General features: G+C 33.9%; 49 protein-coding genes (2 of these 49 cut by a window edge). 38 read left to right on the top strand and 11 right to left on the bottom strand.

Features of this window, described 5'->3' with window-relative positions:
- From EYY60_RS15850 to EYY60_RS15840, 3 genes are all read left to right on the top strand, one after another.
- Positions 1-668 carry the 3' portion of a hypothetical protein gene (locus EYY60_RS15850; RefSeq protein ID WP_132990290.1) on the top strand. 325 nt of this gene lie to the left of the window's left edge, so only the last 668 of its 993 coding nucleotides appear in the window; its start codon lies beyond the left edge, outside the window; the stop codon is at positions 666-668.
- Between the two features lie 242 nt (positions 669-910).
- Positions 911-2,305 carry an energy transducer TonB gene (locus EYY60_RS15845; protein ID WP_132990289.1) on the top strand — a complete coding sequence of 465 codons (1,395 nt, stop codon included), beginning with the start codon at positions 911-913 and terminating at the stop codon, positions 2,303-2,305.
- A 249-nt stretch (positions 2,306-2,554) separates the two neighbouring features.
- On the top strand, positions 2,555-3,373 hold the full coding sequence (locus EYY60_RS15840; RefSeq protein WP_132990288.1) for a hypothetical protein: 819 nt from the start codon (positions 2,555-2,557) through the stop codon (positions 3,371-3,373).
- Positions 3,374-3,543: 170 nt separating this feature from the next.
- On the opposite strand, the gene EYY60_RS15835 is transcribed toward EYY60_RS15840, so the two are convergent.
- Positions 3,544-4,182 carry an NUDIX hydrolase gene (locus tag EYY60_RS15835; protein ID WP_132990287.1) on the bottom strand — a complete coding sequence of 213 codons (639 nt, stop codon included), beginning with the start codon at positions 4,180-4,182 and terminating at the stop codon, positions 3,544-3,546.
- Between the two features lie 7 nt (positions 4,183-4,189).
- Here EYY60_RS15835 and pyrE point away from each other — a divergent pair, with 7 nt between their 5' ends.
- From pyrE to EYY60_RS15820, 3 genes are all read left to right on the top strand, one after another.
- Positions 4,190-4,834 carry an orotate phosphoribosyltransferase gene (pyrE, locus tag EYY60_RS15830; protein WP_132990286.1) on the top strand — a complete coding sequence of 215 codons (645 nt, stop codon included), beginning with the start codon at positions 4,190-4,192 and terminating at the stop codon, positions 4,832-4,834.
- Positions 4,835-5,031: 197 nt separating this feature from the next.
- The gene (locus EYY60_RS15825) at positions 5,032-5,424 is read left to right on the top strand and encodes an SRPBCC family protein (RefSeq protein WP_132990285.1); all 393 of its coding nucleotides are present in this window, start codon (positions 5,032-5,034) and stop codon (positions 5,422-5,424) included.
- 284 nt (positions 5,425-5,708) lie between these two features.
- Positions 5,709-6,362: a hypothetical protein gene (locus EYY60_RS15820; RefSeq protein ID WP_132990284.1), complete on the top strand. Its 654-nt coding sequence runs from the start codon at positions 5,709-5,711 to the stop codon at positions 6,360-6,362.
- Between the two features lie 52 nt (positions 6,363-6,414).
- Here EYY60_RS15820 and EYY60_RS15815 read toward each other — a convergent pair whose 3' ends face one another.
- Complete coding sequence (locus tag EYY60_RS15815; RefSeq protein WP_132990283.1) at positions 6,415-7,155, bottom strand: biotin--[acetyl-CoA-carboxylase] ligase; 741 nt, start codon at positions 7,153-7,155, stop codon at positions 6,415-6,417.
- Positions 7,156-7,248: 93 nt separating this feature from the next.
- Between EYY60_RS15815 and rsfS the strand changes: the two genes are divergently transcribed.
- The 8 genes from rsfS (at position 7,249) to EYY60_RS15775 (ending at position 14,004) form a co-directional block, all read left to right on the top strand.
- The gene (rsfS, locus tag EYY60_RS15810; RefSeq protein WP_026729351.1) at positions 7,249-7,620 is read left to right on the top strand and encodes a ribosome silencing factor; all 372 of its coding nucleotides are present in this window, start codon (positions 7,249-7,251) and stop codon (positions 7,618-7,620) included.
- Between the two features lie 15 nt (positions 7,621-7,635).
- On the top strand, positions 7,636-9,561 hold the full coding sequence (ftsH, locus tag EYY60_RS15805) for an ATP-dependent zinc metalloprotease FtsH (RefSeq protein ID WP_132990282.1): 1,926 nt from the start codon (positions 7,636-7,638) through the stop codon (positions 9,559-9,561).
- Between the two features lie 114 nt (positions 9,562-9,675).
- Positions 9,676-10,281: a lactate utilization protein B/C gene (locus EYY60_RS15800; protein WP_132990281.1), complete on the top strand. Its 606-nt coding sequence runs from the start codon at positions 9,676-9,678 to the stop codon at positions 10,279-10,281.
- A 1-nt stretch (position 10,282) separates the two neighbouring features.
- Complete coding sequence (locus EYY60_RS15795) at positions 10,283-11,173, top strand: phosphatidate cytidylyltransferase (RefSeq protein WP_132990280.1); 891 nt, start codon at positions 10,283-10,285, stop codon at positions 11,171-11,173.
- Positions 11,163-11,816: a phosphatidylserine decarboxylase family protein gene (locus tag EYY60_RS15790; RefSeq protein ID WP_132990279.1), complete on the top strand. Its 654-nt coding sequence runs from the start codon at positions 11,163-11,165 to the stop codon at positions 11,814-11,816. Before EYY60_RS15795 ends, EYY60_RS15790 begins: the two co-directional genes overlap by 11 nt.
- A complete protein-coding gene (locus EYY60_RS15785; protein ID WP_132990278.1) occupies positions 11,816-12,085 on the top strand; it encodes an acyl-CoA-binding protein in 270 nt (89 codons plus the stop codon). Before EYY60_RS15790 ends, EYY60_RS15785 begins: the two co-directional genes overlap by 1 nt.
- Positions 12,086-12,092: 7 nt before the next feature.
- The gene (locus tag EYY60_RS15780; RefSeq protein ID WP_132990277.1) at positions 12,093-12,875 is read left to right on the top strand and encodes a superoxide dismutase; all 783 of its coding nucleotides are present in this window, start codon (positions 12,093-12,095) and stop codon (positions 12,873-12,875) included.
- Between the two features lie 70 nt (positions 12,876-12,945).
- The gene (locus tag EYY60_RS15775) at positions 12,946-14,004 is read left to right on the top strand and encodes a glycoside hydrolase family 130 protein (RefSeq protein ID WP_132990276.1); all 1,059 of its coding nucleotides are present in this window, start codon (positions 12,946-12,948) and stop codon (positions 14,002-14,004) included.
- A 66-nt stretch (positions 14,005-14,070) separates the two neighbouring features.
- Here the strand turns inward: EYY60_RS15775 and EYY60_RS15770 are convergent, their stop codons facing one another.
- Positions 14,071-15,939: an alpha-amylase family glycosyl hydrolase gene (locus EYY60_RS15770; RefSeq protein ID WP_132990275.1), complete on the bottom strand. Its 1,869-nt coding sequence runs from the start codon at positions 15,937-15,939 to the stop codon at positions 14,071-14,073.
- A gap of 350 nt (positions 15,940-16,289) precedes the next feature.
- Between EYY60_RS15770 and EYY60_RS15765 the strand changes: the two genes are divergently transcribed.
- The 7 genes from EYY60_RS15765 (at position 16,290) to EYY60_RS15735 (ending at position 25,400) form a co-directional block, all read left to right on the top strand.
- Complete coding sequence (locus EYY60_RS15765; RefSeq protein WP_394346643.1) at positions 16,290-17,954, top strand: OstA-like protein; 1,665 nt, start codon at positions 16,290-16,292, stop codon at positions 17,952-17,954.
- Positions 17,955-18,073: 119 nt separating this feature from the next.
- Positions 18,074-19,264 carry an aspartate aminotransferase family protein gene (locus EYY60_RS15760; protein WP_132990274.1) on the top strand — a complete coding sequence of 397 codons (1,191 nt, stop codon included), beginning with the start codon at positions 18,074-18,076 and terminating at the stop codon, positions 19,262-19,264.
- 268 nt (positions 19,265-19,532) lie between these two features.
- Positions 19,533-20,927: a tetratricopeptide repeat protein gene (locus EYY60_RS15755; RefSeq protein ID WP_132990273.1), complete on the top strand. Its 1,395-nt coding sequence runs from the start codon at positions 19,533-19,535 to the stop codon at positions 20,925-20,927.
- Between the two features lie 2 nt (positions 20,928-20,929).
- A complete protein-coding gene (locus tag EYY60_RS15750; protein WP_132990272.1) occupies positions 20,930-21,679 on the top strand; it encodes a shikimate dehydrogenase family protein in 750 nt (249 codons plus the stop codon).
- Between the two features lie 66 nt (positions 21,680-21,745).
- The gene (locus tag EYY60_RS15745) at positions 21,746-22,501 is read left to right on the top strand and encodes a lipid A phosphoethanolamine transferase (RefSeq protein ID WP_132990271.1); all 756 of its coding nucleotides are present in this window, start codon (positions 21,746-21,748) and stop codon (positions 22,499-22,501) included.
- 249 nt (positions 22,502-22,750) lie between these two features.
- The gene (locus EYY60_RS15740) at positions 22,751-24,742 is read left to right on the top strand and encodes a DUF349 domain-containing protein (protein WP_132990270.1); all 1,992 of its coding nucleotides are present in this window, start codon (positions 22,751-22,753) and stop codon (positions 24,740-24,742) included.
- Between the two features lie 238 nt (positions 24,743-24,980).
- Complete coding sequence (locus EYY60_RS15735) at positions 24,981-25,400, top strand: OsmC family protein (RefSeq protein ID WP_132990269.1); 420 nt, start codon at positions 24,981-24,983, stop codon at positions 25,398-25,400.
- A gap of 69 nt (positions 25,401-25,469) precedes the next feature.
- Here the strand turns inward: EYY60_RS15735 and EYY60_RS15730 are convergent, their stop codons facing one another.
- Both EYY60_RS15730 and gyrA read right to left on the bottom strand, forming a co-directional pair.
- Positions 25,470-26,738, bottom strand: a complete 1,269-nt coding sequence (locus EYY60_RS15730) for a tetratricopeptide repeat protein (protein WP_132990268.1) — start codon at positions 26,736-26,738, stop codon at positions 25,470-25,472.
- 42 nt (positions 26,739-26,780) lie between these two features.
- On the bottom strand, positions 26,781-29,423 hold the full coding sequence (gene gyrA / locus EYY60_RS15725) for a DNA gyrase subunit A (RefSeq protein WP_132990267.1): 2,643 nt from the start codon (positions 29,421-29,423) through the stop codon (positions 26,781-26,783).
- Between the two features lie 259 nt (positions 29,424-29,682).
- On the opposite strand from gyrA, the gene EYY60_RS15720 reads away from it, so the two are divergent.
- The 3 genes from EYY60_RS15720 (at position 29,683) to EYY60_RS15710 (ending at position 34,365) form a co-directional block, all read left to right on the top strand.
- Entirely contained in the window at positions 29,683-32,229 is a 2,547-nt protein-coding gene (locus EYY60_RS15720; RefSeq protein ID WP_132990266.1) for an ATP-dependent Clp protease ATP-binding subunit, read from the top strand.
- A 139-nt stretch (positions 32,230-32,368) separates the two neighbouring features.
- Positions 32,369-33,736 carry a 30S ribosomal protein S6--L-glutamate ligase gene (rimK, locus tag EYY60_RS15715; RefSeq protein ID WP_026729332.1) on the top strand — a complete coding sequence of 456 codons (1,368 nt, stop codon included), beginning with the start codon at positions 32,369-32,371 and terminating at the stop codon, positions 33,734-33,736.
- A gap of 107 nt (positions 33,737-33,843) precedes the next feature.
- Positions 33,844-34,365, top strand: a complete 522-nt coding sequence (locus EYY60_RS15710) for a DUF421 domain-containing protein (protein WP_132990265.1) — start codon at positions 33,844-33,846, stop codon at positions 34,363-34,365.
- A gap of 40 nt (positions 34,366-34,405) precedes the next feature.
- On the opposite strand, the gene EYY60_RS15705 is transcribed toward EYY60_RS15710, so the two are convergent.
- The 4 genes from EYY60_RS15705 to hutH form a co-directional block, all read right to left on the bottom strand.
- Positions 34,406-35,815: an SMI1/KNR4 family protein gene (locus EYY60_RS15705; RefSeq protein ID WP_132990264.1), complete on the bottom strand. Its 1,410-nt coding sequence runs from the start codon at positions 35,813-35,815 to the stop codon at positions 34,406-34,408.
- Between the two features lie 143 nt (positions 35,816-35,958).
- Positions 35,959-37,293 (bottom strand): inorganic phosphate transporter, encoded by a 1,335-nt coding sequence (locus tag EYY60_RS15700; RefSeq protein WP_132990263.1) that lies wholly within the window; start codon positions 37,291-37,293, stop codon positions 35,959-35,961.
- Positions 37,294-37,318: 25 nt separating this feature from the next.
- Positions 37,319-37,963 (bottom strand): DUF47 domain-containing protein, encoded by a 645-nt coding sequence (locus EYY60_RS15695; protein ID WP_012024643.1) that lies wholly within the window; start codon positions 37,961-37,963, stop codon positions 37,319-37,321.
- Positions 37,964-38,011: 48 nt separating this feature from the next.
- On the bottom strand, positions 38,012-39,526 hold the full coding sequence (hutH, locus tag EYY60_RS15690) for a histidine ammonia-lyase (RefSeq protein WP_132990262.1): 1,515 nt from the start codon (positions 39,524-39,526) through the stop codon (positions 38,012-38,014).
- A gap of 645 nt (positions 39,527-40,171) precedes the next feature.
- Between hutH and thrA the strand changes: the two genes are divergently transcribed.
- The 14 genes from thrA to EYY60_RS15620 all read left to right on the top strand — a co-directional run bounded on the left by thrA (position 40,172) and on the right by EYY60_RS15620 (position 56,384).
- The gene (gene thrA / locus EYY60_RS15685; RefSeq protein ID WP_132990261.1) at positions 40,172-42,619 is read left to right on the top strand and encodes a bifunctional aspartate kinase/homoserine dehydrogenase I; all 2,448 of its coding nucleotides are present in this window, start codon (positions 40,172-40,174) and stop codon (positions 42,617-42,619) included.
- Positions 42,620-42,772: 153 nt separating this feature from the next.
- Positions 42,773-43,693 carry a homoserine kinase gene (locus tag EYY60_RS15680; protein ID WP_132990260.1) on the top strand — a complete coding sequence of 307 codons (921 nt, stop codon included), beginning with the start codon at positions 42,773-42,775 and terminating at the stop codon, positions 43,691-43,693.
- A gap of 368 nt (positions 43,694-44,061) precedes the next feature.
- Positions 44,062-45,351, top strand: a complete 1,290-nt coding sequence (gene thrC, locus EYY60_RS15675) for a threonine synthase (protein WP_132990259.1) — start codon at positions 44,062-44,064, stop codon at positions 45,349-45,351.
- Between the two features lie 272 nt (positions 45,352-45,623).
- The gene (locus EYY60_RS15670; RefSeq protein WP_132990258.1) at positions 45,624-46,433 is read left to right on the top strand and encodes a ParA family protein; all 810 of its coding nucleotides are present in this window, start codon (positions 45,624-45,626) and stop codon (positions 46,431-46,433) included.
- A gap of 1 nt (position 46,434) precedes the next feature.
- Complete coding sequence (locus tag EYY60_RS15665; protein ID WP_132990257.1) at positions 46,435-46,908, top strand: hypothetical protein; 474 nt, start codon at positions 46,435-46,437, stop codon at positions 46,906-46,908.
- Between the two features lie 3 nt (positions 46,909-46,911).
- Positions 46,912-47,625: a hypothetical protein gene (locus tag EYY60_RS15660; protein ID WP_132990256.1), complete on the top strand. Its 714-nt coding sequence runs from the start codon at positions 46,912-46,914 to the stop codon at positions 47,623-47,625.
- Positions 47,626-48,083: 458 nt separating this feature from the next.
- Positions 48,084-48,395, top strand: coding sequence for a hypothetical protein (locus EYY60_RS15655; protein ID WP_132990255.1), 312 nt, complete (start codon positions 48,084-48,086; stop codon positions 48,393-48,395).
- A gap of 198 nt (positions 48,396-48,593) precedes the next feature.
- Entirely contained in the window at positions 48,594-49,535 is a 942-nt protein-coding gene (locus EYY60_RS15650; RefSeq protein WP_132990254.1) for a class I SAM-dependent methyltransferase, read from the top strand.
- A gap of 17 nt (positions 49,536-49,552) precedes the next feature.
- Positions 49,553-52,069: an FAD-binding oxidoreductase gene (locus EYY60_RS15645; RefSeq protein WP_132990253.1), complete on the top strand. Its 2,517-nt coding sequence runs from the start codon at positions 49,553-49,555 to the stop codon at positions 52,067-52,069.
- Between the two features lie 16 nt (positions 52,070-52,085).
- On the top strand, positions 52,086-52,319 hold the full coding sequence (locus EYY60_RS15640) for a hypothetical protein (RefSeq protein ID WP_132990252.1): 234 nt from the start codon (positions 52,086-52,088) through the stop codon (positions 52,317-52,319).
- A 150-nt stretch (positions 52,320-52,469) separates the two neighbouring features.
- A complete protein-coding gene (locus EYY60_RS15635; RefSeq protein WP_132990251.1) occupies positions 52,470-53,264 on the top strand; it encodes a hypothetical protein in 795 nt (264 codons plus the stop codon).
- Between the two features lie 317 nt (positions 53,265-53,581).
- Positions 53,582-55,114, top strand: a complete 1,533-nt coding sequence (locus tag EYY60_RS15630) for a S10 family peptidase (protein WP_132990250.1) — start codon at positions 53,582-53,584, stop codon at positions 55,112-55,114.
- A gap of 198 nt (positions 55,115-55,312) precedes the next feature.
- Complete coding sequence (locus EYY60_RS15625) at positions 55,313-55,819, top strand: GNAT family N-acetyltransferase (RefSeq protein ID WP_132990249.1); 507 nt, start codon at positions 55,313-55,315, stop codon at positions 55,817-55,819.
- Positions 55,820-55,835: 16 nt separating this feature from the next.
- Positions 55,836-56,384, top strand: a complete 549-nt coding sequence (locus EYY60_RS15620; RefSeq protein ID WP_132990248.1) for a HutD family protein — start codon at positions 55,836-55,838, stop codon at positions 56,382-56,384.
- Between the two features lie 160 nt (positions 56,385-56,544).
- Here EYY60_RS15620 and EYY60_RS15615 read toward each other — a convergent pair whose 3' ends face one another.
- Together EYY60_RS15615 and EYY60_RS15610 are read right to left on the bottom strand one after the other, a co-directional pair.
- Positions 56,545-56,928: a DUF3037 domain-containing protein gene (locus tag EYY60_RS15615; protein ID WP_132990247.1), complete on the bottom strand. Its 384-nt coding sequence runs from the start codon at positions 56,926-56,928 to the stop codon at positions 56,545-56,547.
- A protein-coding gene (locus EYY60_RS15610; protein WP_132990246.1) for a HipA family kinase crosses the window boundary here: on the bottom strand, positions 56,918-57,671 show its 3' portion. 29 nt of this gene lie beyond the right edge of the window; 754 of the gene's 783 nt are visible here — the last part of the coding sequence; its start codon lies off the right edge, out of view; its stop codon occupies positions 56,918-56,920. The genes EYY60_RS15615 and EYY60_RS15610 overlap by 11 nt, the downstream gene beginning before the upstream one ends.

The following is a 57,671-nucleotide window of genomic DNA, read 5'->3' as shown; positions in this document are numbered from 1 at the left end:
TTATTTTAAACTTGAAAAAAAGCATAAAACTAACCAATAACGAAAGCCAGGACGATTACGATGTAATTACTTATTCTTTACAAAAATCTATTAAGTTTAAAAAATTAGGTCAAATAATAACATTCGAAATTTGTTCGCTCTATTACTGTTTTATAAAATGGACCAACAACAAAACTCCTGAAAACCAATTTACCGGATATAAAAACAGTGGAGTATCAGCCATTTATATTGGCCTAATGCTGGCCTCGATTGCCGAAGCCGTAACGGTGCATATGTTGCTTATTTCGCATAGCAAAAAGAGCGCAATCTTATTTTTGATCTTACACATTTACCTTTTGCTAAATCTAACCGGGCAATTAAAAGCAATAATTTTTAGAAGACATAGCATTTTGTCCGAAAAAATTATAATTCGTTATGGGCTTTTTAATTCGTTAGAAATCCCAATTGATTCTATTGAGAATATAAGCAGATTTGAAGGCGATTATGAAAAAAACAGCAATCTGGCAAAACTAGCCTTATTAGGCAAATTAGAACCTCACAATGTAAGTATTGAAGTTAAAGACAACATAGAAGTTCATTTACCTTTTGGCATTATTAAAAAGCCGAAATTAATACTCTTATACATTGATGATGTTGACACATTTGTGTTTAATGTCAAATCCCGATAACGCAGATTACAAATCTGCGCTATCGTTATACTAATTTCTTTGTTAGAAAAAATAACATTTACGGTTTCCCGCAACTATATTCAATTTCAAGATTTTATATTTGAAATAAAATAGCATTTCCTAACGCGTTTGCTTGGATACATGTCCGCAAAGAAAAAATATCAAAACACAAAAACAGATATACTTTGTGGATATGCTTTCGCGGTATTTATGTAAAAATAGTTCATTTAAAAACTTGTCTGATGAAATTTAAACTTGTACTTCTAGTTGCATTTATTTTAGGTATTTCTTCATGTAAAAATGAGTCAAAAGAGGATAATCTTAAATCTAATCCCAACGCTTCAGGGCTAAAAACTGAAAAGAAAACTATTCTGGAGGATTCTTTAAAGAAGGATTCCGCAGCTGTTGACTCGTCAAAAAGTAATTTGGCCGAAGACAGAAAGTTATTAGCCGATTTTTTCATTAAAAATGACAAAAAGCCACAATTCTTTTTGATAAATAATCTGAAAGACACAACAATTGTTTGTGCTGAGAAAACTAAAATTACTTTTAAAGCAAACTCACTTGTTTTGCTTAAATCAGGAAAGGAAGCAACAGGAAAAATCAAAATATCGGTTAAGGAATATTACGCTATTTCGGATATGATTTTGGATGGACTTTCGACCACTTCTAATGGAAAAATAATAGAAACCAATGGTATGTTGCATATTGTTGCAACTGCAAATGAAGAAAAATGTGGATTAAAAAAAGGAAAGAATATCGAAATTGCTTTTCCTCAAAAGGGAAATAAAGAAGGAATGCAGCTTTTTTATGGAAATTGGCAAAAAGATCAAATCAATTGGATTGTCGACAAAAACTCGGTTGATTTAGCACAGACTTTTAGCGATGTTGATGAAAAGCCAGTATATATTGGCGGAAATGACGCCTTGTACAAATTCATTGGCAAAAATTACAGACTTCCTGAAGAAGAAATTAGTGGCAAAATATATGCTTCGTTTGTTGTAAACAAAGAAGGAAATGTCACTAATATCAAGATAATAAAAGGTTTGAGCAGAACCGCCGATGATGAATATCTTAGAGTTCTCAAAAAACTAGGAAAATTTACTCCCGGCAAAATAAAAGGCATTCCTGTAAACTGTATCTATAGTATACCAATTACCATAAAATCTGAAGATTACGAGATTTCTACTTCGAGAAATTATAACAGTAATCGCATTGTGGAACCCTATAGTACTAAAACTGATGACAATATAAAAGCTGATGAAATAAATTATTATGCGTTCAGCAGTTCAAAACTAGGCTACCTAAATTGTGATCGATTTTTAACCTATATTCCATCGTTAGTATTTAATTACGGGGTTATTGTTGAAGATGAGAGTAATGTTTCGATTAGTATCATTTACCATCGTTTTAAATCAATTATGAAAGGTGCATTAAGTCCTAAAAAAGTTGTTTTTTATAATTCGCTTTTAAAAGAGAAAATTACAATCGTTGCTATTAAATATTTTGAAGGCAAACCATTTTTAGCTATTAAAGAAACTACAACTAGCGAAAAATCTGAGAAGAATTTGCAATTTAATCCGGTAACACCTGAAGAGTTGAAAAATGAAATTCTAAAATTGAATACACTAAATTGAAACTTTAAGCATTAAAAAAAAATTAAAGATAAAGTTTGGCGCCGCGTGAGGGATAGAAGCTGGCTACCGAAGTAGCGCGGATAGCCCGACAGCATACCGATAAAAGGGCGAATAAGCGCAAACTGAATTAGCCCTTTTATCGGGATGGTGGCACGCCCTACTATTTAAACTCCAAATTTTAAACTGCTGCCACAACGCAACCTTTTCAAGCTTTTTGTACTATAAAATATAACGCAAACAAAAAGCAAAATGAAAAAAATAGCAATATTACTTATTGGACTTTGCATGATTTCATGCTCAAACGAAGAATTGGGTAGTTCTGAAATTAAAAGTGAACTTATTAGTATTGAGGAAAATCAATATCTGGATAATGAATTATGGATACATAAAGTTTACAATTTTGATGACAATAAATTGATAAATATCAAATATGAAAACTCTGATTTTGGCGATGAATACACTTATAATGAAAAAGGATTAGTATCGAAAATAGTAGAAAATGTAGATATTGGAAAAGTTTTAAAAACAACAACATACAAATACGATAATAAAGGTAGAATAATTGAATTCAACCAGATTCCGGGTAACCTTGATTTTAATTTAAGTGCTTTTAAATATACCTTTACATATCTTTCAGATAGAATACTTCGTGCATTTAAATCGCAATCAGGAAACTCAGAAACAATAGAGTTTTTCGTCGATGCAAACTATAATATTATCAAAAAAACAGTAGCAAATAGCGACTATAACTACATTTTTACATATGAAAATGGCAACCTCACAGAGGCTTCGGAATTTAATAAAAATAGTAAAGGCACTTCTGTAAATTACAAGTATAGCAACTTAAAAAATGAACTTCAGATCAATCAATTTATTTTTGGAAAAGAATGGAAACTAAATAGTTTTTTATGTCGTTTACATCCTGGTAATTCTATTTTAACGAGGATTTCTGAAAACTTGGTTTCTGAATATTCGACTACTTTTAGAAATCCTATAATCACTGATAAACAAACAGATATCACAAAATTTAATTATAGCATGAACGACAAAAATCAAATGGAGAAATAGACTATTTTGCGCACGGCAACAACTAATGGAATTGTTGATGTTGATTCGCGAACTGAGATTTCATATCAGTATAAATAGCTCTTTTTTATAAGTCTTTAACATTTTATGATATTAAAAAAGCCCAATACCATTTGTTACTGGGCTTTTTTGTAGCTTTTTGTTTAGAAATTTTAAGATTCTAAATTTTCTTTTTTTGTTTTTAAATCTACAGAAGCGTAATTTTCTTCTTGAAACAACAATTTAATGTTTTCATAAGAATTTTTAAGTGCTTCTTTGATTTGTTCTCGATTTAACCAAGCAACTTTTTCAATTCCTTCTTCTAGTTGTCCGTGAGGTGTTCCCTCAAAATCAGATTGCATTTCGAACCAATGCGTAATTTTGAGCTTGTATTTTCCGTTACGTTTAAAGATATGATAGGTTTTTTGAAGTTTATTCGTAATACGAAGCTTGTTTACTCCTGTCTCCTCCTCTACCTCACGCATAGCCGTCGCTTCAATGTCTTCCCCTTTTTCGATACCGCCTTTTGGCAGATCCCATTTTCCGTTTCTAAAGATGAATAAGACTTCGCCTTTCTTGTTGTAGACAAAGCCTCCACCAGCTTTATTCACTGGAATTTTGGCTTTCAGGGTTTTCATTATCTCACTTTCATCTGGATGATACAGAATCGCTTTTTGAATTTTATTTTGAAAAATTTTTATAATAAGCTGTTCGATATCAATACTTTCTAACAAGAACAATTGGAAATCTGTTTCTTTCGAGATTTCATTTGTCAAAAAAAGTGGTTTGTCGTTTACAAAAACTTTATACATTTGTATTATGATTTTTAATAAAGATACTGCCGAAAAAACAGCCGAATTGCTTTTGCAAATAAATGCAATTAAATTGAATCCCGAAAATCCTTTTACGTGGGCTTCTGGTTGGAAATCGCCTATTTACTGTGATAATAGGTTAATTCTTTCATTTCCGAGCATCAGAAACTATGTTCGTGATGAATTTGCTAAAAACATTGAAAAACAATTTGGAAAACCTGATGTGATTGCTGGTGTTGCTACTGGAGCCATTGGTGTTGGAATTTTGGTTGCCGAAAGTTTAGGTCTTCCTTTCGTATATGTGCGTCCGGAACCTAAAAAACACGGAAGACAAAACCAAGTTGAAGGTTTTTTACAAAAAGGACAAAATGTTGTAGTTGTCGAAGATTTAATTAGTACTGGAAAAAGCAGTTTGATGGCTGTTGAAGCGTTAAGAAGCGAAGGTGCTAATATTAAAGGTATGGCCGCGATCTTCACATACGGCTTTGGTGTTGCTGAAGAAAATTTCAAAGAAGCAAATATTGATTTATTCACTTTGAGCAATTACGAAAATCTTTTAAGCTTAGCTGTTCAAAAACAATATATCACTGAAGATCAGCAATCAACATTGCTTGAATGGAGCCAAAGCCCATCAACTTGGGGACAAGAATAGATTTTAGATTTTAGATTTTAGATTTTAGATTTTAGATTTTAGATTTTAGATTTTAGATTTTAGATTTTCTAAAAAATCGCTTTGCTCTTTTTTGGAATTTATAAAGATTCGAGCTTTGCGAACTTTGCGGAATTATATATAAAGTTTATAAAAAACCTAGCGCCCTTTGCGGTTAAATAAAAATTAAAAAACAACATATGAACTTAGAAAGTCCAAAAGTTACTGTTCAGAAATCAGCTCAAGATTTATTTGATCAATTGACTGATGTAAAGAATTTCGAAAAATTAATGCCAGACAATATCGCTAAATTTGAAGTGACTGGTGAAGACGCTTTTATTTTTGGATTGAAAGGGATGCCGGAAATCAAATTAAAAATGAAAGATAAAGTAGCACCAAACAAAATTGTTTTGGGTGCTGCAAGCGATAAGCTTCCGTTTACTTTGACTTCAAACATTGATAGTGTTTCTGATTCTGAAAGCGCAGTTCAATTATTCTTCGAAGGCGAATTCAACGCTATGATGGCCATGATGATCAAAGGGCCAATCAGCAAGTTTATTGAAACCCTTGCAAACAATATGAATAAACTTTAATAATGGTAAATTATTAATTGTGAATTATAAATGAAAGCCTGATTTAACGATCAGGCTTTTTTATTTTAAATTTTCTCTCGCAGATTTTGCAGATTGAGCTGATTTATTTTCTTCATTTCGACTAAAAGAAGAAATGATAAAAAAGCTTTGTTACTTTCCCCCTTTGCCCCTTTGTCCCTCTAAAACAAACACTTCATCCACAAAAAATCACAGTTCAGCAGCAAAAATTATTTTCCGTTGAAATATTGATCGAAGTTTGAATCATCAAACTAAAACATATCAAAATGGAATCAGCTATTAAGATTTTAATTTACATTCACGCATTTTTTGGAGGAATCGGATTAATTACCGGAATTGGAAGTATCGTTGTCAAAAAAGGCGGAAAACTGCATAAACGAATGGGAAAATTATTTTCGATCGGAATGATTACAAGCTCGCTTATTTCACTGCCAATTTGCTGGATGCCAAAACATCAAAATTTTTTTTTATTCCTTATCGGATTGTTCACTATTTATCTTGTTGTTTCAGGAAATCGAGCTTTAAGCTTCAAAACAAAATCAAAAGCCGATTTGACTGACAAAATAATTTCTGGAACAATGCTTTTCTTTTCTGTAATAATGATTTCGATAGGTTTGTATTGTCAACTAAATCATATTGCAAACGGAATCTTATTTACATTTTTCGGCGGATTTGGGCTTTTTATGACCGTAAAAGATTTTATCTTTTTCAAAAACTTCTCAGAAACCAACAGAAACTGGCTTTCAAAACATATCGGAAAAATGATGGGCGCTTTAATCGCCTCTATTACCGCATATATCGTCGCAGGATTAGGAATCGGAAGTTTGATCGCCTGGATTATGCCATCCATTTTAGGAACATTCTACATCATTTATTGGAACAAAAAAATAGAACCAAAACCAATAATCAACCCGAGTTAAACAGTTTCAATAAGAAACCTTTGCCCCTTTGTAACTTTGCCCCTTTGTCCCTCTAATAAAGCATCTGAATTTCCTTGATGTCAAATTCTGAAATCGAATCATCTTCCAGCAAAACTTGCAATTTTCCAATTGAAGAAACGCCTTGGATAATTCCCATAAAATTTTGTCCAGATGAATTCGGATGCAGGTCTTTAAAAGGCATTGGGACACCTTTTCGGAATAATGTATTGTAATAATTGTCCCAAAAATCAGCAGCTTTATTTTCCCACGAATTAATTTTCTCTTTTATTTTTTCAACAATCATTTCTGGTAAAATATCTTTATTTAAAGCTTTACCTAAAATAACTGCCAATGAAGAAGCATTTGGCAATTCGTCAAAATTAGTCTGATTGACATTGAGCCCTAATCCGACAACTGACACGATTCTGCCATCACTTTTGATGGTATTTTCGATTAATATGCCACCGACTTTTTTATTGTATGACATAATGTCGTTTGGCCATTTTATGCTTAATTCGGGAATATTTAATGATTTTAAGACTTCTATTACACTTAATGAGACAATTAAACTCAAATTAAAAACCTGTTCGTTATCAAATATAAAATCTTTCACCAAGGTACTCATAATTAAGTTTTTACCAGATTCAGACTGCCATTTTGCTCCCATTTGCCCCTTTCCTTTTGTCTGATTTTCAGCCGTTACCACCGTAAAATTCTCGAGTTCATCTTGGCTTGACAATGCCTTTAGAAAGTCATTTGTAGAATCTATGGCATCGAGTTTGATTAGTTTCATCTAAATAATTTAAATTAACTTAATTTAATATTTTGTTAAGGTTCAAAAATAATCACAAATTTTGGTAACTTTACAAATTCATAAAAATAATTCATGGCGAAAAAGACTATTAATAATGATGTTCTATTGGCGAACATAATCAAAGGGATTGAAGAAGTAAAAGGGAATGATATCGATATTCTTGACTTAAGAGATATAGATACCGCCGTGTGCGACTATTTTGTTATTTGCAACGGTACTTCAAACACTCAAGTTAACGCCATAGTAAACTCTATACAGAAAACAGTATCTAAAGACTTAAAAGACAAACCTTGGCACGTAGAAGGAACCGATAATGCAGAATGGGTCCTGATGGATTATGTGCATATCGTGGTACATGTTTTCCAAAAACACATTCGTGAATACTATAATATCGAGAGCCTTTGGGGTGACGCCAAAATAACTACAATCGAAAACAAATACTAAAGAAAAATTTTTCTAATGGCTAAAGATAATAATCCAAATCCGAATAAATTTAAAATAAGTCCTTGGTTAATATATACCGCAATACTTTTAGTTTTTTTATTTATAAGTTTTGCAACCGGAGGATCTAACTTAAGCGAGCCTGCTCAATTGACTTCTTCTAAATTCAATACGCTTTTAGAAAAAGGCCAAATTGAAAAAGTTATCGTTTATAATAAAGCCGAAGCTGAAGTTTACCTAACAGCTGCAGCGCTAAAAGATAAAGCAAACGAGAAGGTTTCTAAAGACATTTTCAAAAATGTTAACAAGGGACCACACTATACGTTAGAAATTGGTAATGATCAAATTTTCCAAACTAAACTTGAAAAAGCAGTTAGCGAAGGAAAATTAAAAGATTTCAATTTCTTGCAGAAAAACAATTGGAGCGATATCTTAATCAGTCTTCTTCCAATTATCATCATTATTGGTGTGTGGATTTTCATCATGCGTAAAATGTCTGGCGGAGGCGCTGGCGGAGGCGGACAGATTTTCAACATCGGAAAATCTAAAGCAAAACTTTTTGACGAAAAAACAGATATCAAAACAACATTTAAAGATGTTGCCGGTTTAGAAGGTGCAAAAGAAGAGATTCAAGAAATCGTTGAATTCCTTAAAAATCCAGAAAAATATACAAATTTAGGAGGTAAAATTCCTAAAGGAGCTTTACTTGTAGGGCCTCCGGGAACTGGTAAAACTTTATTAGCAAAAGCTGTTGCTGGTGAAGCTCAAGTCCCTTTCTTCTCATTATCAGGTTCTGATTTCGTTGAAATGTTTGTTGGTGTTGGTGCATCTCGTGTACGTGACTTATTTAAACAAGCAAAAGAAAAATCTCCTGCTATCATTTTCATCGACGAGATTGATGCTGTTGGTAGAGCAAGAGGAAAAAGCAATATGTCTGGCGGAAACGATGAAAGAGAAAATACTTTGAACCAATTATTGACAGAAATGGACGGTTTTGGTACAAACTCTAATGTAATTGTTTTAGCCGCAACAAACAGAGCAGATGTTCTTGACAAAGCTTTAATGCGTGCTGGACGTTTTGACAGACAAATTTTCGTTGACTTACCAGATATTCGTGAGAGAGCTGAAATTTTTAAAGTTCACTTAGCTCCTATCAAAAAAGTTGAAGGTCTTGATTTAGATTTCTTAGCCAAACAAACTCCAGGTTTCTCTGGTGCTGATATTGCAAATGTTTGTAACGAAGCAGCATTAATTGCAGCTCGTAACAATAAAGATGCTGTTGACAGACAAGATTTTCTTGATGCTGTTGACAGAATTATTGGTGGTCTTGAAAAGAAAAACAAAATCATTACTCCAGACGAAAAAAGAGCAATCGCCATTCACGAAGCTGGTCACGCAACGGTTAGCTGGATGTTAGAGCACGCTGCACCACTTATTAAAGTAACAATTGTTCCTCGTGGACAAAGTTTAGGAGCCGCTTGGTACTTGCCAGAAGAAAGACAAATCGTGAGAACAGATCAAATGCTAGACGAAATGTGTGCCACTATGGGTGGTAGAGCTGCTGAAAAAGTAACTTTTGACAGAATTTCAACTGGCGCATTGAGCGATTTAGAGAAAGTAACGCGTCAAGCTCGTGCCATGGTAACGATTTACGGTTTGAATGACAAAATCGGGAATGTTACGTATTATGATTCAAGCGGACAGAGTGAATACAGTTTCTCTAAACCATATTCTGATGAAACAGCAAAAATTATTGATGCTGAAATTTCAGAGCTAATTGAAGGCCAATATCAAAGAGCTATTCAAATTCTTGAGGAGAACAAAGACAAGTTGAATCAACTTGCTGATATACTGATAGAAAAAGAAGTTATTTTTAAAGATGACTTAGAAACAATTTTCGGAAAACGAACTTTTGACAAAAATCTGGAAGAAGTAGTTTCGTAAATTGTACTGAAATATGTAATATTTTTTAAAATCTTAATTCAAAATCGCCTTTTGAATTAAGATTTTTTTATCTTTGAACGTTTTCAATTAACATGTAAAGTATTTCATATAAAAATGAATTTTTTCAAAAAAATATTTGGTTCTAGCGAATCTGCTTCTGACGAAGAGCACGAAAGCGAATATGGAGGAAACCCTATTCAGAACAGTCATTTATCTATAGACGAACAATTCATTTTTAACTTTAAGAAAAATGGCGGTAAATTTTTATATTGTGAAAACACACAAGAAGTTGCCGAACAATTTGAAAACATATTAGAAGAAAATGATTGGTTTGAAAATGAAGTTTTATGTTATGAGCCCGCCTTATTTCATTTATTAGAAGAAAATAAGCTGACTTATATTTCACCAAGAAATCCAAAATTTCTATTGGCTTCATGCGAAAACTTAATTGCCGATGAAGGTTCAATTTTGTTTTCTTCCAAACAAATCAGACAGGACAAACCTAATGAACTTCCTGCAAACATTGTCATAATTGCAACAACTAGTCAAATTTTACCAATGAAAAGTGATGGCTTGAGCGCAATTAAACGCAAGTACGAACGTGACTATCCAACTAACATTACCACAATAAAATATTTCGAAAAGGCAAAAGAGGAAGATTTTACACAATACGGAAGTGTTGCAAAAAATCTTTATTTACTGCTTTTAGAAGATCTTTAAGATGAACGAAACGTTGAAGAGAACCATCTCTGGTGCTGTTTATATTGCTTTACTGCTTACCTCTATTCTGTTTTCGACTGAAAGCTTTATTATTCTTTTCGGGGTCTTCTTGATTATTACGATTTATGAATTCAGCAATCTGGTCAATCTGAACAAAATATTTTCAATTGTTTTTGGAACTTTGATTTACGCATCCGTTTTATTGATTAGTCACTACAACGAACAAACTACTTTGTTTTTGAATGATGCTCTTCAATCGAACCTAGATTTGAACATCAATATCAAACAATTAGATTTAATCTTGCTTGCAGTTACTATAGTAGTTTCAATAAAATGTATTTTGTTTTTATTTTATGACTCGGTTCAAAAAATAAGCACATCTTCAAAATATTTATATTTATTAGGATACATTACACTTCCTTTTATTTTTATCGTCAAAATCTCTTTTGGAACTAATGATTATAACCCAAAAATTATTCTAGGCTTATTCATTTTGATTTGGACCAATGACACTTTTGCTTATTTGGTTGGAAAATCTATGGGAAAGCACAAATTGTTTGAAAGAGTTTCTCCTAAAAAGACAGTTGAAGGATTTCTGGGTGGCGCAATTTTCGCCGCTTTTGCAGGTTTTTTAATATCAAAATTATACATTCAGCCTAATCCCGAATTCAGCAATAAATCAATCTTAATTTGGACTATAATCGCCGTAATTGTGAGCATTTTTGGTACAATTGGAGATTTGATTGAATCCAAATTCAAACGAATTGCCGGCGTAAAAGACAGTGGCTCGATAATGCCCGGACACGGAGGCATCTTAGATCGCTTAGATAGTGTTATATTTGTAGCACCAATTATATTTTTATTTTATCAAATTTTATATTATGTTTCATAAAGAAGGAGGACCATCCATTTTATTAGGTACCGTTTTTGCAGTAGTCTTGCTATTAATAGCTGAAAAGTTTATTGATATTACATGGCTTAGAATGCTAGTTCAAATTTTTGGCGTAGTAGTTTTGATTATTATTTTACAATTCTTTAGAAATCCTAAAAGAATTGCAATCCGCAACAGCGATCATGTTCTTGCACCGGTTGATGGAAAAGTAGTGGTTATTGAAGAAGTTTACGAAGGCGAATACTTCAAAGACAAACGTTTACAGGTTTCTATCTTTATGTCTCCAATCAACGTACACGTAACACGTTACGCAATGGACGGGATTATAAAATTCAGCAAATACCATCCAGGGAAATTCTTGGTAGCGTGGCACCCTAAAGCAAGTGAGGAAAACGAAAGAACTACGGTAGTTATCGAAAATGATACTTTCGGAGCTGTTCTTTACAGACAAATCGCTGGAGCTTTGGCACGTAGAATTGTAAACTATGCAAAAGAAGGAATGCAAGTTGTTCAAGGAACTGATGCAGGCTTTATAAAATTTGGCTCAAGAGTAGATTTATTTTTACCTTTAGGTACTCCAATTGACGTGGTTTTAGGCCAAAAAGCAATTGGCGGAAAAACGATTATAGCTAAAAAAGCTTAATGACTGAAAAAGATTTAGATACACGTTTTTCAGAGGCTGTTGAAACTGCTATGCAAATGACTCAAGCCTCGCTGCCACAAGATGTGCAGTTAAGGCTTTATGCATATTACAAACAAGCTACGTTTGGGACAGCGGTTTATAATCAGTCGCAAAATTTTGATTTGAGAGATGCCTTCAAAACAAATGCTTGGATGCAAATTAGTCATATTTCTATTGAAGAAGCAAAAGAAAATTATATCGAAATCATCAATTCACTAACATCAAAATAAATTAATCATGAAGAGAAACATTACTCGTTTTGGCATTTTAGCTTCATTTTTTGTATTATTTTCTTGTAATGACGGTAACAAACTGACTGAAGTTGTTGAAGTTCCTCTGCCAACAAAAGAAGAAAAAATTACTATAGGAACTCCTGATCAAGTGACTATTGACCCAGGCTCTTTTGGACTTACAAAACTGCCTTTTGGTTATGACGGTTTAGCGCCAGATATTCGTTCGCTAACTTTAGAATCACATTATTCTAAACACTATGTTACGTTCACGAATAATTTAAACAAAGAAATTGTTGCCACTGAGTATGAAAACATGCCAATCGAAGATATTCTGAAAAAAATGGATCTTAGCAATGCTAAGCTTCGTCAAAATGCTGGAGGTTATTATAATCATACATTGTATTTTAATGTTTTGACACCAAAAGAACAAACTCCAAAAGATACGCTTTCAGGATCGATCAATAAGGAATTTGGCTCATTCAATAATTTGACAAATCAATTTAAAGGACAGGCTGAAAAACAATTTGGTTCAGGCTGGGTGTGGCTAGTTGTTGATCGTTATGGCAAACTACAAATTACCACGACTGACAATCAGGACAATCCTTTAATGAAAAATGCATTGATTCCTGGAACTCCAATTTTAGGAATTGATTTATGGGAACATGCTTATTATCTGGACTACCAAAACAGAAAAGGAAGTTACATAGATGCTTTTTACAAACATATAAATTGGGAAAAAGTGAACGAAAATTACGTCGAGGCTTTGAAGAAAGTCAAAAAAGTATAAATCATAAAAAAGCTGATACTCAAAAATGTATCAGCTTTTTTTTATATCTTAATGTCTATTTTTAGAAAACATGAAAGATATTGCCAACCGTTTTACCGAAAATCCGCTGTTAACTCCAGCAGATATTCCTCCAAGTAGAGAAGGATTAGAAATCACCTGTCTTTTAAATCCGGGTGTATTTCGGTTCCAAAATAAAACATGGCTGGCCGTTCGGGTCGCAGAAAGACCAAAACAAATTGAAAACATTATTTCCTTTCCGATTTTAACAGAAACTGGAACGATTCAAATCATTGAAATTCTAAAAGACCATCCAGAATTGATCGCGACAGATGCTCGAGTAATCAATTTTCAAGGAAATGACTATCTAACCACACTTTCGCATATTAGATTGTTGTGCAGTGAAGATGGACATCATTTTTATGAACCAGAAGATTATCCACTTTTAGTTGGCGAAGGAATTCTAGAAACTTTTGGAATTGAAGATTGCAGAGTTTCATTACTAGAAGGAAAATATTATCTGACTTTTACTTCTGTTTCAGAAAATGGTGTTGGAGTTGGATTGCGTACCACAGCAGATTGGAAAGTCTTTCAAAAACACGGAATGATTTTGCCTCCACACAATAAAGACTGCGCAATTTTTGAAGAAAAAATAAACGGATTATTCTATGCTTTGCATCGCCCAAGCAGTGTTGATCTTGGTGGTAATTATATCTGGATTGCTTCTTCCCCTGATGGCATTCATTGGGGAAATCATAAATGCATTATCAAAACCCGAAAAAATTTCTGGGATAACAAAAGAGTTGGTGCTGGTGCCGCTCCGATTAAAACAGAAAAAGGCTGGTTAGAAATTTACCACGGCGCAAATGAACATCACTTATACTGTCTAGGAGCTTTTTTAATGGATTTGGAAGATCCATCAAAAGTAATTTCAAGAACCGAAGACCCTATTATGTTCCCAACAACTGATTATGAATTGAGTGGCTTTTTTGGAAATGTTGTTTTTACCAACGGACACATCGTAGAACCTGATGGCAACACGCTTACAATTTATTACGGAGCATCAGATGAATTTGTTTGTGGCGCTCAATTTTCAATTAAAGAAATCTTGTCACTTTTAGTCGCCATTTAAAACACAAAAAAAGATTTAGAACAATCTTATCCTAAACCTCTTTATATTGAATTTAATACTCTTGATCTAATTCACTTCATAAATAAATGATTCGGAAGGTTTTATTTTTACTCTCGCCACTCCTTCTCCATTCTTTATCGTAAAATACGTTTTATTCTCTGAATACAATTTGTCAACCAAAACATACGAACCATCTTTCAGTTTCCATTTTGAAATAACATCCGAAGGCACTTTCAACTCGAATTCACTTGTTTTTTCAGATGAAAAATTAGCAACAATAATCAATTTTTGTTTTTCAGACCATCTTGCATAGGAATAAATCAATTCATCATATCCTGCATTCTGACGATTTGCAGATTGGATTTCTTGAAAACTTCCCATTAAAGCTGAACTGTTAATCGAAAAGTTCAATAATCTTTTATAAAAATCTCTCAAGTTTTTTTCTGAATCAGATAACTTTCCGCCATCAAATTTCCCATCATTCATCCATTTTTGATGATTTGGAACTCCGATATAATCAAAAATAGATGTTCTAGAGCGTTTTCCAAAACCAGCATCTTCATTTCCAGCCTCTCCTACTTCTTGTCCAAAATAAACCATGGTAGGCGATGTACTAATTGTTGTTGAAACAACCATCAAAGGCTTTCCACGTTCTGGTGTTCCGGCAAATTCAGGACTTGCTAAACGCTGTTCATCATGATTATCTAAAAAATGAAGCATATGATGCTCTATATCTGCCATTCCTTTTTGAATATCCGACAAACCATCAGGCGAAGATTTTCCTCGAATTACATCTTTTAGTTTATCATACGTTTCAACTTTGTCATACAAATAGTCCATTTTCCCTAAACGAATGTAATTTCGATATTCGTTCGGATTATAAACTTCAGCCAATAAAAAAGCATCTGGATTTTTCATTTTAATTGCCGAATTCATATAACTCCAAAATTCGTACGGAACCATTTCGGCCATATCATAACGGAATCCATCAACACCTTTTGCTGTCCAATATAAAGCAATGTCTCTAAACTTTTTCCAAGAACTTGGCACATCTTTATCTTGCCAAAAAGCAAAATGATCTTTGTATGATTTCTGATCAAATCCCTCAGGAAGTTCAGGAAAATCTTTTGATCCATCTGGGCGAACACCATAATTTACTTTTACAGTTTCGTACCAATCATTTTGATCTGGCTTTGCTTTTCTAGAACCATTTCCAGTCCATTTCGCAGGATTCTCCGCAAATTTCCCATCAATAAGCGGATTTTTTTCTCCGTTTAAAGGAACATCATTATCTGGAATTTCGAAAGGAGCATTCGGAATATAATAAAAGTTGTTATCTCTTTTGTATTCAACAGTGACATCATCATCGGCACCAAAATCTCTTACGCCTTCAGGATTATTTTTCCCTTCATATTTTCTCGCAATATGATTTGGAACAATATCAATAATGAGTTTCAAACCTGCTTTATGCGTGCGCGAAATCAAAGCTTCAAATTCCTGTAATCTGTTTGTTGGATTTTCTGCCAAATCAGGGTTTACATTGTAATAATCCTTAACCGCGTACGGCGATCCTGCCCGTCCTTTTACCACTTCTGGATCATCGTTTGAAATACCAAAAGCTGTATAATCTCGCACTAATGCATGATGAGGTACGCCAGTGTACCAAATGTACGTCACACCTAAGTCTTTTATTTCATGGAGTGCTTTGTCTGTAAAATCATTGAACTTACCAACTCCATTCTCTTCGATCGTACCCCACGGTTTATTTGTCGTATTTTTATTTCCAAACAAACGTGTAAAAACTTGATAAACTACAACTTTATTTGCTGGAGCATTTTCTTCTTTCACATTATTCATTTTTAAATCTCTTGTTTTACATGCCGAAAAAAGCATGCTTGCTGCCATTCCCGCAGCAAAAAATCGTTTATTTATCATATTCTTTATAAAATCGGTCTATTTTGAGATTTCAGAATAAAATTTAGTTCTGAAAATCATTTCCTAAATTTACTCTAATTTTTACAACTCAAATAAAACTGATTTCAAATTGTTTTAAAATCAGCAAAAAACAGTTTACTACAACGAGAGAGTTGATCGTTTTGTTGATAAATTAAAGATCCTGAGATACAAAGAAACAATGGCTTTTAAATACCATTAAAAGTGTAAAAAAATCAACTTTAAATTTAAAACTATTCCCCTTTGTGCCTCCAAATCTAAAAATATAAATTAATCCTAATAACATTATAAGGTTGTAACCTTTTTCATAAATTTGACAAAAATTTAATCAATTGAAGAAAGCACTCTTTTTCATATCTTTTTGTCTGTTGTTATTGACTACTCAATTCGGTTTTGCGCAGGCATCAAAAAATAAGCCGGGAACTAAAAAAATCATTATCGAGAACGCTGACTTTTCTGATGTCAACCAGGAAATTGCGCCAGATGCAGTTTTATTGACTGGAAATGTAAAAATAAACCATGATGGAGTGGTTTTGACTTGCAACAAAGCTTATTTTTTTCAGAAAGAGAATTACTTAAAAGCTTTTGGAAATGTACAACTGGTGCAAGGCGATACTTTATACTTAAACAGCAAATATGCTGAATACAACGGAAATCTTAAAAAAGCCTTTGCGACTGGAGATGCTGTAATGACTTCCCCAGATGCTACTTTGCAAACGGATACAATTAATTTTGACCGAAATGTACAGCAAGTTTTTTACAATACAAAAGGAACGATTGTCAATAAAGACAATACTTTGGTAAGCAAATCAGGACGTTATTTTGTTGCAGAAAAAAAATTTCAATTTTTGACCGAAGTAACGATTACCAACCCAAAATACGTAATCAAATCAAATCATTTGGATTATTACAGTAATTCTGGACATACTTATTTACTCGGTCCTTCGACCATTACAAGTAAAGCCAATTACATTTATACCGAAAAAGGTTTTTATGACACAAAGAAAAATCTCGCTCATTTTCTTCGAAAATCATACATAAAATATGACGATAGGCGCATTGAGGGCGATAGTTTGTATTATAACCGAAATATTGAATTTGCATCGGCAAGTCGAAATGTAAAAATAACCGATTCTATAAATCGTGGCATTGTTAAGGGACATTATGCAGAGATTTACAAATTGAAAGATTCGATGTTTGTAACCAAAAGAGCTGTTGCAGTAAATTTTGTTGAAAATGATTCAGTTTATATTCACGGAAAAAAATTAATGGTAACTGGAAAAGAAGGCGAGCGAATTTTAAGAGCTTATAATAACGTACGTTTTTATAAAACCGATATGAGCGGTAAATGCGATTCGATTCATTCAAACTCTAAAACTGCGTTGACAAAATTGATCGGCAATCCGATTTTATGGAGTGGCGAAAGCCAGATTACTGGCGATGTAATGCATTTGATTGGCGACAACAATACCAAAAAAATAGATTCGTTAAAAGTACTGAACAACACTTTTCTGGTCTCGCGGGATACCCTCGGAACCGGATTTAATCAGGTAAAAGGTCTCAATTTATTCGGAAAATTTAAAGATGGAAAACTTCACAATGTTGATATTATCAAGAATACCGAAGTCATTTATTACAGCAGAAATGATCAAAATGAGCTTGTTGGAATTGATAAAAGTGTGAGCAGTAAAATCAATTTGATTATAGAAGACAATCAAATCGAAACTCTTACTCTTTTCACAAACGTTGACGGAGATTTATATCCTGAAGCCGATTTGCCTGAAAACGCCCGAAAACTAAGAGGTTTGCATTGGCGTGGCGACGAACGAATAAAATCGAAGGATGATATTTTTACCGATGAAGACAATGAACTAAATGAAAAATTAGTAAAAGAAGGAAAAGATCAGGAAGAAAAAGGCAAAGATGTCCCTATAAAAGTCAGGAAAGAAACCCTGAATTACGACAAAAAGAAGCCTGCTGTCAAGACGAAGAAATAGTTTTCAGTCTCAGTCTCAGTTTTCAGTATTCTGAGATCTTTTAGTTTTAAAAACTTAACCTAAGCCTAAAATAAAAACCTTAGTCCCTTAGTACCTTTGCCACTTTGAACCTTAAAAAAATGAATCCAGATTTTATAAAATATCAGGCGCAAACTTCTCCTTATCCGTTAGGAATGGAAGTTTCTCACGCCATTGGCTCTTATATTTACGACACAAACGATAAAAAATACTTAGATTTTGTTGCAGGTGTTTCTGCCTGTACACTCGGGCACCAACATCCACGCGTAAACCAAGCAATAAAAGATCAGTTGGACAAATATTCGCACGTTATGGTTTATGGCGAATATTCGCAAAGTCCAGCCGTTCAATATTGCAAATTAATGGCTTCACTCCTGCCTGAATCTTTAAACAAAACCTATTTGGTAAATTCTGGTACAGAAGCTATTGAAGGCGCTTTAAAATTGGCAAAAAGAACTACAGGACGCAGCCAACTGATTTCGTGCCATAATGCATATCATGGAAACACAATGGGTTCGATGAGCGTAATGGGTTTTGAAGAGCGAAAACAAGCTTTTAGACCACTTCTTCCAGATGTTGATTTTGTTACCTTCAACAATGAAGAAGATTTACAAAAAATAACCACTAGAACTGCTGCAATTCTTTTAGAAACTATTCAAGGAGGCGCTGGATTTATTCAGCCAGAAAATAATTATCTGGAGAAAGTGCGAAAGCGTTGTGATGAAGTTGGCGCATTAATGATTGTGGATGAAATTCAGCCAGGTTTCGGGCGAACAGGAAAGCTTTTTGGTTTTCAGAATTATAATGTCGTTCCAGATATTGTCGTGATGGGAAAAGGAATGGGTGGCGGAATGCCGGTTGGCGCATTTACTGCTTCGGCCGAAAAAATGGATTTGCTTACTGAAAACCCAAAATTAGGACATATCACAACTTTTGGTGGTCACCCTGTCATTGCGTCAGCCTGTCTTGCTACTTTGCAAGAATTAACTGAAACAAATTTAATGGCAGAAACGCTGGAAAAGGAAAAACTCTTCAGATCGCTTTTGGTACATCCTTTGATAACAGAAGTAAGAGGAAAAGGACTGATGTTGGCTGCCATGACAGAATCAGCTGAAATTACAAACGAAGTCATTTTAAATTGTCAAGACAAAGGATTGATTTTATTTTGGCTTTTATTTGAAGGATGTGCGATCAGGATAACGCCTCCTTTGACCATTTCAGAAGATGAAATTAGAGAAGGTTGTGCGACAATTTTGGCTGTGATGGATGAAATATTGAAGAAACAGGAATAACTCAATTTTGAAATCATTTTTCAAGCTTCAATGCGACTACATCAAATAATAAACAGCACATTTTCAATCGAATAAAATCATTTTTGAAAATAAAAAAAAGAACAAAACGAAGTTAATCCCTTAAGAATAAAAGGATATTTCTTCCTAAAATAGAATAAAAAACATCATATTTTGTTAATTAAATTGTTCAAAACAATTAATTCCCTTTCCTTACAACAATTATATGGTTGCCTAAATTTATAACAGGCTAATTTCAAATAGAGAAAGTATGCAATTAAGCAACGAAGAAGAAGATTATAACCTATCTCTATCCAAATTTGAGTCGATGTTAAAAACTAACAAAGTACTCTTTTTTGATTCTGAAGAATTTGAAGAAATTATTCTTCATTATTTAGATATAGGCAAGGCCAATTTAGCAAAAAAAGCCTTAAAACTTGCATTAGATCAGCATCCAAAATCTACAGGCTTAAAATTAGTACAAGTAGAAATGCTGGTTTACGACGACAAACTCGATATCGCCGAAAAGCTTTTAAACGAGTTGTATGCAATTGAACCGAACAACGAGGAAATTTATATCCAGAAAGCCAATATCTGCTCTAAAAGAGATCAACACGAAAAAGCTGTAGAATTACTGAAAATTGCGTTGCAATATACAGATGATTATGCTGATGTGTACAACTTGATTGGAATGGAATATCTTTTTATGGATAATCTTGAGATGGCAAAAGACAGCTTCATCAAATGTCTTGAAGAAGATTTAGAAGACCAGTCGGCCTTATATAACGTAGTGTATTGTTTTGAATTTTTAGACCAAAATCAAGAAGCTATTGTTTATCTTAACGAATACATCAACAGAAATCCGTATAGTGAAATTGCCTGGCATCAGCTTGGACGCTTGCATTATGGCGTAAAAGAATATGAAGCCGCTATTCGTGCTTTTGACTATGCAACGCTTATTGATGATGAATTTTTAGGTGCGTTTATGGAAAAAGCGAAAGCTTATGAACGCCTTAAAAAATACAACGAAGCAATTGAAAGCTACAATCGTACAATTGAGCTTGATGATGCAACTTCGTATGCTTTATTGCGTATTGGAAAATGCTACGAAAAACTTGGAAATGCTGTAAAAGCGCTTCAGTATTACAATCAAACCGTTCACGAAGATCCGCTTTTGGACAAAGGATGGATTGCGATTACTGATTTTTATATGCGTCAGAAAAATTTCCAAAAAGCATTGTTCTTTGTAAACAAAGCTTTGGCAATTGACAATCAAAATCGTTTGTACTGGAAACGCTACGCGACAATCAATAAACAAATGAACTTTTTTGAAGAAGCTGAATTTGGATATAGAAAAGCAGTAGAATTTGGAGATTACGCACTAGACACTTGGCTGTTTTGGGTTGATATTCTTCAATTTCTTGGCGAATTTGAAAGTGCAATTCAGACTTTGTTGCAAGCATCGGAATATTTTCCAGAAGAAAACGAAATTGAATACCGATTAGCGGGATTGTATTTCATGATTCAGGACAATACAAAAGCAAAATTCCATTTAAGTAATGGCTTGCGTTTAAACTTTGACAATTATATCTTGATTGAAGATTTGTTCCCTGTTGTATGGTCAAAAAAAATGGTAAAAAATTACATTGAAAAACATAAGAAATAAAGATGATTGATACTCTAAAAAGACGATTTGGCTTATTAGGCCGTAATATAAGTTACTCTTTTTCAAAAGGATATTTTACAGAAAAATTCAATAATGAAGTTTTTGCAGGCAATACCTATGAAAACTTCGATATTTCTGAAATCAGTCATTTCAAAGGATTGCTTAAAAACAATCCAGATTTGAAAGGCTTGAATGTTACAATTCCATACAAAGAGCAAGTTATTCCCTTTTTAGACAAACTTTCAACAAAAGCAACTTTAATTGGCGCCGTAAATACTATTAAGTTCACTAAAAATGGTAAACTTAAAGGCTACAATACTGACTACTATGGATTCAAAAAATCCTTAAAGCCATTATTAGAACCGCATCATAAAAAGGCATTGATTTTAGGAACCGGTGGCGCTTCAAAAGGTGTAGCTTTTGCACTTGATGAACTTGATATTCCTTATGTTTTTGTATCTAGAGAAGCTAAAGAAAACATAATTGATTATAGTTTAATCAACGCTACAACTTTTGACAATTTTCAAATCATAATCAATTGCACTCCAATAGGAACAAGCCCAAATATTGAAGCTTGCCCTGACTTGCCTTATGAATTTTTCACAGAAAAACATATCGCTTACGATTTAATTTATAATCCAGCAGAAACCCAATTTTTAAAAAATGCAAAAGAAAAAGGAGCAATTATTAAAAATGGTTACGATATGTTAATTTTTCAGGCCGAAAAAGCTTGGAAAATTTGGAACAAATAAAAAAAAGCTGACTATCAGAATGTTAAAGTAATTTTTGTAAATTAGTCTACTCATTTGTAGACAGTTATGAAAAAAAAACTACTTTACGTTTTCCTGTTTTTTCTGTTTGCTTTTTCAACTAAAGCACAAGATCAAGACATTAGCAAAGTCGATGGTCCCTTTAATGAACCACGATTTAATTATTTTCTAAAAACGATTTTGCTTTACAATGAATATTTGGATACTAAAAACGGTTCCTTCAATACAACCAATTTACGTATCCTGCATCCAATTGGAAACAAATCTTGGAATCTCAGATTTGATCTCCCTTTAATTTCCACTAATAATCCTAATTCAACCAATCAAACAGGTCTTGGTGACGTAGGTGCTGGAATTAGTTATATTCCCTACTTTAAAACAAATGAAGGATTTGCTGTTAGAACTAGAGTAACGGCGCCGTCAGCAGTTGCTACAAATTTTGGAAGTGGAAAATGGGTTGTTATTCCGGCATTTTTTTATGCAAGGTATTTTAAACAAAGACAATTTTTATGGATTTCTGATGTAGAACATTCTCAAAGTTTTGCAGGCTCAAGCAACAGAAGTGATGTTAGCGTAACCGTGATTGAAAACAATCTATTATGGTTCTTTGGCAAAAACTGGATTGCAACCGATGTAGCCTTTAGATACAATTATGTATTGGACGGCTTTCAAAATAATGCCTTTGTTGAATTTGGGCGAAAAATTACACCAAAAAATCTAGCATACGTACACCCAAGTGTAGCGTTTGGAGGTGAAAAATCTTATAATTTTGGTATAGAAATGGGATTGTTAGTTTTATTCTAGTTTAAAGATAAGTTAGATAAAAAGACTATCAATAACATTTTTCTTTTCCTTTTTCTAAAAAATCTAAGAAATATAAATTTTCACTTCATTCAACAAAAAAGATAAAATTAAAGTATCTTAATTGCAAAAATAGTGTAACTAATAAGGATTTAATCGTAAAATAAAGCATAAACAAGTGATTTATTTTGTATTTAGAAACACCTTCACTATCTTTCGCACTGTTAAAAGTAAAAACCTTATACATTTAAAATGTTAGAAGAAAAGAATGATAACCTGCAAGAAGCAGACGGAAAATTAGGAATCGACACTACTGATTCTATTCAAGAAAACGCAATTGATACATCGAGCGCTGAAACAACTGATGAAAATTCAGTTTCAGAAACAGAAACTGCACCAGTAGAAGCTGCCGTTGCTGAAGAAAATGATCATCAAGAAGCGCTAGACGCTATTACAAATTCTAATGCAGAAGAAAGTGAAGATGAAACGCTGAAGGAGCGTCATGACATTCCTATGAAGGATTATGACACTTTTACATTAGACGCTCTTGTTGATGAATTAAGAAAATTGATCCAAATTGACAAAGTAATGTCTGTCAAAGATCATATTGAAGAAATTAAAAAGTCATTTTTACTGCAATACAATCATTTAATTGAAGAGAAAAAAGAAGAATTCAACGCTTCAAAACAAGACCCAAATGAAGAATTTGAATATCATTCTCCTTTAAAATCTAAATTCGATGAATATTATAATGTTTTTAGAGAAAAAAGAAATGCTCATTTCAAGCATTTGCAAACCAACCTAAAATCAAATTTAGATAACAGACTTGCTATTGTAGAAGAGCTTAAAGAGTTAATCAATCCGCAGGAAAACATCAAAGATACCCTTAAGCATTTTAATGAATTAAGAGAAAGATGGAAAAATGCCGGAGCAATCCCAAAAGACAAATACAACCACGTTTGGAACAATTACCATTTTCACGTAGAAAACTTCTATGATTATCTGCATTTAGACCGTGAAGCGAGAGATTTGGATTTCAAATACAATTTGGAACAAAAGCAAAAAATCATCACACGTGTTGAAGAATTGGCTAATGAAACTGATATCAGCAAAGCATTCCGTGAATTACAGGATTTACATAGAATTTGGAAAGAAGACATTGGGCCAGTTTCTAAAGAACACCGTGATTCAATTTGGAATAAATTTAGTGAACTGACAAAAAAAATACACGACAAGAGAGAATTATTGTTTGAAAGCCAAAGAGCAAACGAACAAAAAAATCTTGAAGTTAAAAAAGAAATAATTGGCAAAATCGAAGTTTTAGGAACTGAAAAAGTAAATTCACATTCGCAATGGCTTGTTCAGATCCAAAAAGTTGAAGAACTTAGAAATGAGTTTTTTGCAGCAGGAAAAGTTCCTTCAGAAGTAAACGAAGAAACTTGGGCCGCTTTTAAAACTGCAGTTCGCAACTTCAATGCATTCAAAAATTCGTTTTACAAAGACATTAAAAAAGACCAAAACGATAATTTAAACAAAAAAATGGCTCTCGTAGCAAAAGCAAAAGAGCTTCAGGAAAGTACTGATTTTAGTTCTACAACTCCAATCATGAAACAAATTCAGGAAGAGTGGAAACAAATTGGCCACGTTCCGAAAAAATATTCAGATAAAATCTGGAAAGAGTTTAAAGATGCCTGCAACCATTATTTTGACAAACTAAAAGAGCACAAATCAGAAGAAAATGCTGATGAAGTAGCTGCTTTTGACAACAAAAAAGCATATTTGGACATCTTAAGAGCTTATCAACTTACGGGAGATCACAAAACTGATTTAGATGCCATTAAACAGCATATCGAAATCTGGAAAGGTTATGGAAAAGTACCTTTTTCAAGACGCCACATTGAAGGAAAATTCAACAAGATCCTGGATGCGCTTTTTGAAAAATTAAGCTTGAGCAAAAAAGAAAGCGAAATGATGCGTTTTTCTAATCGTCTTGATTCACTTTCAGACAGCAACGACACACGCAAACTAGATAATGAAAAAATCTTTATCATGCGTAAAATTGAGGAAGTTCAAAATGAAATTTTCCAATTAGAAAACAATATCCAGTTTTTTACAAATACGAAGAATGCTAAAAAAGAAAACTCAATTGTTCTAGAAGTACGCAAAAACATTGCAATCCACAAAGAAAGTCTTGAACTATGGAAAGACAAACTAAAACAGTTGCGTAATTTAAATCAAGAATAGAAATAAAAAATACAACTTTTTTAAATTCCAAATTCCAGTAAAAGCAAACAACTGGAATTTGGAATTTTAATTTTATATAAGATGCAAGAACGACTCTTTGCATCTTTTTTTATGCATTTCACTTTCAGATAACAAATTGATAAAGCGACACTTAAAAATATTGACTATATTTGGTATTGTCATCACAATTGATAATCAATATCTTAACCACATTTATTAATCAAAAAATAACTCTAATATGAAATTTACAAGAAAAGCACATGCTAACTGGAAAGGAACCGGCATGGAAGGCAAAGGAACAATAAGCACACAAAGCACAACTTTAGATAATGCACAATTATCATTTAAAACCAGATTCGCAGATGGCGTAGGAACAAACCCGGAAGAACTTGTTGCGGCCGCGCATTCGGGCTGTTTTACAATGCAATTGAGCTTTTTGCTGAATGAAGCAGGTTTTACAGCAGATGATTTAACGACCGAAGCTACAGTAACTTTTGAAGACGGAACAATAACATTAATCCATTTAGAATTAAAAGGAAAAGTTCCTTCAATTTCAGCTGAAGAATTTAATGCGACAGCAGCAAAAGCAAAAGAGATTTGTCCAATCTCTAAACTTTTAAATACAACCATAACGCTGAATGCAACTTTAGAAAGTTAATTAAAACTTTAAGACATAAAAAAAACCATTCACAATAGTGAATGGTTTTTTTATGAATTCTATTTCTTATTATCCTTTAGCCTTCAACGCTTTAGCTTCAGCTGTCATTTCAAGAGCACTATAAACCCCCAACAATGTTTTCTTAACATCATCATTTTGAGGATCTAATTCATTAGCTTTTTTAAGATAAGGAATCACGCTTTTGAAAACACTTTCTCTTTGCGCTTTTAACACATCATAACGCTTCATATCTTTAGCTGATGTACCTAATTTATTCATTTCGTCAATGATAGGTTTTTCAGCCTCTAATTTTAGAGCTGCAATATTGATATAAGCATTTACATAATCAGGTTTGATTTCAATTGCTTTCGTGTAATATTTCTCTGCGTCAGCAGTATTTTTTGCTCCAGCACTGATAACTCCCAAGTTAAAAATCAAGTCAGCATTGTTTGGATCTTTTTCCAAAGCTTCGTTAACTAATTTTTTGTATGTATCAAAATCTTTAGTTTCCAAGTATAAGTTAGCTTCAGTAAGAATCAAAGAAGTATCATCTGGGTTTGTTTTTCTTGCATCAGCAATTGCTTTTTTAGCGTCTTCAGTTCTTCCTTTTTGAACTAAAATCAAAGCTAAATTTTTGTAGATCTCACCTCTTTTAGAAGGAATAGCTTCTGTTTTAGGCTTTTCATGAGTTCCTAATTTCACAGCTAAATCTCTGTCTTTTGCATTAGCAAACCCATCTTCGCTTCCAGAAATTTTGTTTACAGCAGTATACTGAGTTCCTTTTCCAGAATAGTTTAATTTTTTCAACTCTTCATACATTGGCAAAGCAGTATCATAATCCTGCGCATTTACAGCTGTTGAAGCTGCATAGTATAAATTAATTGTATCATTCTTATCTAATTGATAAGCGTCATACAATTTTTGCGCACTTTCCTTATGCTTATTCGCTTGAGAATCAGCAATAGCCGAATTGATTAATTTTCCTTTGATTTCAGTAATTGAAGCAGCAGCTTGAGTTGAATACTTTTGTTTACCAGAAGTTTTTTCAACATCAATTAATGTTTTGTAGCTTTCAGCAGCAGCAGTCAAGTTTTTGCTTTCATCTACTTTTTTGTTTGCTAAATCCAAATAAGCATTTCCTTTAACAAAATAGTATTGCGCTTGCTCAACATCTTTAGCGTTTGTTACTAAGTTCTCTGCATCTTTCAATATTGCAATTGCTCCTTGAGCATCACCGCTTTTTAGCGCTTTTTCAGCACTTTTGATTTGGTCCTTCTGAGCAAAAGTAGCTACTGAAATCAATAATGCTGAAGCAAGTATTACATATTTACTTTTCATAATATTCAATTTGTGTATTTAATTTTAATTTTTCTTTTTTTACTATTCTTCTGATTCCTCCTCATCAGATTCTTCTTCGTCCTCAACTACATCATCAGCGTCATCATCGTCGTCGTCAGCAGTTCCGTCATCTTCAAGAACTTCATCAAGATCTGGCTTCACTCTTTCGATTGCAGACTCCACTACATTTCCATCTTCATCAACAACAACTTCTTCGGCGTCATCTTTCATTACTTTCGTAACCGCAGCGATAGAATCTTTTCCTTTCAAGTTGATCAATCTAACACCTTGAGTTGCACGTCCCATAACACGTAGATCCTCAATAGCCATTCTGATTGTCAATCCTGATTTATTGATAATCATTAAATCGTCAGAATCAGTTACAGCATTGATAGAGATTAATTTTCCTGTTTTCTCAGTGATATTAAGTGTTTTAACTCCTTTACCACCACGGTTTGTAATTCTATAAACATCTTCTCCATCTTCGTCAACCAATTTGGTACGTTTTCCGTATCCATTTTCAGTAACAACCAAGATTTGAGATTCAGCTATATCATTTTTATCAACAGTTACCATTCCGATTACTTCATCAGCATCATCTTTTAAAGTAATTCCGCGAACACCAGAAGCTGTTCTTCCCATCGGACGTGTTTTAGTCTCTTCAAAACGAACTAATTTACCAGACTTAACTGCCATAATGATTTGGCTTTCACCGTTAGTCAATTGCGCTCCAATCAGTTCATCTCCTTCTTTAATTGTAATTGCAGCAACACCGTTTACACGAGGCTTAGAATATTTCTCTAAAGAAGTTTTCTTAACCTGTCCTTGTTTTGTTACCATTACAAGGTTATGTGTATTGATGTAATCTTTATCTTTTAAGTCTTGTGTACAAATGAAAGCTTTTACTTTATCATCACTTTCAATATTCACCAAGTTCTGGATTGCTCTACCTTTTGCTGTTTTGCTTCCTTCTGGAATTTCGTACACACGCATCCAGAAACATTTTCCTTTTTGCGTAAAGAACATCATATATTGGTGGTTTGTCGCAACGAACATGTGTTCCAAGAAATCCTGATCTCTTGTTCCAGCACTTTTTTGGCCAACTCCTCCTCTATTCTGAGTTTTGTATTCTGTCAAGTTGGTACGTTTGATATAACCAGCGTGCGAAATTGTAATTACAACATTTTCGTCAGCAATTAAATCTTCAATACTTACATCTCCTCCAGAATATTCAATTTGAGAACGACGCTCATCACCGTATTTATCACGGATTTCAGTCAATTCTTCTTTGATCAAATCAATTCTTAAATTAACATCTGCTAATAAAGCTTTCAAATGCTCGATCAACTTCATTAATTCTTCAAACTCAGCTCTTAATTTATCTTGCTCCAGACCTGTCAATTGACGCAAACGCATCTCAACAATAGCACGAGCCTGAATATCAGAAAGTTTAAATCTTTCGATTAACTTCTCTCTTGCTTCATCTGTGTTTTTAGAACCTCTAATTAACGCAATTACTTCGTCGATATTATCTGAAGCAATAATTAATCCTTCTAAAATATGTGCTCTTTCTTCCGCTTTGCGTAATTCGAATTGTGTTCTTCTAACAACTACATCGTGACGGTGCTCAATAAAATAATGAATCATATCTTTTAGATTCAATAATTGAGGACGTCCTTTTACTAATGCAATGTTGTTTACACTAAAAGAAGATTGTAATTGAGTGTATTTATATAAGGTATTCAAAACTACGTTTGGCGTAGCATCACGTTTCAAGATATAAACGATACGCATACCGCTTCTATCCGACTCGTCACGGATATTGGCAATACCTTCAATTTTTTTATCGTTAACCAAATCAGCCGTACGTTTAATCATTTCGGCTTTGTTAACTTGATATGGAATTTCAGTAACGATGATGCATTCTCTTCCGTCAACTTCTTCAAATCCAACTTTCGCACGCATTACAATACGTCCTCTACCCGTTTTGAAAGCTTCACGAACACCTTCGTACCCATAAATAATACCTCCTGTTGGAAAATCCGGAGCTTTAATGTGAGACATTAACTCATCAACTTCAATATCATTATTATCAAGGTATGCTAATGTACCATTGATAACTTCAGTTAAATTGTGTGGTGGCATATTCGTTGCCATACCAACTGCAATACCAGTCGCTCCGTTTACTAATAAAGTAGGAACTCTTGTCGGCATTACTTTTGGTTCATATATAGTATCGTCAAAGTTTAATTGAAAATCAACTGTTTCTTTTTCGATATCTGCCATAATTTCTTCCGAAATCTTGCGCATTCTGGCCTCAGTATAACGCATAGCTGCAGGACTATCCCCATCTACAGAACCAAAGTTACCCTGACCATCAACTAATAAATATCGCATACTCCACTCCTGAGCCATACGAACCATCGCATCATAAACTGAAGTATCTCCGTGTGGGTGATACTTACCCAGAACCTCTCCTACGATTCTTGCAGATTTTTTGTGGGCAGATCTTGAAGTTACACCTAAATCATACATTCCGTAAAGAACTCTTCGGTGCACTGGTTTTAAGCCATCTCTAACATCCGGAAGTGCTCTCGATACAATTACTGACATCGAATAATCGATGTAAGCTGATTTCATTTCATCCTCAATGTTAATAGGAATTAACTTTTCTCCTTCAGACATAAGTTGTTATGTTTAAATAATTATATTAGTTTCAAAGCGTGCCAAGATACGTTTTTTTGAAATTTTTTCAGCTATTTCCTTACACTTATTTCAATGATTTATTAACAACTTTATTTTCGCTTTTAGTTAATAAATTAAGCGTTTTTTAACGCTTTTATTGTTATTTTTTTTGTCAATTAGCTGACAGTAGATATCGCTAGGTATGATTTTTGTTTTTCAACCAGTAAATAATTAAATTTACATTACGAATTAATATATTATGGATGATAATTTTTCACCAAGGGTAAAAGATGTTATTACATACAGTAAGGAAGAAGCTCTCCGCCTAGGGCACGACTTTATTGGTACTGAACATCTAATGCTAGGCATTTTAAGAGATGGTAACGGAAAAGCTATTCATATACTTAATAACCTAGCAGTCGATTTAGATCATTTACGCAGGAAAGTAGAAATACTCAGTCCGGCCAATCACAGCATTGAGATAAACACTGAAAAGAAAAACCTTCACCTAACACGTCAGGCCGAAAGAGCCCTTAAGACAACATTTCTTGAAGCAAAAGTATTTCAAAGCTCGTCGATTAGCACGGCACACCTGCTTTTGTGCATCTTACGAAACGAAAACGATCCAACAACCAAGCTATTGAATAAGCTAAAAATAGATTATGACATAGCTAAAGAACAATATCTAAACATGACGCCAAACGAAGAAGAATTCTTAGAAAACTTGCCAAGAAATGAGTCATACAATGACGATTCAGGACAAGATGACAGTCTAAAAGAAAGCAGTTTTAATAATCCCGCCAATAAGTCAAACAAAAAATCTAAAACTCCGGTGTTAGATAATTTTGGGAGAGATTTAACAGAAATGGCCGAGGAAGGAAAATTAGATCCTGTCGTAGGACGCGAAAAAGAAATTGAACGCGTTTCTCAAATTTTAAGCCGAAGAAAAAAGAACAACCCGCTTCTTATTGGAGAACCTGGAGTTGGTAAATCTGCTATTGCAGAAGGACTGGCTCTACGCATTATCCAAAAGAAAGTATCTCGTATTCTTTTCCACAAACGTGTAGTAACTCTTGATCTAGCAAGTTTAGTTGCCGGAACAAAATATAGAGGACAATTTGAGGAAAGAATGAAAGCCGTAATGAACGAGCTTGAGAAAAATGACGACATTATTCTTTTCATTGATGAAATCCATACTATTGTAGGCGCTGGAGGAGCAACAGGTTCGCTTGATGCTTCAAACATGTTCAAACCTGCTTTAGCAAGAGGCGAAATTCAATGTATTGGTGCTACTACTCTTGATGAGTACAGACAATATATTGAAAAAGACGGCGCCTTGGAAAGACGTTTCCAAAAAGTAATTGTGGAACCAACTTCTGTTGAAGAAACAATCGCTATTTTGAACAATGTAAAAGACAAATACGAAGATCACCACAATGTAACTTATACTCCAGAAGCAATTGAAGCTTGTGTAAAATTAACAAACAGATACATGTCTGAGCGTTTCTTACCAGACAAAGCTATTGATGCAATGGATGAAGCTGGATCACGTGTTCATATTACCAATATTGATGTTCCAAAACAAATTTTGGATTTAGAACGTCAATTGGAAGAAGTGCGCGAAATGAAGAATATGGTAGTTAAAAAACAAAAATACGAAGAAGCTGCCAAACTTCGCGATGATGAAAAACGCATCGAAAAAGATCTTGCTTTAGCTCAAGAACAATGGGAAGAAGATTCTAAAAACAACAGAATTGAAGTTACAGAAGATAATGTAGCCGATGTTGTTTCTATGATGACCGGGATTCCTGTAAACAGAATTGCACAAACAGAAAGCAATAAATTAGCGCATTTGCCTGAATTAATTCAGAATAAAGTAATTGGTCAAAATGAAGCTGTTTTGAAAATTGCACGTTCAATTCAACGTAACAGAGCCGGACTTAAAGATCCGAACAAACCAATTGGTTCTTTCATTTTCTTAGGTCAGACTGGTGTTGGTAAAACGCAATTGGCAAAAGTATTGGCAAAAGAATTATTTGATTCTGAAGATGCTTTAGTTCGTATTGATATGAGCGAATACATGGAAAAATTCGCGATCTCTCGTTTAGTTGGAGCGCCTCCGGGATACGTTGGTTACGAAGAAGGTGGACAATTAACTGAAAAAGTTCGTAGAAAACCATATTGCGTAGTTCTTTTAGATGAGATCGAAAAAGCGCATCCAGATGTATTCAATATGATGCTTCAGGTTTTAGATGATGGATATTTGACAGATAGTTTAGGTCGTAAAATTGACTTTAAAAACACTATTATTATCATGACATCTAACGTTGGTGCTCGCCAATTGAAAGACTTTGGGCAAGGTGTTGGATTCGGAACTGCCGCAAGAACAGCTCAGGCTGATGAAAACTCAAAAAGCATTATCGAAAATGCATTGAAGAAAACTTTTGCTCCTGAATTCTTAAACAGAATTGACGACGTAATTGTATTCAACGCACTAGAAAAAGCTGATATCGATTTGATTATCGAAATCGAATTGAAAAAACTATATTCTCGTATTGCAGAGTTAGGCTACAAATTAAGCTTGACTGACAAAGCAAAAGCGTTTATTGCCGAAAAAGGTTTTGACAAACAATTTGGAGCTAGACCGCTAAAAAGAGCAATTCAGAAGTATGTTGAAGATTTGTTAGCCGAAGAAATCATCACTTCAAAAATTCATTCTGGCGATGAAATCATGATGGACTTGAAAGATGATTCACAAGAATTATCAGTTGAAATCCATAAAGCTGAAGAGCCGACAAATCAGTAAATTAGTTTAAATATATAACAGAAATAACCTACCCGTTACGTTTTCATAACATAACGGGTATTTTTTTTATTAAAAATCACTATCTTTAGTAAAAGCAAATAGCTATTTTTGAATTTAAATTCTATAATAAAAACAACTTATGCTTCAAAACAAAGTCATTTTAGGCAGCGAAGAATGGTGCTCATTTCCAGAACTCGGAATCCCAACTATTAAAGCTCGTGTGGATTCTGGCGCCAAAACTTCGGCAATGCATGCAATAAACATAGCTCCTTTTATAAAAAATGATGCCAATTGGGTGAAATTCGATATTAATCCAATTCAGAATAATATCAAAACTATCATTCATTGTGAAGCTCCATTGGTCGATAAAAGAATCGTAAAAAGCTCAAGCGGTTTTAGAGAACATCGTTATGTGATTCAAACCAGCTTGAAAATTGGAGATGCTAAATGGCCAATCGAAATGACTTTGACCAACCGCGATTCTATGGGATTTAGAATGCTTTTAGGACGCGAAGCCATGAGCGGAAGAGTTTTAGTTGATCCTGAACAAAAATATCTTTTAGGACAGCCTACAGCAGAATCTTTAAAAGAATTATACCAAAATTCAGAAAAAGCAAAAACAGGCTTGCGAATTGGTCTTTTGGCCAGCAATCCAGAATTGTACAGCAATAAAAGAATCATGGAGGCCGGCGAAATGCGCGGACACGAAATGCATTTCCTTAATATCAAGGAATGCTACATGAAATTGGACGCCAAAAAACCAGAGATTCATTACAGAGGCGGAAAAATCCTAAATGAGTTTGACGCAATTATTCCGAGAATCAGACCAAGTATTACCTTTTATGGCTGTGCGTTAACGCGTCAATTTGAAGCCTTAAAGGTTTTTGTTTTGAATTCCGCCACAGCAATTACACAATCAAGAGATAAATTATATTCACTGCAATTGCTTTTGAATAGCGGTATCGATATTCCAACAACTGGTTTTGCGAATTCTCCGCTTGATACAGACAATTTAATCAAAATGGTTGGCGGTTCACCTTTGATTGTAAAATTATTGGAAGGAACACAAGGAAAAGGCGTTGTTTTAGCCGAAACCAAAAAAGCTGCAGAAAGTGTTATTAATGCTTTCAAAAGCTTAAATGCTAATATTCTAGTTCAGGAATTCATCAAAGAAGCCAACGGAAAAGATATTCGTTGTTTTGTGATTGACGGAAAAGTAGTCGCAGCAATTCAGCGCGAAGCAATGCCGGGCGAATTTAGAGCTAATATTCACTTAGGCGGAACTGCATCTGTTATAAAAGTAACTGCTGAAGAAAAAAAGATTGCTATAAAAGCGGCAAAAGCAATGGATTTAAAAGTAGCCGGAGTAGATATTATTCGATCTTCTAAAGGCCCATTATTGCTTGAAGTAAACTCTTCACCAGGTCTTGAAGGAATTGAAGGCGCAACAAATAAAGATGTTGCTGGAGAAATGATTAAAGCGATTGAGAAAAATTTCAAACTCTAATTAAGTTCATCTAAACTTAATTACATCTGAATATTTTAGCAGCTTTGCCAAAGTTTAAAACTTTGGCAAAGCTTTTTTATTTAACTTTAAAAGAAAAAAAATAAGAAATGAATCAATTCCCTTATTTAGATATAATCATACGAAGCGTAGCTGTCTATTTTTTTATGACGATCGCTCTAAGAATCTTTGGCAAAAAAGAACTTTCGCAGTTAAACACAGCCGATGTAATTCTAATTTTATTGATCAGCAACTCGGTCCAAAATGCAATGGTCGGGCCTGACACAAGCTTAACAGGCGGTTTGATCGCCGCTTTGGTCTTATTTATCATTAATTACATAATCAAAAAACTGACACACAAATACAAACTTTTTGGCGACATATTGCTAGACAAACCAGAAGTTTTAATTCATGACGGAAAACTCGATTTCAAAGCCTTAAGCCGCCTAGATATTTCGGATGAAGAACTAAAAGAAGCCATGAGAGAACACGGCATCGAGTTTTTTAAAAATGTAAAACTAGCAATGCTAGAAATCGACGGAACCATCAGCATTATTTCTGAAGATGAAAAAAAGCTAAAGCAAACGCATTTCAAAAGAAAACACAATCGCAAGAATATGCAGAATTTCTAATGCAAAAAAGAGCCGATTTCAATTTGAAAACGGCTCTTTTTTATTTCCAAAACTGAAACCATTTCTTTTTGTCAGATTGAGGAATTTTATATTGGTTCAAATCCAGTGATTTTAATTCCCCAGTAGACAATTCAAAAATCTTCAGATTATGATTTAAATTAGTCAAAATAAAATCCTCCGCTTTAGGAAACTTCTCCGCAATCAATTTATAATGAACTAAGAGTTTTTCGTCTTTGATTCCGTTCAAAGCCTGCAATGCAGCATGTAAAACCCAATAAGAATCATCTTTTAACCCCAGTATAAAAGTATCCAGATAATCGCTTTTATTTTCTAAAAGGCCGAGTGAGTAATAAGCCTGTTTTCTTATTTCTTCATTTTCATTTAACACTAAAGGAACAATAATTGATCCGTAGTCAAATTTCATTTCCACTAGTAAATATGTGCAAAATTGAAATATTTCTTTATCATTTATTTTTTCAATATTGGCTTTAATAAATTCAAGCCAATCGAGACTTCGATCTTTTGCGTACCAAAATATAAATTGAAAAACACTCAATAAATCTTTTTCAGCAAAATTGATCAAATAAGGAAAGGCGCGATTATAATCAAACTTTGTAAGTACTTGAAGTAATTTTTTCTGAATCAAACCTTCGCTTGTAACATATTCTTTTTCCAAAATATCTAATGTTTGGGAATCTACCTTTTTCTTTTTTAAGATTGCAAAAACACACTGTAATTTAGCACCTTCATCATCCGCGGCACCATACACATTCAAAATATGAGCCACAGTTCCACCTAATGTATAATTAAATAAATTAGCATCAATACCTCCCTTTCCTTCTGTAATTTCATCCAACCAGCGTTCATACCAATCCAAAAAACTAGATTCGAAAGCAAAAAACGGCTTGCGTCTGTCTATATCAATATTGACAACCCTTCCTTTAAATTCTCCATTTAAAATAAGACCATAATAGTACGTACATCCTTCTGTTCCAAGAGGCAAAATACCACCGAAAATTTTCCCAAGTTCATTCTCAAAATCCTTATCAGAAACATCTTCGTCAATTTTTTTATTTAGCTCTTTCCAAAAATCATCACTCATTTCAGGATAGATAATGCAATCTTGTTTTAAAAATTTTTCTGGATTACTATAAACAAATTCCTCTAGGTTTGTTCCGAAGGGAAATATTCCATAACCTGGACCGGCAGCCGATTTACGATGGGATTTTCCACCATTACCGATATTTATTAAAAATGCTTTATAACATTCCGGAAGAGACACTGAGTATTCGTTTTCAAACTGCAAAATAACAGCTGGACTTATTGTTTCTCCAACAAAATATTCATGACTGTCTGCAGCAAATACTTCAAAATCCTTATCAATCTCTTTTGCCCAGAAAAGCTTTATTTTTATTCTTTCTATTTGCTCTAAAGTTTTTTGATCTATCATAAACAGATTTTAAATTGAAATCAAATATATCATTTTTCGATTGTTAAAAAAGATATTTCAAAAAACAAAGAAAGCCGATTTCAAATTTGAAATCGGCTTTTTATATTTAAGGAAAATGCAATGTACATTTTACCATAATCGTTTTACGAAATAAATACGCTTAAAATAAAGTAAACCAAACCTGCTAATATAGCCGAAATAGGAATAGTTAAAATCCAAGCCCAAATTAAACTTACAGTTACTCCCCATCTAACGGCAGATACACGTTTTGTTAATCCAACCCCAATGATAGATCCCGTAATGGTATGCGTTGTACTTACTGGAATTTTTAAGTGTTCTGTAAAGTAAAGCGTCAAAGCACCTGCAGTTTCAGCCGCAACACCTTCAAACGAACTTACTTTTGTGATTTTAGAACCCATTGTTTTTACAATTTTCCATCCACCACTCAAAGTTCCCGCCGCAATTGCAGAATAACATGCTAACGGAATCCAGCCTGGCATAACACCTTTAATTCCCAAATCATCATTTGGCAATACAACGTCTAACCAAGAATCCATGTGAACACCAGGGTTTGTATTGATATAAACCGCCACTGCTGCCGCAATAATACCCATTACTTTTTGAGAGTCATTTCCTCCGTGTCCTAAACTAAATGCCGCAGAAGATATTAATTGCATTTTTTTCAAAGCAGCGTCAGCCTGATGCAGATTTAGACTACTGAATATCAAACAAAATCCGCTTACTGTTAATATAATAAAGGCTACTAAAAACCATTTAATATTATGAGCATCAAAAGCTACGCTCCAGAAGTGAGAATCAAATCTTGGTTTTTCGATCTTGTCGTAAGGAACCATTTGGCTATAAACAAACCAAATTGTTGCAATCATCAAGCCTACTGTAAATATTTTTGGCCAAATACTTTTACGAGAAGCATTTAACAACCAAATTGATATTAAATATGATGCTAGAGCCCCTAATAAAGGCGCCAAAACAATAAAAGCAATAATGATAATAACTCCAGAAGGCATTCCTCCATCTTTCCCCGCTTTATACCAGCTTACAATTTGATACCAATAATGCGTAGTACCATCTTCGCCAATATATCCTGAAAATCCGTGAACTGCAATAGCATGCGCAACCGCTGCTCCCGCAAAACCTCCAATAAGTGTATGTGAAGAACTTGAAGGAATTCCTAACCACCAAGTCAATAAATTCCAACAGATTGCCGCTATAACTCCAGCAAGAATCACTACTAGATTGATTTCCATGGTATGAGCTGTTTTAGCAACAGTATCTGCCACACCAAATCCGAAAACCCAATAAGCAAGGAAGTTAAAAAATGCTGCCCAAAGAACGGCCTGAAAAGGCGTCAAGACCTTTGTAGCAACAACAGTCGCTATAGCATTTGCCGCATCATGAAAACCATTGATGTAATCAAAAATTAAAGCTAATACTATAATTAATATAAGTATCGTCATAAAATTATAACTTCAGATTGAAAAATTAAGAATGTTTTACAGAAATAGATTCTAGTATGTTCGCAACACTCTTACATTTATCTGTTGCTGATTCTAAAACAGATAATACCTCTTTGTATTTAATGATATTTTTAGCGTCTGTTTCGTTTTCAAAGATTTCAAAAACTGCTTTGTTGTAAACATTATCAGATTTGTTTTCCAGTTTGTTGATTCTGGCACAAGCATCTTTAATGATTTTAAAGTTCTGCAAGTTTCTCAACTCTTTTACAGCACTGTCAATGTTTTGACAAGCCTCAAGGTTGATTTCTGTCATTTTTCTGATTGATTTTGTGATCTTATCAACTTGATACAATCTCATACGGCTTGCAGCACCGTGAAGATAATCAGCAACGTTATCAATAGAAGTAATTAATGTGTGAATATCCTCCCTGTCAAATGGAGTAATGAAGTTTCTGCTCAATTCCAAATTGGTTTGACGTGTAATGTCTTCTCCTTTTTGTTCTAATTCGTCAATTTTTTGAAAAAGGATTTCTCTTTCTTTTAATGGAAGGTTTACAGCTTCGTGTAAGTTAGAAGCTAATTCAATTAAATTGCTTGAAGCCTCTTCAAAAAGTGGAAAGAATTTCTTGTCTTTCGGCACTAAAAATTGGAAAATACTGTTTATTGACATTTTTATATTTTTGATAGTGCAAAATTACTTCATTAATATTCTATAATGTTAAGCCATTGTTAACAAATCGTTTTCAATTTGGAAACTATTTAGGAACGCAACGGTATTTTCAATATCATAATGTAAGATCCTGTCTTCCTTTACTAAAGGCACAACTTCTCTATAACTGCTCAAGAACATTTCGATAAAATCGCTTGATTTCAAAGGCTCTCTATAAGCAATTGCCTGTGATGCATTCAGCAATTCAATTGCCAAAATACGCTCTAAATTATCTAAAACTCGCAAAGCTTTTGTAGCTCCATTTGCTCCCATACTTACGTGATCTTCTTGTCCATTACTTGAAACAATACTATCAATACTTGACGGAGTTGCTAATTGTTTGTTCTGACTCGCAATACTTGCCGCAGTATATTGCGGAATCATAAATCCTGAATTCAACCCCGGATTATCAACCAAAAATGCTGGAAGATTTCTCAAACCAGAAATCAACTGATAAGTTCTTCTTTCAGATATACTTCCTAATTCGGCTAAAGCAATTGCCATAAAATCTAATGCTAAAGCTAATGGTTGTCCGTGGAAATTTCCTCCTGAAATAATTTGATCCGCTTCAACAAATATGTTTGGATTATCTGTAACCGAGTTAATTTCGGTTTTGAATACTTTACGAACATAATCAATCGCATCTTTTGAAGCGCCATGAACTTGTGGCATACAACGGAAAGAATACGGATCTTGAACGTGTTTCTTCTCTTGTTCGATAATTTCACTTCCTTCTAAAAATTCAGCTATTCGCTGTGCCGTCACAATTTGTCCTTTGTGTGGACGTATATAATGTATCAATTCATTAAAAGGTTCGATTCTTCCATCAAAACCTTCCAAAGAAATAGTTCCGATCAAATCAGCCAAATACGAATATTTATATGCTTTAATCAAAATATGAGCTCCGTAAGCGCTCATAAATTGCGTTCCGTTCAATAAAGCCAGACCTTCTTTTGATTGCAAAACGATTGGTTCCCAATTAAACTGTTTTAAAACTTCGGAAGATGCTACTTTTTTCCCCTCAAAAAGCACTTCTCCTTCGCCAATTAAAGGCAAAGACAAATGCGCTAAAGGTGCCAAATCACCAGAAGCTCCAAGCGATCCTTGTGTATATATAATAGGAAGGATATCATTATTATAGAAATCAACTAAACGCTCCAATGTTTTCAACTGAACGCCCGAATGCCCATAACTCAAAGATTGAATTTTAAGCAACAGCATCATTTTCACGATTTCGGCAGGAACTTCTTCGCCTGTTCCGCAAGCGTGTGATTTCACTAAGTTCTCCTGAAGTTTAGATAAATTTTCATTAGAGATTTTTACGCTGTACAATGAACCAAAACCTGTATTGATTCCGTAGATTGGCGCTGTATGCGTTGCCATTTTTTTGTCTAAATAATCACGGCATTTCTGAACATTTACTTTTGCTTCTTCAGATAATTCAAGCGTTTTATTAAAGCTCAAAATTTCTTGCAATGTTTCTAAAGTTATGGTTTCAGTACTTATATAATGAATCTCTCTCATGATTATTTTAAATTTAAGACGTCAAAATTCAACAAATCAATATTAAAAAGCAACATTTTATCACAATAATTAAAATTTGCATTGATACAATTCTTCGCTTTTAATTATTTCATAAAGCTGAATTTTGTTTAAATCACCATTTTTTCGCAAGTTTTTCGTTAAAAACCAATTCATTATACAAGTTTAACCAACAAAAAAACCAGCATAAATAATATTAAAACCTCAAATTAGCTTATTGAATTTTAACAAATACTCAATATTGATTTTTTGAGATTTGAATTATTAAAATATTCGCAAAAAGCCTTTAAGAATTTTTAATCCTACTTAAAAGCTGTACTTTTGAAAAATCAAAAATGAAAAGTAACAGCACAAAATATCAATCTACAATGACAACTCAAACTGGAGTTGCAATTGCTGCTACCATTATTTCTACTACAACAACTACTACCCCTTAGGGGTATACATTTTCACATATAATCCTAGGTTACCTATACTTTTTTCTTGAAAGAAGAGAGTTATTGGATACATAAAAAACATTTACAACGAAAAAAAAAAGTCGCAGTTTTCAGTTTCAGTTCACAGTTGATATCCTTTGAACCTTTGTTACTCAAAATCTTTGCACCTTATTAAAAAATATCAAAAAAAATGAAAGTATTAAAATTTGGCGGAACTTCGGTAGCCAATGCTCAAAATATAAAACTCGTTCTCGAAATTGTCGAACAAAAAGCAAAGCAAGATAAATTAGTTGTAGTAGTTTCTGCCTTAAGCAAAGTAACCGACTTATTGCAATTAGCAGCAGCAAAAGCAGCGGCAAACGACGAAAGCTTCAGAGAAGTTGTTGCTGAAATCGAGAAAAAACACCTTGACACTTTAAAAGAATTGATTCCAGTAAGCGAGCAAAGCAGTTTGTTAAGCCACGTAAAAAGAATCATTAATCATTTAGAAACTTTATTAGACGGCTGTTTCCTACTTGGCGAATTATCTCCAAGAACTGCCGATACTATTTTAAGTTTTGGAGAATTGCTTTCGTCATTCATTATTGCAAAGGCATACGAGCAAATCAATAACGATGCGGTTTACAAAGACAGCCGTGAGTTGATTAAAACAAATGCTGATTTTGGAAAAGCGGTTGTGAATTTCGAAATCTCGAATAAATTAATTCAGGAATATTTTGCTGAAAACAAAGCAAAAATCAACATCATGCCTGGATTTATCGCACAGACTTTAGACGGAATCACTTCAACTTTAGGACGTGGCGGATCTGATTATACTGCAGCAATTATTGCCGGAGCAATCGACGCAGAACAATTGGAAATCTGGACAGATGTAAACGGAATGTTTACTGCAAACCCGAAAATCGTAAAACAAGCACAGCCAATTGCAAACATTTCCTATCAGGAAGCGATGGAATTGTCGCATTTTGGTGCGAAAGTTTTGTATCCGCCAACAATTCAGCCTGTCTTGCGAAAAAATATTCCGATTTTAATCAAAAATACTTTTGAGCCAGAAGCAGAAGGAACTTTAATTTCTGATGTTGTTTTATCAAAAGATACTGTCGTAAAAGGAATCAGTCATATTGACAATATTTCATTGTTGACACTTGAAGGTCCAGGAATGATTGGAGTTGCAGGTTCGTCAAGACGCTTGTTTGAAGTATTGTCTCAGGAAAAAATCAACGTGATTTTTATTACTCAAGCTTCTTCTGAGCATTCAATTTGTATCGGAATTTTAAATTCAGATGCTGATAATGCTGAAGCTGCCATCAATAGAGCATTCGAAATCGAAATTGCACAAAACAAAATCGATCCTTGTTATGTAGAAAAAGACCTTTGCATTATTGCTTTGGTTGGTGAAAACATGAAAAATCATCAAGGTTTGAGCGGAAGAATGTTCAGTACTTTAGGAAAAAACAACGTAAACATTCGTGCCATTGCGCAAGGTGCTTCTGAAAGAAATATTTCGACTGTAATCAACGAAAGAGACGTTAAAAAAGCATTGAATACGCTTCACGAAAATTTCTTTGAAGAAAACACAAAACAGCTGAATTTATTCGTAATGGGTGTTGGAAATGTGGGTGAGAAATTCATCGAGCAAATCCACAACCAAAAGAAATTCTTAAAAGATGTTTTAAAGATTAATGTTCGCGTAATCGCATTATCAAATTCAAGAAAAATGGTGTTTGACGAAGACGGAATTTCTTTAAAAGATTGGCAAGCGACTTTGGATAAAGGTGAAGAAGCCATTCCGACAGAATTCATCGCACGCGCCAAAGAGCTGAATTTACGCAACAGTATTTTCGTAGATATTACTGCAAATGCAAGCGTTTCTGATCTATATGAAAAATTCTTAAAAGAAAGTATTGCGGTTGTGACTTGTAATAAAATTGCTTGTTCATCGGCTTACGACAATTATAAAAAACTAAAAAGCTTATCTCGCCAATACAATGCTCCGTTTTTATTTGAAACGAATGTTGGTGCGGGATTGCCAATTATTGATACGGTAAAAAATTTAATTGCATCTGGAGATAAAGTGCATAAAATTCAAGCTGTTTTATCTGGAAGTTTGAACTTTATTTTCAACAATTTTGACGAGAATAATTCTTTCCATGACGTGGTTAAAGAAGCTGGAGTTCAAGGTTTCACAGAACCTGATCCGAAAATCGACTTAAGCGGAATCGACGTTGCTCGTAAAATCCTGATCCTAATTCGTGAAAGCGGTTACGAAATGGACATCGACGCCATTGCAAACGAATCGTTTTTGCCTGCCGAATGTTTAGCTACAACGAATAACGAAGACTTTTTTGCATCGTTAATCAAACATGCTTCTCATTTTGAGAACATTTACAAAGAAGCTTTAGCAAAAGATTCAAGATTGAAGTACGTAGCGCAATTCGAAAACGGAAAAGCAAGCGTAGGTCTGCAATTCATCCCAAAAGATCATCCTTTCTACAATCTAGAAGGAAAAGACAATATCGTATTGTTCTACACAGATCGTTACGTAGATCAGCCTTTATTGATCAAAGGAGCCGGAGCTGGAGCAGCTGTTACGGCATCGGGAATTTTTGCAGATGTAATTAGAATTGGAAACGTGTAAAAGATGCTAAGATGCAGAGTTGCTGAGATTCTAAGTTTTTTTCTTAACTAAAACTTAGAATCTTAGAATCTTAAGTACTTAGAATCTCAAAAATAAAGTTGCAAAGAAATCTTAGAAACTTAGAATCTTAGCATCTTAGAAACTTTAAAAAAAATGGAAATAAAATTATTCTGTCCCGCTACAATTGCAAACCTCTCATGCGGATTTGACGTACTTGGACTTTGCTTAGACAATGCGGGCGATGAAATGATTGTTCGAAAAGTCGATCAAAAAGGAGTTCGAATCACTAAAATTGTGGGTGCCGATTTGCCTTTGGAAACCGAGAAAAACGTTTCTGGAGTTGCTGCTTTGGCCATGTTGGAAACTTTAGACGAATTGGACTTTGGATTCGAAATCGAAATTTACAAAAACATAAAAGCCGGAAGCGGAATCGGAAGCAGTGCTGCAAGTTCTGCCGGAGCGGTTTTCGGGATTAATGAATTATTGGGAAGACCGTATTCTCGTAAAGATCTGGTTCAGTTTGCGATGCAGGGCGAAAAATTAGCCAGCGGAAACGCGCATGCCGACAACGTTGCTCCTGCCCTTTTAGGTGCTTTTACTTTGGTAAGAAGTTATTCGCCTTTGGATATCATTAGAATTGACAGTCCGGAAGAATTGTACGCAACTGTTGTTCATCCGCAGATTGAGTTGAAAACATCTGACGCTCGTTCGGTTTTAAAACAAAACGTTTCCCTAAAAAGCGCGATCATGCAATGGGGAAATGTTGGCGGATTGGTTGCAGGTCTTTACACCAAAGATTACGAATTAATCGGTAGATCGCTTCATGACGAAATCGTTGAACCCGTACGAAGCGTTTTAATTCCGGGGTTTGATTTAATCAAACAAACGGCTTATGAAAACGGCGCTTTGGGTTCTGGAATTTCAGGTTCCGGCCCGTCGATTTTCGCTTTAAGTAAAGGAAAAGAAACCGCCGAAAAAATCGCAAAAGCCATGAGCGATGTTTACGAAAAAATGAATTTGCCATATGAAATTCACGTTTCGAAAATTAATCCTGATGGCGTAAGAATTTTATAGAGAAAGTATTAAGTACGAAGAATTAAGTATTAAGATTTATACGAGACGTTTGTCAGGCTGAGCGGAGTCGAAGCCCACGCAAAGTATAGCACATCTAGTTTGTCATTTCGACTGAAAGGAGAAATCACACTAGTTTGTCGACAAAGATTGGCGAATTTCTTTACGGAGTTACGAGTGTGATTTCTCCTTTCAGTCGAAATGACAAACGTTGAGGATTTACTTTATGTCCATACTTTGCGGGGCTTCGACTCCGCTCAGCCTGACAAAAGCAAAACATAATTGAAAATATAATTTATTGGAATTTGGAATTTTAGCATTGGGATTTACCTTCCAAAAAATCTAAAATCTAAAATCAAAAATCTAAAATAATGAAATACTACAGTTTAAACCATAATGCCCCAAAAGTTTCTTTCAAAGAAGCCGTAATACAAGGATTAGCAACTGACAAAGGATTATATTTCCCAGAAAGCATTACACCGCTTGATCCTTCATTTTTTGACAAAATCGAAAGTTTAAGCCACGAAGAAATCGCTTTTGAAGCGATCAAACAATTCGTTGGCGATGAAATACCAGCAGAAAAACTAAAAGCAATCATTGCTGAGACTTTAGTTTTTGATTTTCCGGTTGTGAAAGTCGAAAACGGAATCTATTCGTTAGAATTATTTCACGGTCCGACAATGGCTTTTAAAGACGTTGGAGCGCGTTTCATGTCACGTTGTTTGGGCTATTTCAATAAAGACAAAAAAGATGCTAAAAACACTGTTTTAGTAGCCACTTCCGGAGATACAGGCGGAGCCGTTGCCAGCGGATTTTTAGGCGTTGACGGCGTTGATGTTGTCATTTTATATCCGTCAGGAAAAGTGAGCGATATTCAGGAAAAACAATTGACTACTTTAGGGCAAAACATTAAAGCTCTTGAAGTTGACGGTGTTTTCGATGATTGTCAGGATATGGTGAAAAAAGCGTTTTTAGATGAGACTTTAGCGCATAAAAACCTGACTTCGGCGAATTCTATTAATATTGCGCGCTGGTTACCGCAAATGTTTTATTTCTTCTTTGCTTACAAAGCGTTGAAAAGCCAAAACAAACCTTTAGTTTTCTCTTGCCCAAGCGGAAACTTCGGAAATATCTGCGCCGGAATTATGGCAAAGAAATTAGGTTTGCCAATTGAGCATTTTGTAGCTTCTACCAACGTAAACGACACCGTACCAAGATTCTTAGAAAACGGAAAATACGACCCGAAACCTTCTAAAGCCACAATTTCTAACGCCATGGATGTTGGAAACCCAAGCAACTTTATTAGAATTCAGGAATTGTACAACAATGACTTAAAAGCTTTCGAAAAAGACTTTTCTTCTTATAGTTATACAGATGAAGAAACATTAGTTGCTCTAAAGAAAATTTATAACACAGATGGTTATATCGCAGAACCACACGGCGCTGTTGGTTATTTAGGTTTGAAAAAAGAATTGGAAAAACATAGCAATGCAATTGGTATTTTCTTAGAAACGGCGCATCCTATTAAGTTTTTGGATGTTGTTGAACCTGCTTTAGGCATTACACTTCCTATTCCTGCTCAAATTGAGAGTGTTATTAATGAGGAGAAAGTTAGTGTTAAGATTGGGACATATGAGGAGTTGAAAAGTTTCTTGGGGTAAAAACATAAATAATTAATGATTAAAGCGGGTAATACATTTTTGCTCGCTTTTTTATTGCATTACAACTAATTATTTTGAATTAATAAATATATCAAGTACGGAAATCCGTAAAAATTAGCAAGAATATATACATATATTTGGAAATAAAAAACGAAATTAGTTTTTCAAATCCAGACTAATTTTGGACAATAATATAGAATTATACAGAAATTAATACTTAGATCACGCATTTATTAAACTAAAATTATAATTTTGAACTTAAACAATAAAAAATGAAAACAATCTCATTTATAAATATGAAAGGTGGTGTTGGAAAAACCACTTCAGTAGTCGAAATTGGAGCATTACTAGCAAAAGAACATAAAAAAAAAGTCTTAATAATTGATTTAGATCCACAAACTAATGCTACTTTGTCTTTAATTTCATTAAATGAATGGGAAGGACTCAAAGATGATGCGACAATTAAAGATGTTTTAGGAATGAATCGCGCTACCACTTCACGCGACGATGAATATGATATTAGAGACGCTATAATTGAGAATGTTGGTGGAATTAAAAATCTAGATTTGATACCTTCACATTTAGAGCTAACATTTCTTGATTTAGATTTAGGTTCGGTACCAGCTAGGGAAAGTATCCTGCAAAATAAAATAGAATCTGCCAATTTTGATTATGATTTTATTCTAATAGATTGCCCTCCGAATTTAACAATTGCTCCTCAAAATGCTTTAATCGTCAGTGATTATATAATTGTTCCAGTAACTCCAGAAATATTCCCTGCAATTGGTTTACCATTATTAATAAACCGTGTAAATAAATGGAAAAAAAGCTTTAAAGACTGTAAAGTTGAGTTCTTGGGAGTATTATTTACTAAAGTTGATGGCAGATACAGCATGCATGCACAACAAATGGATATTCTAAGGAAGGGAAAAATAATACCTTGTTTCTCAACAATAATAAAGCAAAATGCGGATATAGGAAAAGCAATTGCCGAACATAAACCGGCTACAATATCTTATCCTAATTGTTTAGGTGTCCAAGGTTATCGCACATTAGTACGTGAAATTTTAGGAATGTTATAATATGGAAAACGACATAGTAAAAAGATTAGAGGAAATTTTAAAAGATTTAGCTCCTTATCAAAAAAAAGGTCTAGATACATCATCTTTAAAAATTTTTATGAAAGGTTTTAAAGACTATCTAAAGTTTAGCGTTGAACCCTATGATCAAATAGAAGTGACTTTAGATGAAAAATTAATCATTATAAGAACTTTTTTGGAAGACAAAAAGGCTTTCCCTACAATTAAAGATGTGATCTCATTTGCTAACGAGCGATTAAACTTAGGCTTTAAGGACCAAAAGGAATCTCGAGATATAACAATCAATAGGATTATTGGAAGGATTGCAGCAAAACCTGAATTGAAAGAATTATTAAAAAATGCAGTTATATCTTTAAGAAATGAAATGGTACACGATACCAAAAATACAAAATCAAGAAAGCAAATCATTACTATAGACACTTTTAGTAAATGGGCTGAAATTATAAAAAATATCTAAACAATGAATTCTACCCTTTTAGCAAGTGCAAAAAAAGACATTCCATTGTACTTTAATGATTTTAAAGATTTTTGGGATGCGACCACCACACATATTTCAGAAGAAGAATTAATTGATTGTTACGCAAATACATTAATCTTTAGAAATTGGCAACTTTCATTGAATCATGTTGGCATTCAACATTTAGACTCAATTTTATCAGAATTACATGAGGACATTAACACATCATTTTTTTTAGCTCATTTTGGTCAGTATCGCACAGCTATAATGCATTTGAGAAGTGTAATTGAGCTCTCTTTACAATTACTATATTTTTATCAACATGAAGTAGAATTTTCACAATGGAAAGATGGAGAATTTCGAATTAAACATGAAGAATTGACCGAATATTTAAAAAAACATCCACAGTTTATTGGAACTTCCGCAGTCAACTTAATTGGAAATATCACCCAGAATTGGAAAACATTTTCAAAATATATTCACGCAGAGGCTCCAAGTTATTTTCAAACTACACTAGAATCTTCCACTAAAAAAACGATTATAATAAAAGATTTTAATATCTGGAAATCACATTTTTTGAAAACTGGTTATCGAATTAATAAATTATTTTCTATATTTTTTCGAGATAAGATTGTTCAATTTCCAACACAATCAAAAGATTTACTTTTAAGAAATTTACTTCCAAATGACATAACTGAAATTGGGTTAGTTCCATAAATAACTTATTAGACTTCAGAACAAAATAAGAATAAAAAAGAGACCTCATCAAAGGTCTCTTTTCAATTTAATATATCTTCAAAAACGTTTATTTCCCATTCAATAATTTCCCCCGCTAGCGCGAGCGTCCCGCTCGTGAACGCAAAGGAATTCAAAAACAAATTGAACCATTTTCGAGCGGGACGCTCGCGCTAGCAGAGGAAAAGCTTATTTACCTTATAAATTAGTTATAACCTATATTAACCAAAATCCGTAAACAATAGTTATTATTCAATGAAATTAAAACTTAACTTCCCCCCGCTGGCGCGAGCGTCCCGCTCGTGAACACAAAGAAATTCCAAAACCAATTGACACGTTCACGAGCGAGACGCTCGCGCTAGCTGAGGAAAAGTTTGTTTCGCTTATAAATTAGTTATAGCCAATGTTAACCAAAATCCGTAAACAATAGTTATCATTCAATGAAACTAAAACTTAACTTGAACAAAATAATATCACTTATACTTCTAGTATCTATTGTAGTGCTCTTCATTACATATTATATTCACGGAGGAGATGCAATCAGTGGTAAAATTGAGCATGGAAAATATTTTGTCTTCGATGCAATAAATAAATCTGATGCAAAAGGAAATAAGCTGTTTTTGAATGTATCAAAAGGTGAATATTACTTTAATTTGTTTATGACATTTTTTGTGTTTAGTTTGATGCCATTTTTCTTTTTGTTTAAAGTGAAAGAATTTATCAAGAATAAAAAATTAAAAGAACGTTTGTAAAAATTATTGATGTTTAACAAAACCCGCTCTCCAAAGTGTTCTTTGTCAAGAATCGTAGTCGCTGTGCGAAGTCAGGAGCCTTCGCACAGTCGTTAATTAATTTGTGAAAATTTGTGCAATTTGTGGCTATATATTTCCAATCCTCAAATTAGCATTTTGTAAGCAAAATCATTATGTTTGATAAAGTAAAAAACACTTATGAAGAGAAGAAACTTTATTAAAACAACACTGCTTTTTGTTGCCTCAGCGCAAATGTTTCCGAATACAGTATTGAATTTCGCGACAGAAGTTCGAAACAACTTTAAATACATTTATACCAATTCGAAGCTTAAAAATCAGTTCTTTTTGTTTTTAAAAAATGTTTTCAATTTATATCCTGAGAAGGAATTCCACGATTTAATTTACCAAAACACGATTTCGAAAAATACCGATAAAGAGATTTATTTGGCAACGCAAGCAAAACTTGACGACATTACTCCTTTTATGTCAAGTTTTCGCTATCAGCTTCCGGCATTGATGCATCAGAAAAATGAAATGTCGGTGGAGACGGTTTCTTTGCTTGGCGAAGGCACTAAATATAACGGTTATTTAGAAATTGGTTCTTCGGGACGCTATTTAGATTATCTGGAGGAAAGTGTTTCCATCAAAGGAAAAAGATATTATGCTGATGGTCGAAAACCCAAATATTCTTTTTCTGAAATGGTCGATCGCGGTCAAATTGCCGTTGGTGCCGAATATATTCCGTTTACGAATTACAAAACTAAGTTTGGCGACCATGTTCCGCATAATAGTGTTGATTTGGTTACGATTTATATTGGATTTCATCATTGCCCGTTAGAGTTGCGAACGCAATATATTTCTTCAATTCGCGATACTTTGCGAGTGGGCGGAAAAATGATTTTAAGAGATCATAATTGCGATACCGAAGACCAGAAAGTATTGGTGGCATTGGCGCACGACGTTTTTAATTTGGGTGTAAACGAAACCTGGGAATACAATGAAAAAGAGGTTCGAAACTTTTATTCTTTGGATTTTATCATTGCTTTTGTGGAAAATATCGGGTTCAAGTTTCATAAAAAAACCTTGTATCAAAAAGGCGATCCTACCAAAAATGCCTTAATGCTTTTCACCAAAATCTAATCATTGTACGTTCTTCTATGAAAAAAATCTACCGTTTGGTTAAGCTTCTCTTCGCCTATTTTCTAAAAATCGTAAAATTTACATACGCCGGAATCAAAAAGTCAATCCGATATATTAATAGCAAAAAACGCTTATTCATTCCATTTTACAGTTTTATTGCTTTTGCGATTTATATCTTTTTATTGATTCAATTTTCGGGAGATTCAGCATTTGAAACCACTTTAGACAACAAAACCTTAAATGATGTCACGCAATTAAATCCGATTCAGGTCAATCAGGTTATCAAACCAAAAACGGTTAACGAAATTGTTTCTGCTATAAAAAACACCACTGGGCCAATTTCTATTGGCGGAGGAAAATACAGCATGGGCGGGCAAACGGCTTTTGAAAACAGTCTGCATATCGACATGACCGATTTCAATAAAATAATCAATATCGACCAAAAGAAAAAGCAAATTACGGTTCAGGCAGGAATTCGCTGGAGAGCTATTCAGGAAGTAATTGATCCGTTGAATTTATCGATCAAAATCATGCAAACGTATTCTAATTTCACGGTTGGCGGTGCTATTTCGGTAAATTGCCACGGAAGATATGTGGGTTACGGCCCAATTATTTCATCGGTTTTAGAATTGAAAATCATTACGGCAAATGGTGATATTATTATTGCCAATCGCCAAACAAATCCTGATATTTTTAATGCCACAATTGGCGGTTATGGGGGAATTGGAGTTATTGCCGAGGCAACTTTACAATTGGTTGACAATGAAAAAGTAGAACGATTTCACGAAGTTATGCCAGTTGAAAATTACAAAGCTTATTTTGATAAAAACATTAGAGACAATAAGAATGTAGTTTTTCAGAATGGGAATTTATATCCGCCGAAATATGACAAAATCATGAGTGTTTCGTGGCAAAAAACCACAAAACCGCTGACAGATACCGAAAGATTAATTCCGAGAGACGAAAATTACTGGCTGGAATCGCATATGGCGGGAGTTGTTTCCTGGGGAAATTCGGGAAAATGGATTCGCGAATACACCATAGATCCTTTGTATTATATTCCTGAAATTGTAAGATGGCGAAATAAAGAAGCGAGTTATGATGTAAAAGAATTAGAGCCTTCTTCTCGCGAAAAAGCAACTTATGTTTTGCAGGAATATTTTATTCCAGTGGAAAACATAAAGGCTTTTATCCCGAAAATGAGCACCGTTTTTCAGAACAATAAAGTAAACGTTATCAATGTTTCTTTGCGACACGCGTTGCCGGATCATGAAAGTTATTTATCATGGGCAAGAAAAGAGGTTTTTGCTTTTGTGGTTTATTACAAACAAAATACCGATCAAAAAGCGAAAGACCAGGTAAAAAAATGGACGCTTGAAATGACGGATGCCATTTTGAGCGAAAACGGAACTTGGTATCTTCCGTATCAGCCTCACGCAACGCTTGAACAGTTTAAAAAAGGATATCCAAACAGCGATAAATATTTTGAACTCAAAAACAAATTAGATACAAATCAGCGATTTACCAATAAGCTTTTGGACAAATATAATCCGTATGCGAAAAGCAAAATTTCGGAGGAAAAGAAAAAGATAAAGGACTATTTCAGAGCCGAAGAACAAACCGTTTTGACAGTTCCAGAATGGTATTTAGTGTACAATCCGAAAGAATATGCGGATTATCTGGAAAGTGGTAAAAATCCGTCTGATTTTCCGTTTTACAAATCGATTGATGAATATTGGAAATTATACGATCGTTCGATAAAACTGACTTCGAAAGCGTATCCTGAAAATAGCGAATACAAAACCATGCTTCAGGTAATTGGCGTTAGTATGACGATGGAATACGGTGCCAAAATTCTCTACGAAAATACGATTGGAAGATTTTTTTCTTTATTCTCGGAAGAAAAAAATTCAGAAGCAGAAAAAACAATCATTGAAGCGCAAAGAGCTTACAGCGATTTTATATACCAAACGGCTTGGTACGAATTCAAATTTATGCCTTGGATTAAAAAAGTCTGGACGGCTCCGGAAAATTCAGAGCACAGTATTCTTCGCAAATGGGAACGAACTTTTATTTTTACTTTAGAATTTTCGTTCAAAGCGTTTTATTCAAAGCTTATTGAATGGGGTGCAAAATCAAGCTACGAAACGCCTTCAAATTTGATTTATTTGATTGTTTCGAATGTTGATTCCATCAAAGAAAATCCGAACTTAAAAATCGTTAAACGAGATGGCGATAAAATGATAATTTCGGTTACGCGTTGGGAGATTTTCACGCAGGAAATGATGAAGCTTTCGAATCAGGAGGTGAAAATCTATGAGATTTCTGGGAATGATGAAATTGTGGTTTCGGCAATTGAGAGCCAATTTAATAAACCAAATTTAAAAGAGGTAAAATTGTTATATCAATCTAAAATTGTGACGAATGATAGTTTGAAGCGAAGTGTCTATATTTTGCCTGTTGAGAAATTATTGGAATTTATTAAAGATTCTAAAAAGAATAAGCTTACAATTGAACATGTTTATGATTATTAAAAGGTAAAAACCAATCATGAAAAAGGAACATCAAATAATACTCGATCTAATTGCTTCTTATTTAGAACAAAACCCTGATCAAAGATTTGGACAGGCGCTTTTCAATCTAAGTGTTAATGAATTTCAGAAAACTACTGACCCAAGAAATCCAAATTATAATATAAGAGATATTCATGGTGACAATGATTTAGGTATTATTGAACGTATCAAAAATCGATTGGATTTAATTGAATCGCAGAAAAAGAATTAGTTCTTCTTACTGGTTCCAGCTCTACGAAGTGTCATGGTCGCTGTGCGAAGTCAGAAAAATATTGTTTTCCATCACTTTTATTTATCTTTAAAAGAAAAATAAAGCCTCTGGAAAACTTTAAACCTAACTAAAACAAATCTTAAAACTTATATGCATATTATAGTCACAATCATAGTCATCATACTAGCAATTATCTTTATTACTTTTATATTGTATATCCTATTTTCAATGTTTGGGACTTTATTTTTTATTGGTTATGTTTTTAAAAAATCAGTAGAAAAGAAAACACCTGATTTCTTAAGAGCTGAAAAATTAGAGATGGAAAAAAAGGTTAATAGTCTAAAAACATCGATTGTAGATTGGAATAAATATTCTATAAATGATATCACAAACGACCTTGAATATTCCTATAAAAAGTGGATCACGAACAAACTAACTGGGCATATTTTAGCACTAGATGGCAATCGTGTAATTGCTTTTCAAAGGCTACAAAGAGGAATTCGCTTAAATTGCAGAATATTGGCATCTTCTACTGAATTTAAATATTTTTATGAAATAAGTCCGGAAGAAATCATTATTGAATACAATGACCAATATTTTGGAAAAATCATTCACCTAAAGGATATTTTTGATTCATCAAATAACAGAATTGGAACTTTAAATCGAGATAATCCTAACAGCAAATATGTTATAGATTTTGATTCAGAAAATAGTTTGGAAATTAACAAAAGTTACGATAATAAAAGATTTGTAAAAAACGTATTTTACGAAAGTCCACATTCTACATACCGCTATAAACGAAATATGTTGGAATATAGAGAGCCATATCAAGAATATTCATTAATGAATAATAACGAAAACTTAAATGCAGAAGAACAAAAATGGGCTATTGCAATTGGGATTTATGAATCTGTATTTTATAGTTTCGATTTTACTTTCGCGTAATTTCAAGGATTGCTTAGAAAATATAAAAATCAATTGCCTCCAATTTTAGTTGGAGGTTTATATTTTGAGTAAGATTCGGCTTTAGCCAAAAAACATTGCGGATTCGGCTAAAGCCATTTTCTAATGTAATTTTATTCCCCATCTAAACCTGGAGGTAATTCAAAAAAATCGAATCTCCTTAATTGAGCACTTTCATAAAATGATGTTGTCCTTCTTTAAGTCTAAAAATCATCAGTTCTATTTTTTTTATATCTTTAAAAACTTTAATTAATAATCCCCAAATTCAGAACATAAAAATAATAACACCCAAAAAATTTATGAAAAAGACATTCCTTTCATTTCTTTTAGTTGGATTTTTAACTGCCTACGCTCAAGAATCAAAACCAGATTCAAAACCGAAAACACCTCCTGCAAAAGAAGAAAATTCACCTTCTAACCTTACTTTCAATCCAGATTCTCAAGTTGTAACCAATCATACCACAACGATAAAAGGCCAAAAGGTTTCGTATAAAGCAACGGCTGGAACTATGCCTGTTTGGGACGAAGACGGAAAAGCAATTGCCGGATTATTTTATACCTATTATGAGCGTTCTGATGTAAAGGATCGAGATTCTCGTCCGTTAGTTATTTCATTTAACGGCGGTCCTGGTTCTGCTTCGGTTTGGATGGAAATTGCTTATACAGGGCCAAGTTTGTTAAATATTGATGAAGAAGGATATCCTTTGCAACCTTACGGCATAAAGGAAAATCCGTATTCGATTTTAGATATTGCTGATATCGTTTTTGTAAACCCTGTCAATACAGCGTACTCAAGGCCTACAAACAAAGAAATTCCGCCTGCAAAATTCTTCGGCGTAAATGCCGACATTAAATACCTAGCCGATTGGATCAATGGTTTTGTAACCCGCTCTAATCGTTGGGCTTCACCTAAATATTTAATAGGAGAAAGTTATGGCACAACTCGAGTTTCGGGATTAGCGCTTCAATTACAAAACAATCAATGGATGTATCTTAATGGAGTGATTTTAGTTTCTCCAACTGATTTAGGAATTACTCGCGGCGTTGTTTCTAATGCGGCTCTTAAATTGCCTTATTTCGCAGCCACTGCTTGGTATCATAAAATGCTAAGTCCTGATCTTCAAAACAAAGATTTAACTGCTATGTTACCAGAGGTTGAAGATTTTACCATAAACGAACTTCTTCCTGCTTTAAGCAAAGGAGGATCTTTGGACGAACAAAAAAGAAAAGAAATTGTTTCTAAAATGGCTCGTTATTCTGGTATTTCAGAGAAAGTTTTTCTGCAAAACAATTTAGATGTTCCTAATGATTATTTCTGGAAAGAATTGTTGAGAGATCAAGGTTATACTGTTGGAAGACTTGATTCACGATACAAAGGAATTGACCGCAAGGACGCCGGTGAAAGTGTTGATTTTAATGCTGAACTTACTTCTTGGCTGCATTCGTTTACACCTTCTATTAATATGTATCTACGAAATAATCTTAACTACAAGACTGACTTTAAATACAATATGTTTGGTCCAGTGCATCCTTGGGACAGATCGAATGATAAAACGGGAGAAAACCTAAGACAAGCGATGGCACAAAATCCTTATTTACATGTTATGGTGCAATCAGGATATTATGATGGTGCCTGCGACTATTTTAATGCAAAATATGATTTATGGCAAATGGATCCAAGCGGAAGACTAAACGACAGAATGTCTTGGAAAGGCTACAGAAGCGGTCATATGATGTATTTAAGAAAAGCCGACTTAGAAACGGCAAATGAAGACATCAGAACATTCATAAAACAATCTTTACCTAAAGCGGGCGAACCAGCAAAATATTAAATCTGGTTTCTTTGCTACTAACAAATAAAAAGTCAATTGCCTCCAGCTTTAGCTGGAGGTTTTGTTTTTAAGCATAAATCGGCTTTAGCCAAAAGCGTAAAAAATTAGGCTAAAGCCATTTTCTAGTCTAACTTTGTCCCTCCAGCTAAAACTGGAGGCAATTCATTTTTTAAATTATACCATTACATCAGCATTATAATGATTACAAAATCAACACTGGGAGACATTCCTGCATTAACAACCTTAATAAATTCAGCTTACAGAGGTGAAACTTCCAAAAAAGGCTGGACAACTGAAGCCCATTTACTGGAAGGAAAAAGAACCGACGAACAGGAAATGACAGCCATTTTCGAAGATTCAAAAAATACGATTCTGAAATTCACTGAAAATGAAAAGATTATTGGTTCGGTTTTATTGGTTGAAAAAGGAAATCAATTGTATTTGGGAATGTTGACGGTTTCGCCAGAACTTCAAAACAGCGGCATCGGGAAAAAGCTTTTGGCTGAAGCCGAAAATCATGCTAAATCTTTAGGATTATCGAGCATTATTATGACGGTTATTTCAGTTCGCGAAGAACTTATTGCTTGGTATAAACGCCACGGTTATGTGGATACAGGCGAACGAGAAGCTTTTCCTGAAAGCGAAATTCATGTTACGGTTTCTGAAGAACCTTTGGAGTTTATTTTCCTAGAGAAACAGCTTTGAGAATTTAGAAAACAAAATGAACATACATCTTTTACCTAAAGAAAATAGCAAAGCCTCTGTTTGGAGTGGCGGATTAACGTATGAATATATAATACATCCAAAAACAGCAAACTATGCCGATAGAGATTTTGTATTCAGAATAAGCAGTGCCACAATAGAGGAAGTACCTTCAGAGTTTACAAAATTTAAAGGCTATTACCGATACTTGGTTATGCTTGATAATAGCTTAGATATCGAGATAAACAAAGAAAAAAGAACGTATGAGAAATATGAAATCATGGAATTTAATTCAGATGATAACATAACTTCTTATACAAAAGGTTCTGATTTCAATTGGATGATTTCTGAAAAAATAAGTCATCACAAACTGATAATAAGTAAAAATGAGCAGTATTATAATGCTCAAATAATAATTCTATTTTCTTTAGATACAACAGTTATTAAAATTAATGAGAAGTCATATGATCTAAAACCTTATGATTTATTAATCATTGAAAATCAAAAAAAAGAAAATATCGCGCTTCATTTTTCTAATGAATGCTTAGCTGGAATATTGGATCTTTAATCTAAGTTTTTTTGCCACGAAGGCACAAAGACACTAAGCTTTTTTAATCTCGCAAAGTCGCAGAATTGCAAAGAAATATAAGAAGAAAACTTTCGATTCTGCGACTTTGCGAGATTTTTTTTTAAGCCAAACCTTAAATCATCTTATATGACTTATATGGTTAAAGTACGAGTTCCTGAAACAAACGCTGAATCGTTTTCTCCAAATCCTGACACAAACCCGGATGAGGTCTTGAGGTTTGAATGGCCGAACTTCTAATTGCTGTCAACCAACGAAAACGCTCTGGAATCTCAAATTCAGCAATTGGCCCACCGTCTTTGGCTCCGTTTGCAATTTTTTGTAATGAAGTCAAATTGCATTCTAATTGTTCGATATCAAAATCGGCAGAAAGAGCTTGGATTCGCTCTTTATTTAAATGAAAAAGCACTTTTATAAATTTGGCTCTTTTGCAAAACAAAATGATTCCGATATTCAGGAATTCTTCGCGCTCTACCCTTGGCACAACACGAATCACAGCATATTCGTATAAATGGTTATCTTGCATTTTGAGCCTGATTTACAAATATTTCTGAATTCTCTAATCTTGTTTTTAAAAACTGCAAATAAACGTTTCGTAAATTCTCTGGCGTTTCATCTGCGTCTTCCCATTGCAACCAATCTAACGGAATTGTATTTACAATTTCTTCTAAAATTTCCGGCGTTAAAAGCGCTTTAAATTCGGCATCAACTTCTTTTAAAAGTGAAGCTTGTGGCAATAAAACGTGATCTTTTATCAACGCAAACGGACTTTTGGCATGCTGTTCCCAATTGTTCCAGGAATGATGAAAATACAAACATGCGCCATGATCGATCAGCCATAATTCTTTATGCCAAATCAGCATATTGGTATTTTTGAAAGTTCTATCGACATTTGTAATATAAGCGTCCAGCCAAACAATCTGCGAAGCTAATTTTGCGTCAACAGTAGTTACAGCAGGATCAAACGTAATCGCTCCTGATAAAAAATGAAGCGCTAGATTCAATCCCTGACTTCCTTGAAGCAAATCCTGAATTTCCTCATCAGCTTCGGTTCTTCCAAAAGCTTCGTCGAGATTCGCGAAAACTAATTCTGGTAATTGCAGTTTTAAAGCTTTTGCTATTTGTCCGCCAACTAATTCGGCAATAAGAGCTTTTACGCCGTGTCCGGCACCTCTGAATTTTAATACGTATTTAAAGTCGTCATCGGCTTCTGCCAAAGCGGGTAAAGAACCGCCTTCGCGCAGTGGCGTTATATAACGCATGACGTTT

Source organism: Flavobacterium zhairuonense, assembly GCF_004352915.1.
Lineage (GTDB): Bacteria > Bacteroidota > Bacteroidia > Flavobacteriales > Flavobacteriaceae > Flavobacterium > Flavobacterium zhairuonense.
Note: the sequence above shows the minus strand (reverse complement) of the source record. Positions and strands in the feature narration are given on the sequence as shown.

Bases quoted from the DNA above. Each gene is read 5' to 3' on its own strand.
- EYY60_RS15845 (WP_132990289.1), top strand. From the start codon at position 911: ATGAAATTTAAACTTGTACTTCTAGTTGCATTTATTTTAGGTATTTCT.
- EYY60_RS15840 (WP_132990288.1), top strand. From the start codon at position 2,555: ATGAAAAAAATAGCAATATTACTTATTGGACTTTGCATGATTTCATGC.
- EYY60_RS15835 (WP_132990287.1), bottom strand. From the start codon at position 4,182: ATGTATAAAGTTTTTGTAAACGACAAACCACTTTTTTTGACAAATGAA.
- pyrE (WP_132990286.1), top strand. From the start codon at position 4,190: ATGATTTTTAATAAAGATACTGCCGAAAAAACAGCCGAATTGCTTTTG.
- EYY60_RS15825 (WP_132990285.1), top strand. From the start codon at position 5,032: ATGAACTTAGAAAGTCCAAAAGTTACTGTTCAGAAATCAGCTCAAGAT.
- EYY60_RS15820 (WP_132990284.1), top strand. From the start codon at position 5,709: ATGGAATCAGCTATTAAGATTTTAATTTACATTCACGCATTTTTTGGA.
- EYY60_RS15815 (WP_132990283.1), bottom strand. From the start codon at position 7,155: ATGAAACTAATCAAACTCGATGCCATAGATTCTACAAATGACTTTCTA.
- rsfS (WP_026729351.1), top strand. From the start codon at position 7,249: ATGGCGAAAAAGACTATTAATAATGATGTTCTATTGGCGAACATAATC.
- ftsH (WP_132990282.1), top strand. From the start codon at position 7,636: ATGGCTAAAGATAATAATCCAAATCCGAATAAATTTAAAATAAGTCCT.
- EYY60_RS15800 (WP_132990281.1), top strand. From the start codon at position 9,676: ATGAATTTTTTCAAAAAAATATTTGGTTCTAGCGAATCTGCTTCTGAC.
- EYY60_RS15795 (WP_132990280.1), top strand. From the start codon at position 10,283: ATGAACGAAACGTTGAAGAGAACCATCTCTGGTGCTGTTTATATTGCT.
- EYY60_RS15790 (WP_132990279.1), top strand. From the start codon at position 11,163: ATGTTTCATAAAGAAGGAGGACCATCCATTTTATTAGGTACCGTTTTT.
- EYY60_RS15785 (WP_132990278.1), top strand. From the start codon at position 11,816: ATGACTGAAAAAGATTTAGATACACGTTTTTCAGAGGCTGTTGAAACT.
- EYY60_RS15780 (WP_132990277.1), top strand. From the start codon at position 12,093: ATGAAGAGAAACATTACTCGTTTTGGCATTTTAGCTTCATTTTTTGTA.
- EYY60_RS15775 (WP_132990276.1), top strand. From the start codon at position 12,946: ATGAAAGATATTGCCAACCGTTTTACCGAAAATCCGCTGTTAACTCCA.
- EYY60_RS15770 (WP_132990275.1), bottom strand. From the start codon at position 15,939: ATGATAAATAAACGATTTTTTGCTGCGGGAATGGCAGCAAGCATGCTT.
- EYY60_RS15760 (WP_132990274.1), top strand. From the start codon at position 18,074: ATGAATCCAGATTTTATAAAATATCAGGCGCAAACTTCTCCTTATCCG.
- EYY60_RS15755 (WP_132990273.1), top strand. From the start codon at position 19,533: ATGCAATTAAGCAACGAAGAAGAAGATTATAACCTATCTCTATCCAAA.
- EYY60_RS15750 (WP_132990272.1), top strand. From the start codon at position 20,930: ATGATTGATACTCTAAAAAGACGATTTGGCTTATTAGGCCGTAATATA.
- EYY60_RS15745 (WP_132990271.1), top strand. From the start codon at position 21,746: ATGAAAAAAAAACTACTTTACGTTTTCCTGTTTTTTCTGTTTGCTTTT.
- EYY60_RS15740 (WP_132990270.1), top strand. From the start codon at position 22,751: ATGTTAGAAGAAAAGAATGATAACCTGCAAGAAGCAGACGGAAAATTA.
- EYY60_RS15735 (WP_132990269.1), top strand. From the start codon at position 24,981: ATGAAATTTACAAGAAAAGCACATGCTAACTGGAAAGGAACCGGCATG.
- EYY60_RS15730 (WP_132990268.1), bottom strand. From the start codon at position 26,738: ATGAAAAGTAAATATGTAATACTTGCTTCAGCATTATTGATTTCAGTA.
- gyrA (WP_132990267.1), bottom strand. From the start codon at position 29,423: ATGTCTGAAGGAGAAAAGTTAATTCCTATTAACATTGAGGATGAAATG.
- EYY60_RS15720 (WP_132990266.1), top strand. From the start codon at position 29,683: ATGGATGATAATTTTTCACCAAGGGTAAAAGATGTTATTACATACAGT.
- rimK (WP_026729332.1), top strand. From the start codon at position 32,369: ATGCTTCAAAACAAAGTCATTTTAGGCAGCGAAGAATGGTGCTCATTT.
- EYY60_RS15710 (WP_132990265.1), top strand. From the start codon at position 33,844: ATGAATCAATTCCCTTATTTAGATATAATCATACGAAGCGTAGCTGTC.
- EYY60_RS15705 (WP_132990264.1), bottom strand. From the start codon at position 35,815: ATGATAGATCAAAAAACTTTAGAGCAAATAGAAAGAATAAAAATAAAG.
- EYY60_RS15700 (WP_132990263.1), bottom strand. From the start codon at position 37,293: ATGACGATACTTATATTAATTATAGTATTAGCTTTAATTTTTGATTAC.
- EYY60_RS15695 (WP_012024643.1), bottom strand. From the start codon at position 37,963: ATGTCAATAAACAGTATTTTCCAATTTTTAGTGCCGAAAGACAAGAAA.
- hutH (WP_132990262.1), bottom strand. From the start codon at position 39,526: ATGAGAGAGATTCATTATATAAGTACTGAAACCATAACTTTAGAAACA.
- thrA (WP_132990261.1), top strand. From the start codon at position 40,172: ATGAAAGTATTAAAATTTGGCGGAACTTCGGTAGCCAATGCTCAAAAT.
- EYY60_RS15680 (WP_132990260.1), top strand. From the start codon at position 42,773: ATGGAAATAAAATTATTCTGTCCCGCTACAATTGCAAACCTCTCATGC.
- thrC (WP_132990259.1), top strand. From the start codon at position 44,062: ATGAAATACTACAGTTTAAACCATAATGCCCCAAAAGTTTCTTTCAAA.
- EYY60_RS15670 (WP_132990258.1), top strand. From the start codon at position 45,624: ATGAAAACAATCTCATTTATAAATATGAAAGGTGGTGTTGGAAAAACC.
- EYY60_RS15665 (WP_132990257.1), top strand. From the start codon at position 46,435: ATGGAAAACGACATAGTAAAAAGATTAGAGGAAATTTTAAAAGATTTA.
- EYY60_RS15660 (WP_132990256.1), top strand. From the start codon at position 46,912: ATGAATTCTACCCTTTTAGCAAGTGCAAAAAAAGACATTCCATTGTAC.
- EYY60_RS15655 (WP_132990255.1), top strand. From the start codon at position 48,084: ATGAAACTAAAACTTAACTTGAACAAAATAATATCACTTATACTTCTA.
- EYY60_RS15650 (WP_132990254.1), top strand. From the start codon at position 48,594: ATGAAGAGAAGAAACTTTATTAAAACAACACTGCTTTTTGTTGCCTCA.
- EYY60_RS15645 (WP_132990253.1), top strand. From the start codon at position 49,553: ATGAAAAAAATCTACCGTTTGGTTAAGCTTCTCTTCGCCTATTTTCTA.
- EYY60_RS15640 (WP_132990252.1), top strand. From the start codon at position 52,086: ATGAAAAAGGAACATCAAATAATACTCGATCTAATTGCTTCTTATTTA.
- EYY60_RS15635 (WP_132990251.1), top strand. From the start codon at position 52,470: ATGCATATTATAGTCACAATCATAGTCATCATACTAGCAATTATCTTT.
- EYY60_RS15630 (WP_132990250.1), top strand. From the start codon at position 53,582: ATGAAAAAGACATTCCTTTCATTTCTTTTAGTTGGATTTTTAACTGCC.
- EYY60_RS15625 (WP_132990249.1), top strand. From the start codon at position 55,313: ATGATTACAAAATCAACACTGGGAGACATTCCTGCATTAACAACCTTA.
- EYY60_RS15620 (WP_132990248.1), top strand. From the start codon at position 55,836: ATGAACATACATCTTTTACCTAAAGAAAATAGCAAAGCCTCTGTTTGG.
- EYY60_RS15615 (WP_132990247.1), bottom strand. From the start codon at position 56,928: ATGCAAGATAACCATTTATACGAATATGCTGTGATTCGTGTTGTGCCA.